The following is a 48,594-nucleotide window of genomic DNA, read 5'->3' as shown; positions in this document are numbered from 1 at the left end:
CTTCGCTTAAATATCAAGCACTCATTATCCAGAGTTCAGGTTAAATAATAATATCTTGATTAATCCTTATTTATACTTGACTTCATTTTGAACAACCGCCAGTATCAATCGTAACTGAATTGTAAAATAACACGCAACAATAACTAGCTTAAATAGCAATAAGATTACTTAAACAATGCAAAGCACCTTACTCGCCATGATCAATACTCGAAACCTACAAGCGGTAGCTAATAGCTATCAACTTGTGGTCAATCGACTGTGGCAAGTTAAGCGCCAGATAAATTGGCCACCCTATGCGGAACATTGAAAAGTAATAGTTAATCTAATCATTAATTAGTTAAATTTTAAAGCCGCTAAAATTACCTCTTGCGGCTTTTTTGTTCCCATCATTACCTGACAAAAAACCGCAACTGTCTGCCTTACTTTAAAACTGAAAATAATAGCTAAATTTTAAACGTAAACAAGGAGAGTAAAATGTCAGTGTCAATTGCCTATTTGGCGGTACTATTAATATGGTCTACCACCCCATTGGGTATAGTGTGGAGTAGCGAATCAATTAACCCGAGTTTAGCGGTATTACTTAGAATGCTTATTGCCTTAGTATTAGGCGCACTCGTAATTAAAGTTCGAAAAATCAATATTCCTTGGCACAAACAAGCATTAACGTTATATGCCTATTCGGCATTAGGAATTTTTGGTGGCATGCTCTGCTCATACCTAGCCGCCACTTATTTGTCCTCCGGCATTATTTCACTGGTGTTTGGTTTGTCGCCGGTTATTTCTGCCATATTAGCCAAGAGAATATTAGCGGAGCCTAAGATCAGCGGTATTCGAAAAATTTCGATGGCTATTTCACTGTTTGGTTTAGCGGTGGTTTGTTCTGACAACTTTAACTTGGCAGATGATGGTATTTACGGCGTAGTATTTATCTTATTGGCGGTATTCTTCTTTAGCTTAAGTGGTGTATTAGTCAAAAGTGTTTCATTGGCAATTCACCCATTAGCGACAACCGTGGGTTCGTTAACGGTTGCTACGCCGCTATTTTTATTGAGCTGGTTAATACTTGATGGCAGTTTACCGATTGATACATGGCAAGCAAAGTCACTGTGGGCAACACTGTATTTAGGCGTATTTGGTTCATTGATTGGTTTTTACGCATACTTTACTGTGTTACAAAAATTATCAGCAAGCAATGTTACCTTAATTACGTTAATTACTCCGATTGTCGCCCTAACCTTAGGCGCAGTCTTAAATGGTGAGGTGATTAATGACAAACTGCTAGTTGGTGCGTTTATGGTGCTATTAGGCTTAAGTATTTATCACTTTGGCCATTTACTTCCTCGCTTTAAAAAGAAACAAGTCAGTCGTTAAGTTCATAGCATAATATGAATGATTTTTATTAAAAAAGCCGAACTACGCTCAGAGTCGTTCGGCTTTAAATTTCATATGAAACATTTTCTAACTAAATCTTCTCTCGACGATTAAAAAGCGCTTAGCGATGTAATGGTCAACACTGGTATAGCGCCCAGCGCCTATAAAAAACAACGCGAGTAACATAATAAAATAGGTTGTAGAAAATTCAATACCGTTATTTAACACCACAATATTGCCCTTTTCATACAGCCACTCGGTATTGCCATGCTCTGCTAATATTTCACGCATGCGCTCAAGCCGCTCTGCTGTTTCGTTACTGTTATCTAGACTCGTTTGTGCACTATCAACACCAAGCCAAGTAGCAACATTTGCTGCACTAATTTCACTATTCGTTGGGGTGATCGCAAACCAACCATTCTCCGCATGAACTGAAGTTGCGGCGATTATCATGGTAAACATAAGCGGAATACTAATTAGGCGTGTGAACGCACCAATTAATAATAACCAACCGCCAAAGAATTCAACAATAATGACCAAATTAGCCAGTAATGCGGGAAAAGGTAGCCCTAAACCCCAGTCACTATTACCAAACCAAGCAATAATATTAGGATCAGCCATCAAGGCACTAAAGCCGGTAACCTCTTCGCTAAGTAATTGTGTTTTGCTAAAACCAGCCATGATAAATACGGGCGCAAGGTATAGTCTTAATAATAAGGCAGGAATACCATCATAGCTTTTAAGCTGTACTAAAAAACACTGGTAGTAATGTTGTAACGTTTGCATAGTCATAGTCTTATGAAATAAATAACACGATTAATAATAAGAACGATTGTACCGATAAAGTCTTTCAATTTTTTTGCACGTTACCGTGTAATTGTAATAAATAGTCGGTAAAAATATATTTACCATAAATAGTTACAATCTAGCTAAGGCCTGATGTTAAGTTTTGGTAAACATTAAGGTAGTATAGTCATGAAACTCATTTTTCATTTAAACCTATTTAAGATAAAACTATGAACAATAATCCAGGCATTATAAAACGGTTCGTTTCTTCGCTTTGGAGCGTATTAAGCTTTACACGCTCATTAATAGTAAACCTAGTGTTTTTTATACTATTATTCGCCTTTATTGGCGTATTCTCCAGTGGTGAAGAACAATTTCAAGTCCCCGAAAAAACGGCTTTAGTATTAAATATTGTAGGTGATGTAGTAGAACAAAAACGTGAAGTTGACCCTATGGATGCTTTTTTATCTGAAGCGATGGAACAAAAGGATGATAAACCGGAAGTTTTGCTCAGCGATATTATTGATGTTATTGGTAAAGCCAAAAAAGATGATCGGGTGGCAATATTAGTTTTACAACTACAAGGTATGAATAAAGCGGGTTTAACTAAGTTACAAGACATTGCCGCAGCGATAGAAGACTTTAAAGAGTCAGGCAAACAAGTTATTGCTCTTGGTGATCAATTCTCCCAAGACCAATATTACTTAGCCAGTACAGCCAACAACATTTGGTTAAACCCACAAGGTTTTATGTTACTTGATGGTTATGGCCGCTATCAAATGTACTTCAAATCAGCATTAGAAAAACTATCAATCAATCAGCACATTTTCCGTGTTGGCACATTTAAGTCTGCTGTTGAACCTTTTATCCGTGATGACATGTCTGATGCCGCTAAAGAAGCCAACAAACTTTGGTTAGCTGACTTATGGATGCAATACAAAGAAGATGTAGCAAAACGTCGTGGTTTTGCCATAGAAAACTTTGATGAGAACATTGATGTTTTAGTCACTAAATTTAGCGCGGCAGAGAGTAGCTTTGCTAAATATGCACTTAACAATAACTGGGTTGATCATTTAAAATCGCGCCAAGAAATGCGTGCTCAATTGATCGATTTAGTCGGAAAGAATAAAAAAGGTAATAGCTATAGTCACATTGGTTACCAAGATTACATCGCTGCAACCAGCTCAGTTTTAAATGAAACAACTGAAATATCTAACCACGCTAGTGATAAAGTTGCCATTATTGTTGCCAAAGGTACTATTTTAGATGGTACACAGAAGCCTGGTACTATAGGTGGTGACAGTACAGCTAATTTACTGCGTAAAGCACGAAATAATGATGATGTTAAAGCAGTAGTCTTACGTGTTGATAGCCCAGGCGGTAGCGCCTACGCTTCAGAAATTATTCGTCAAGAAGTTGAATTACTGAAAAAAGCAGGTAAACCGGTTGTTGCTTCAATGGGCACTTATGCTGCGTCAGGTGGTTATTGGATTTCAGCCCCAGCGAATAAAATATTCGCCGCTCCTTCTACTATCACAGGATCCATTGGTATTTTTGGTATGATGATGACTTTTGAAGACTCATTAAGCAAAATGGGAGTATACACAGATGGTGTCGGTACTACCGATATTGCTGGTTTTGGTCCAACTCAAGCGCTTACCCCTGGTATGGCAAACTTATTCCAATTATCGATAAACAGAGGTTACCAAGAGTTTATTCAATTAGTTGCTAGTAATCGTAATATGACCCTAGAACAAGTTGATGCAATAGCTCAAGGTCGTGTCTGGTCAGGGAAAAAAGCAAAAGAGCTAGGTTTAGTTGATGAGCTAGGTAATTTAACGGATGCAGTAGTCGCCGCAGCAGAGCTAGCAAAACTGGATCATTACGACACTTTATTGATTGAAAAAGAGCAATCTTCACGCAATAAAATAATGCAGCAATTACTTGGTAAATCATCATCATTGGTTAGCTTATTCACCACTAGCCCTGAACATGTGGCTATTGATTTAGCCTCGAATGCGGTGAATAACAAGCCATTGTCACAGTTCCTTAGCATGATGAAAACTGAGGTAGAGCAAATGAACCAGTTTAATGATCCTCAAGGCCGTTATACATTATGTGTTGCCTGCGGTAACTAGAAAAACACTAGGCTCAGCCAAAAAATAAAACACTAAATATCCTACGAAGTGGTATTTAAAAAGGTAGTTAAGAAATTAACTACCTTTTTATCTTTAACCCACAAGCGTAAACTCCCAAGGCTAAAATAAAACTATTCACTGTTAAGCACCCTATCGAAGATATACTCGCTACCATTTAAGATACATATTTCAGCGTGGACTTTGATTGGTACGGTATATCATTGTTTATTCTACTTAGTTCTATAGCAACATTCCTGCTTGCTAGGATATAATATTTCCTATAAATAAAAGCTAATCGCTATCAAATTAGCTTTTCGAATTAACGATCGAATAAATAAGTAGTTAAAGTTATGTTGAAAAAAAGAATTTACGTTGCTTACACTGGCGGCACCATTGGTATGATGCAAAGCACTCAAGGCTTTGTTCCTGCTAAAGGTCATCTGACTGAATCTATAAATGCCCTACCTGAATTTCATCGTAGTGAAATGCCTGACTTCACCATCAGTGAGTATCAGCCATTAATCGATTCATCAAACATGACACCCAGTGATTGGCAACGCATCGCTGATGATATTAAAGCTAATTACGATGACTACGACGGTTTTGTTGTTTTACATGGCACAGATACTATGGCGTATACCAGTTCAGCCTTATCTTTTATGTTCGAAAACTTAAGTAAACCCGTTATTGTAACGGGCTCACAAATTCCATTGAGTCAACTGCGCTCTGATGGACAAGTCAATGTTCTAAACGCTTTATACATTGCTGCGAATTATCCCATAAGTGAAGTAAGTTTATTTTTCAATAACAAACTCTATCGTGGTAACCGTTGTATTAAAGCTTATGCGGATGGTTTCAATGCTTTTGACTCACCTAATATGCCGGTATTACTTGAAGCGGGTATCAATATTCAGTTAGTTGCCGGTACGCTCGCACAAGCGGTAGATAAAGTTGAACCGTTACAACTTTCAACGATTACCCCGCAGCCCGTTGGCGTAGTTCACCTATATCCTGGTATAAGCAGTGACGTCATTGAAAATGTCATCAAACAACCGGTAAAAGCACTCATTTTAAGAAGCTATGGCGTTGGTAATGCGCCACAAGACGAGGCATTACTCTCTTGTTTACGAAAAGCAAAAGAACAAGGTATTGTGGTGGTAAACTGCAGTCAATGTATTAAAGGCACCGTTAACATGTCTGGTTATGCTACAGGTAATGCGCTAAGTGAAACGGGTGTGATCAGCGGTCATGATATGACCTTAGAAGCGACATTAACCAAGCTACATTATTTGTTAAGTAAAAACTTAAGCTATGATGAAATGTGCCAACAGATGGATATAAGCTTACGTGGCGAACTTACCTAAGTATTACCTTTGATAGTTGATAAGTAAACAATAGATAAAGAATGAAAACACCAAAAACAGCTTGCTGGAAACAGATATTTTCATTCTTTATTCTATTTAACCTCTAAAACTTGATAGCCAATACTAACGAGAAAAATTAGTCAGTAATGTGCTCATCATGTAATTCAATATTTAGCTCTAATACGTTTAAGTCACCCTCTTTTTTATCTAGATTTATCGAAAAACTTTCATCAGAGACTTTAATGTACTTTCGCAATACCTGAAGAATATCGGCAGTGAGTTGCGGTAAATAATCTGGCTGCTTATTTCTACTATTACGCTCATGCGCAACAATAATTTGCAGGCGCTCCTTGGCTTTAGAAGCCGTTGTTACCTGCTTTTCTTTTTTACGGGTAAAATAATCCAATAGTGCCATGTTATCCTCCAAACATACGACTGAAAATGCCTTTTTTCTCGGCAAGTATAAATCTAAAATCAACCGTTTCACCTAAAAGACGATCTACCACATCTTGATAAGCTTTGCCTGCATCACTTTCTGTATCTAAAATTACCGGTTCGCCAGCATTGGATGCTTTAAGCACTGCTTGTGATTCTGGGATAACACCTAACAGAGGAATTGAAAGAATATCTTCTACATCTTCAACACTAAGCATTTCCCCCTCTTCAACACGCTTAGGAGAATAACGAGTTAATAACAAATGCTCTTTTATTGGCTCTAAACCAAGTTCAGCTCTGCGTGAGCGACTTGCTAGCATACCTAAAATGCGATCAGAATCACGTACTGATGATACTTCAGGATTGGTGGTTACTATCGCTTCGTCGGCATAATAAAGTGCCATCATTGCGCCCGCTTCTATGCCAGCAGGAGAATCACAAATAATATAATCATAGAGTTTACCTAGGTCTTCAAGCACCTTACCGACATTCTCTTTATTTAACGCATCTTTATCACGTGTTTGCGAGGCGGGTAAGATAGACAAGCTACTAACGCGTTTATCTTTAATCAGTGCTTGATTTAAGGTAGCTTCACCATTGATTACATTAACAAAATCATAAACAACACGTCGTTCACAACCCATAATTAAATCCAGGTTGCGAAGGCCTATATCGAAATCAATTAAGACAACTTTATTACCTTTCAACGCTAAACCAAGACCAATCGCAGCACTTGATGTCGTTTTACCCACACCACCCTTGCCTGATGTAACCACTATTATTCGTGCCATAGACCGAATATCCTTTATAAATTAATAATTAAATGAGTTTTGATGACGTTAGTTCGCTGTCAGTCAAATGAATATATACAGGTGAGCCCCAGTGTTGCTCCATGGACTCACTCAGCCAATAATTACCATTAATAGAGACCAACTCAGCCTCGAGTTTTTGGCAATATATTTGTGCTTTATGATGGCCTTGTGCACCAGCAATAGCCCTTCCGCGTAACGAGCCATAAACATGAATGTTGCCATCAGCAATAACTTCAGCGCCAGCGGATACTGAGCCAATTACCACCAAATTTTGATCTTTAGCATACACTTGCTGACCAGAGCGAATTTGCCCACGGTGAACTTTGTCTGTGTATAAGTTTGATTTAGGTGGTGTGACAATTTGTTCGCTTTTTACTACGTCTATTTTTTCAGATGTAGTAGATTTTTCCGAAGTATTTGTCGAGGCATTAGCTTTCGCTGTATTCACAAAAGAAAAGCCAAGCGCTCGAATAAGCTGACGTTGGTCTTTAGTTACCGATCCAGTAAAGCCAACGAAGGTGAAGTTGAATTCTTCAATGAGTGTTATTACCGATTGATAATCAATGGCACACTCTAGTTTTTCAATATTAACCACGATAGGAACGAGATAAAAAAAATCAGGTGCTTGTGCTACTTTTTTTTCTAGATCAGCACGGATATCAGCTAACTTTGAGGTTTTCAAATGTAAAACAGATAGGGTAAAACTTGTACCTTTAAATTCAATGCTGGCATCTGCCATAATGAAGATTTTCCTAAATAAGACAACTCAACGTATCTAGTGATAATTTACCTAAAGGTGATCGAATTAAAGCTAATCTACCTAAAGATAATCGACTAAAGCATAATATACCTAAAAATAAGGTACTTAGACATAACATTTCCAGTATTACTCTTATCTTATTCACTGATAACAATAATACTGAAAAAATAAATGCGCTTATATATACCCGCTCCTCTTGAAGATGCTCGTTTCAGGAAGCTTGAGCGAATCATATTCAAGGCACATTTTTTTATTAATGGTTATTCCCTTAAAAACAAATGTAACGATGAATATGATTTGCTCAGGCTTCCCCAAAGGGCTGGTTTATAAACGCTTTATGTAGCGTTATTGATTTCGACAATAGAATAACTATTATCTTTAATCAATGCCTTACCTAAAGGCGTTTATAATTCCAGCTGAATCCTGCATCTTCAAGTGGAGCGGGTATACACACTCCAGCTTAATTACGCACCATCAAGTGGAACGGCTATAAAGCCAAACGAACTAATTTATTGTTCCGTTTGGTATAAGGCGCTTTTTAGTGTCGAAATCAAAGCATTTTGCTGGTGTTGAGAGTGTTTAAGCTTATTGTTTGCTATTAATAGTGAATAACTTAAATTAATTGATGCAACCAATAAAGCACGTTCACTGTTAACCGCACCTTTTTGTTTCTTAATGTCAGCACACATAACAGCGAGGCTATTAGCGGCTTGATTTAAATCCTCTGCTTGTTCAGCTGAGCAAGAAAACTGATGTTGCTTGCCCATAATTTCAATGCTGATACCTTTAGAGTCTTCAGCAATCATTAATTAACCTCTTCTACACTTTGCAATTTACCTAGTAGGCTGGTTAATACATTGTTTGTCTGTTTTTGTTTTTCTTCACCGTCAAGTGCTTCAAGTTGCAGCGTTTCATTTTCATCAATAAGTAATGATTTTTGCTGCTCTAGCTCTACAACTTGACTTTTAAGTTGGTTATTTTTTGCGATGATATCTTCAATCAGTTGTTCGAGTTGAGGGAGAGTATTTTCTAGCATAAGGCGCTCTTTTTAACTGTAGTAAATTTAAGGCGCAAATTTAATCTAAAGTGAGACAGAATGCTACTATTTAGTACGATTATCGTCGTAATTTATGTAACAATTAGCAACGTCAAAAAAGATTGGATAATAACGTTCAAAAAACAGACTTTTATGATAAAAATTAACCAATTACAATTAACCTTTTTAACAAGGTTAGTTTATGTCAAGCATCCTTAAACCGCTTAAATCTTGATGAAATACGGTATTGCTACCAAAATAACACCAACAATAAGCAACATAGTTACGCTAGACATAAAATAGGGAAATACAAAAAGTGCGAGACCTGTACAAAAAGGCACAATCGCTTTTTGCTTTCTTCCATAGACAAAATAGCCTATGCCTATACCACCAAATAAAACACTCCACAGCATTATTGATGCACTATCCATTAAAAAATCCCCTGCTTTAAGTTATTTCTTCTTAGGTACAGCAAAGTTCGCATAAATTGTTGTCACTGTGCCTGCAATAAGCGACAGCATAGCAATACCAAACATGGCATTATTTTGAGATTCGAACGCCAAAAGATATATACCTAATGCAACAAAGAGCAATCCACCTAAAGCAAAAGCTTTGGGATGTGTTGTCATCAGTCCAGATGATTGGACAGGTTTAGACGATTTAGAATGAGATGAAGCTTTTCGTTTGTGCTTATTTGTCGGCATCACCAACTCCTTAGTAATTTATATACCCGCTCCTCTTGAAGATGCTCGTTTCAGGAAGCTTGAGCGAATCATAATCAAGGCACATTTTTTTGTTAAGGGTCACTCCCTTAAAAACAAATGTAACGACGAGTATGTTTTGCTCAGGCTTCCCCAAAGGGCTGGTTTATAAACGCTTTATGCTGCGTTATTGATTTCGACAATAGAATAACTATTCTCTTCAATCAATGCCTTGCCTAAAGGCGTTTATAATTCCAGCTGAAACCTGCATCTTCAAGTGGAACGGGTATACTTATCGGTTTTAAAGTGTTCTGAATAAAGCGTACTAAAAATTATCTTTGAAGATGATTTTTTAGACCATAGAGGCTACTAAAATTGGTAGCCTCTATTTTAGATTTATTGATGCTGGGGATAAGCGAGTACCCAATCAGAGCTCTTATCACCTTGTCTATCAAATTTATATTTAACAGAATGAAAGCCACAGTCTTTTACAAGGCCATTAAAATCAAAAGGTTGTTTTACTCCTGCTTTTGATTCCATAAATGCAGCATCGCTTGGTATAATAACATTCGCATGGTCGGCTGAAATTACGAATGCAGCTTCAGCCAATATTAGATCATTGTTATGAAGCTTAATAACCTCGGAATTTCCCAAACTGTTACCGTCCAAGTCTCTAAACTCTAACTCTTCTGGATGATTAATCTCAATAACATCACCGCCATTAAGTTGATACTCAATTAACATGTTTACCATTTTACTCACCCTTTTATATTTATTATTCGATGTATTATAAGGCTTTGCTTATTCATAAATTAGTAAGCCAATCCTATGTTATATTACGTTAAAATAACAAACTTTTATTGATATGAACCATCTAAAGCTACAAACCTCGCATAACAAAAGCCATATACCGCTGGCTTAGCGGAAAATATAGTTGGTTAACAATATGCAACGAAGTAGGAATAAACCAACTGTTATTTGGCTTTTTAATAAACTTGTTAGCCTATAATTCCGGTTCTATTAAGTCGATCTCATATTTGTGAACATAATAATCGCCTTTGATACAATCAATGACATATCTCAATGAACCTGGTTTTTGTGTTTTACTACAAGTTACTCTCTGAGCTTTCATTCCAAATTTAGATTTATAATTTTTGATCATTTTATCAAGTTTTAGCTGTTCTTGTTCCGTGGTGGCAGAATAAAAACTATCAAATTGATTTACCCAGTCTTTCCTTTCTGATTCAGCAGCTAATGCCAACCAACTCATTCCAATTAGAGTTGACTGTTTAACGTGTTGACCTTTTAAAAACATAAATGCTACAGCATATTGAGAATCCTTAAACCCCCATGCAGCAAGTTCACTTAAATTAGAGAAAGCCCCTTTATAATCACCTTTTTTAAATTGTTTTAACCCCAAACGCTCTTTCTGAAAAGCAAAGTTTGGATCTAATGGTCTTTGAGCAAATGAATTAAATGATGTTACAAATAAAATCGACAATATTATTCTTTTTAACATAGTCACCCTTGGGAATAGAAATAGCCTAACAGCTTATTTATCGATAGGTCTTAGTAAGACCGTACCAAAAAATTAAATAATTTATCTTAATATCCCATAGTATCAATCTATTAGAAACCAAAAAAATTGCTTTTATAACTAGTTGGACATTATGAGAGGTATTAGTAACATCTGGGGATAATGGAATTGAAAAAACAGGGCATACAATTTATCTCTAATCACTTCAATACGCACAACGTGATAGTGAATACTGCTGATTTAATCTCAAACATTATCGTTGGAAAGACATAGTTTCATAACAGTGTACGTCTCGGTATCCCTTTAAAAGTAGACAAAAGTGCATGGGACTAATCCAATAATTATGCGTAATCACATCCTTAGGTTTGATGGGGTTTGTCCTGTCCACTTTTTAAAAGCAGCTCTGAAATTTGACACATCATTAAAGCCAATAGAGCAACCAATGTCTTCAATGGTCAACTGTGTTTCTGTTATCAACTTTTTTGCGGCACTACAGCGTAACTCTTTAACTATGTCTCTAAAACTTGTGCCCTGTTCAGATAATTTTCTGCGCAGCGTTCTCGGTGTTAGATATAGGTCACTCGCTAAATTTTCAGCACAAAGTTCTTTATGCATATTCGCAGAAATCCATTTATTTATGGTGATTAAAAACTCGTTTTTTGACAGGACTGAACTTAATACCGAATCACATTGACTAAGCAATAACGGCATGGCGAAAGGATTACTTTTAGGAGTGTTCAATGACCATTTATCGTCACTAAAGACAAATTCACTATATTGATTACCATAACTAATTGGGCAACCAAAAAAGTCTTCATAGCCTTTATGATGTGTTGGTTTATCAAAACTAAACCTTAAGGCATCAAACGAGAAGTCTTCGCAGTCTAAAAAATCTCTTACTAGAGATAAAACTATCACGCACTGCAGTTCTATATTAAATTCGGCTAAGTCACTGGCAAACAGAAGATCTTCAAAACGAATACATGATTGTCCTAACTCGCCTTCAACATGTAATGACATATTGACCGTTTTAGTAACTAAGTTATGGTAGCGAAGCGAAAACTCAAGCAATGAACGTAGGTCTTTGCAGCATAATAACGTACAACCATATAAGCCGTAATCTTTAGGTTTTATAGATGCGCCCAACAATAAACTCACGCCAGGGATTTCTAACGCTAAGATATTTCGATAAAAAGAGACTATTTGTTCTTTATTAATTTTATATTCACGGTCATTTAATCCCTCCAACTCAATATCTGTGCCCTTTAACAAACACGATAATTCAATGCCGTTGTTAGATAAGGTGGTCGAAATAAAGTTAAGTTTATGCGCAAATACTTGGCCAGTAAAATTAGCGGGCAAACTATTTTGTGGAACCATCATAAATTTCTCTTTTTGTTATTTAGCTCTAGTTAACCACAAATTGACCGCTTTTCACTTAAAGTTGACCGCTTATCACCTTATCTTCACTATCACTCATCTTTATATTATTAAGGTTACCAAAAATTATAATTATAATAAGAGAGTCAGATAACATGAAGAACAAAGCAATAAAAAGCATATTCACCTTGAGTGCATGCGCTTTAGCAATTAACGCTGCAACAGCGCAAGAGCAAGTAACCCTAGAAGTGATTCAAGTAACGGCACAAAAGAGATCGGAAAACGCACAAGAAACGCCGATATCAATGAACGTGCTTAGTTCTGCTGATCTAAAAGAAAAAAGCATTGAAAAAATTGATGACTTACAATATTCGGTGCCAAATTTACATATGACCGAAACAGGCATTAGTACTCAAATGTTTATCCGAGGTATTGGTACGGGGAATAACCAAGGCTTTGAGCAATCTGTAGGTCAATATATCGATGGCGTACATTATGGTCGCCAACAATTACTCCGTATGCCGTTTCTCGATTTAGAAAGGATTGAAGTCTTAAAAGGACCACAATCGATTATGTTTGGTAAGAACTCTGTTGCCGGTGCGTTGAACTTATCTTCTGCTAAACCGACACAAGATACTGAAATACACTTGGGTGTACAGTACCAACCGACCAATGGCGCCACTGAATTCACCGGTATGGTATCTGGCTCATTAACTGATACTTTGTCAGCAAGGTTAGCGGTTAGAGACTATTCAGAAGATGGCTATATTGAAAATACGTTTAAAGATCGTGATGAAACGATCCGTGAAGAAAGTGCCGTTCGTTTGAGTTTATTATGGGAGCCAAGTGATACCATGAACTTCTTATTCAAAATTGAACAAGATGAATTTGATGGTACTGGCCGACAAATAGAAGTAATTAAAGATGAACCAGCCCTTGCAGGCTCTCCTATGCCTGGCGCAACATTTAGTCAAATATTAGGGGCTTTGGGTCATCCTGGTGCAATCACTGAAAGTGAATTAAATTATGAGCGCCAAGCTGACGCTGAAGAAAGCAATAACAACAGCTTAAATAATGCCACGTTAACGGCTAACTTCAAATTTGGTGATTATACCCTTACCACGGTATCAGGTTTAGTTTCATACGACTTTGTTGAAACCTGTGATTGTGACTATACTGCAGCGCCTATTTTTTCAGTGTTTATTGATGAAGAGTATGAGCAGTTCAGTCAAGAAATTAGAATAGTCTCTCCGGTAGGCGAAAAATTTGATTGGTTAGGTGGGCTATTTTACCAAAGCAGTGAGCTTGCCTTTGATGACAACATCATAATACCAACCAATAGTGTCTTAGGTTTAGTCTCTGGCGGAGCGTTAGCCTCACTTAATGGCCAAGCAGCAGGTCGAAATTACCAATTAGACACTGAGATGTATTCCGCGTTTTTCCAAGGTCGTTATCACTTTACTGATGCGTTAACACTAACCTTAGGTGCACGTTATACCAGTGAAGACAAAACGTCATCGCGTGTAATGAATATTACTGATGTAAGTACCGGTGACATTACCACAAACCCAATGTCACCTGCTTTATTTGATGTTGTATTTGGTATTCAAAGTGAACAGAGCCCTTATTCACCCGAAGGTCATAACCTACAAGGTGAACGTAATGAAACCTCTTTTACACCACTGATTAATGTAAGTTATAAAATTGATCAAAATATTATGGCTTATGCTTCTGCGACGACAGGCTTTAAAGCTGGTGGTTTCGATGCGCGAGCAAATAATGTTAATTCATGGGAATTTGAAGAAGAAGAAGCAACTGCCTATGAAATGGGGATAAAGTCTTTATTACTCGATGATACTTTAGAAGTAAACTTATCTTTTTATCGCACTGAATACGATAACTTGCAAGTTAGTCAATTTGATGGCGTACTAGGTTTCAATGTGGGTAATGCCAAAGAAACGGTTGTACAAGGCGTTGAAGTTGACGGTCGCTGGATAATACTCGATGGTTTGTCAATGCAATATGGTATGGCTTATTTAGACCATGAATACAAAGATTTCACTAATGGTAACTGTCATAGCAGACAAGTTCCTGATGGTGACATGGGTGCTGATGGTAACCAACTTTGTGATTATACTGGCAAGTCTGGGCAATATACCCCTAAGTTTACTGCCAGCATTGGTTTTGACTACTTTACGGATATATCATTTTTAGGTTTCGAGTATTTCAGAACCACGCTAGGTCTTTACCATTCAGCAAAACAAAATGTTGATGTGAACTTGAACCCGCTATATGAAGTTGACGCTTATGACAAAGTGGATATGCGTATTGCGCTTGAAAGTGAAAACTGGAATATCGCCCTGTTTGGTAAAAACATGACTAATGAAGAAGTATTAACTTATGTGGGTAACAATCCATTGTCGGGTAGTACTTTTGGTACCGATACTTTTTATGGCTTTGTCGACCGACCAGCGACCTATGGCATACAGGTTGATTATAACTTCTAGTTGATGCTAACGTAATCTAACGTTATAAATTAACACATGAAAAAATAGTAAGTGAGTTGTTGAGTTGCATTAGCATCATAACAACTCACTTCTCTTATTTTATCTTCATTTACTTCAGCATTTAATGGTTTGAATCTTCACAACAAGTGATTACTGGCATTAAAAAATTTAGCATTATGGACTTATTAAAACGCGTCATCTTCACTGTAAACACTCACAGTGAGCTCACCATCATCACTTTCAAATACTAAAAAATTTATCGGTCTACAACATACATGGCAATCTTCAATATACTGCTGTGCCACGTCAGTTGAATCAATGAGTACTTTAATCGTTTCACCACAGTAGGGACAACCTATGGACTGCTTAGTTAATTGATTCAATGGTTACGATTCTCCATATTTATCGACAAGGCATAACAAATCAAAGACCAGATTTTATTATGCTTCAAGTGCCATAGCGGCCATTTTCATGGTGCTTTCAAAGGATTCTGCGCCCGCAATAAATAAACCATTATGGCAAAACATTGCGTCATCAATACCCGTTACGTCTTTAAGCGCTTGATCAGATAAACCCGCCCAACCGTTAGGTAATGGTTTTCTGTCTTCAAATGAACCAGGCTCTACTGGCACTGTTTGAATTCGCCATTGCCCAGAGTTTGATGGGTAAACCATGTATAAAGCCACTTCAGACAGTGCGTGTACCGTTCTTTTCCACGGAGTATATTGTTCTAAAACGATCACTCGAGGATCTTTGGCATTCTCGATAGCTTTAGCAACAATATCTTTTGCACTAATGCCACCGTTAGCAGAGGCAATGAATCGTGTTAAAACACGCGATGCAAATTCAACCGCTTCATCAAAACAAGCATCAAAGTGACTATCTTCTTGCCAAGTTGGGTTGAACATGGAAATTGTTTGGCTAAGGCTAATGCCTTGAGCAACACCGTCGACATGACCACAATCAATGGCATCAATCGTTGATACTAAACCAGCATCAACGGAATTAGCTACCTCTTGATTACCCTGACAAATTTCTAAACCATACTTCTGCCAAATTAAACCAAACGAAGAATAAGGAATACCATTTTCACGCTCACCAGCGCCGCCACGTTGATGATGATCAAAACGACCCGCATCGGCATCATATTCACCACCTACATCGATGACAATATCTGCTTTAGCGATAAGTTCTAAATTACGTGTACGTATGAGTTCAATAGACGGGAAAATGTTTTTTAGTGCGGCGATACTGAAAACATCATCTGCATGAAAATTACCGTTGTGCGTTGCTATCGTTATATTATTCATTTATTTTGGGTCATTTTAGAAAGGGATAAGAAGGTGTTGCTAGTGTAAATTCACTGTTTAGACTTTTCTGTTTTGAAAAGTTCCTCAGTAAAAGTTATAGGCAGGATTCTATACGAATATAGCCAACTTTACTTTAAAAGATGCAGTGCTTAGTAAAATCTTTAGCTTCTGTTGCTGTCCAATCTCCTGTAGGTTTTTCTTTCATATCAGTACACCATTCTTCGCTTCCTATGTTAGGAGAACAAGCGGTAAGCATGACAATAGCAAAGCAAAGACTTATAATTTTTTTCATGAAATTTCCTAATTTATATAATGTAGACAACCAATAATTCCAGTTCACTAGAATTATTTACTGCTCAGATATTACTAGCGCTTTAATTTTTAAGGCTTTTTCAAAGTGATCCAGTTTATGCGTGATGATCCACCACGTAGCTGCTGCCATCAATAATTCAGGATCATCATTTTTATTTGCAAAAAATGCATAAAATGATAAACCGACATTAGTGCCTTTTTGAGCAACCTTTTTATCACAAACGTCGATAATTTTTTCTTGTAAACTCACTTTCACGCGTTAATTTCCTTTTAAATTTATCATGGTTCTTGCCATCATTTAGTTTGTTGTAGCTGAGCGAAACTAAAACAAACTGAAAAGCCAGCAAGTATAAATTGCTGGCTTTTATTTTACGCGATGTTAACTGCCAATTAAACAGAGGTTAGGTTAACTAAAGTAGCTATTTCTCTTCGAAATAGAATTTTTCACGCTTGTTATCGTAGTTACCAATCTCATTCATGGTATCCGCGTTATATAAACGTCCGTTAACCATGGTATGAGTTACTTTATCACTTAGGCGAATGTCCTTAGTGATGTCGCCATCAATAACAATCATATCCGCTAATTTACCTACGGTTAATGAACCTAAGTCTTTATCCAAGCCAAGCGATCTTGCTGGAGAAATAGTAGCAGTACGAATAGCTTGTAGTGGCGTCATGCCACCTTGTGCCATCATCCACATTTCCCAGTGCATTGCTAAACCTTCACGTTGGCCATGACCACCAGCATTTACTTCAACACCTAAGTCTTGCATTTCTTTCGCCACTTTTGCTACGTTAAAGTGATTGTAATGATGAAGCGGGGCTTTTGGTCGACGCATAGAGCGCGGATCTAAAAACTCACTTGGCACATATTTACTTAAACGTGGGTGTTCCCATACATTGGTTGTATCATACCAATAGTTTTCGCCGGAAATACCGCCATACGCAACACCCATAGTTGGGGTGTAAGCCATGTCAGATTGTGACCATAACTGTTTGATATCATCGTAAATATTAGCGGTGGAAATAGAATGCTCTAACGTAGTATGTCCATCAACAACCATGGTTAGGTTATGTTGCAATAACGAGCCACCTTCAGGTACAACCATCATTTCTAATTCACGCGCTGCTTGAATAAACTGCTGGCGTTGATTACGACGTGGTTGGTTATAGCTTTTAACACTAAAGGCCCCTGCCGCTTTTAAACGTTCAACATGAAATTTAGCATCATCTAAACTATCAACATGTGAAGTATATCCTGGGATAGTGGCACCATATAAAATAGTACCTGTTGAGAATAAACGGGCGGCGACTATTTTACCGGCTTTTTGCATTTCACTGGCAGCAAAAAATTCCGTGGTATCATTTGAAGGATCATGAATAGTGGTAACACCTAGTGCTAAACCAGCATAATTTTTCCAGTTTTGTTGTGGAATAATCTCATTACTGCCTTGTGAGCCATGTGCATGGGCATCAATTAACCCTGGCATTACTGTTTTGCCGGTAATATCAATGATCATGGCATCACTTGGGATTTTTACCTGGTCTTTAGTGCCTACCGCTTTGATTTTGTTGCCTTCAACAAGCACAACGCCGTTTTCAATAACTTGCTCACCTTCCATCGTGATAACTTTACCGCCAACAAAAGCGACATAACCCGATGGAATATCAACTTTTTGCTGGTAACTTAAGTTAATGACCTTAGCTTCAACTACCGGTTTGTCTGCTTTTTTATCGGCCGTTGTCTCACTTGTTTTTGTACTGATATCAAATAAGCCTTTTACCGAAGCTTGATATAAATCAGCACCAAGACTCCAATAAAGCTCGTTTGATTTACCGTTCCAATTAATACCTTCACCTGCACGTACAGATAACTGCTCCACCGGTAAATTTTTAGCTTTGGGACCAATATCAATGACATCACCACGTTCTACAAATGGCGTAACAAAAACTTTAAAGCGCTCGGCAAAAGCTAGGTAGTTACCATTTGGCGAGACACGATACTCAGAGGCAAACTTGCCCTGATATAATTTAGTATCATGTTGACCATCTAAATCTATCCGTGAAATATGAGGTGTCTCTCCGTCTCGGGTCACATAAATTAGATCATTTCGAGCGCCAAAATGTGGTTGTACGCCACTTTCAGTAACCAGTTTAGTGTCACCACCTTTCGCTGATACAACATATACACCAGGGTTTAATCCCCAGGTAGGGTCGGTAATATTCCCACCACGAAATTTACGATACACAACGATTTTACCATTGGGTGAAAAGCTTGGTTCAACATATTTACCCGGTTCACTGGTGATTGATTTACCTTTGCCACCGCGGCTAGAAACAACACGTACTTGACCTAAACTTTTATCGTCCCAGCTCACGTAAACAATCTTTTTACCATCACGTGAGAAACTTGGATTCAGTTCAAACTGACCTTGTTGTTTTGTTAAGCGTTTTGGTTTTCCATCAGGTAAGCTTTTGATATAAAGAAGACCCATCGATTCAAAAACAGCGACTTTACCATCAGGTGATACTTTTACATCACGCAACATTTTAGTATTAAACGTTGTTTGATCTAAATCTTGAGTAAAGCGGACTGCTGTTTGAATTTTCTTTTGTGTTTTAACATGAAAATCAATGACTTTAGCTTTTTTAGATTCAAGTGATAATTGATTAATTTTACCCCCAGACCAGAATACTAAACCATCGCTATCAGGGGTCCAAGCCATGGTAGGATAAACACCATGGATAGCCCATGTTTCTTGCATATCACGGTCTAAACCATCGTAAATTTTAGTTTGCTCGCCACTTTTAAGATTGTACAAATATAAGTTTGATTGAAAGTCATCACGGCTAATAAACGCTAAATACTTACCATCAGGAGAAAGCGTTGGTCTTATTGCACCGCCCTTGCCTGAGACTACGACTTTAATTTCGCCTGTTTCAAGCTCAAGGCGCTTAATTTTATAAATGCCCTTTTCAGAGTCTTTAGAATAATGAAAGCTTTTACCTGGGGTTGCATCTTGTGAAAAGTAGACATATTTACCGTCATGTGAGAATGCTGGCTCACCTAAATCCTTTTGCTCATTAGGGCGTTTGGTTAACATAACGCCATTACCACCCGACTTATGATACATCCACACTTCACCTGCACCTAGGGAGCGAGAGCCGGTATAATGTTTACGACCAACAATATAATTACCATCAGGTGACCATGCAGGGCTATTTAATAAACGGAAAGTCTCGGTGGTTACTGCTTTTGCATCACTACCGTCGGCTTTCATTACCCATAAATTATCACCGCCATCTTCGTCAGACGTAAAGGCAATGTACTTACCGTCTGGGCTAAAACGTGGTTGCATTTGCCAAGCAATATCTGTCATCAATGCTTTGGCTTCTCCGCCAGAGGCCGGCATGGTGTATATGTCACCCAATAAATCAAAGACAATGGTTTTACCATCTGGACTTAAATCGACATTCATCCAAGTTCCTGAACGAACATCTATATTTGCTGTAGTAAATTGTCCTTGAGGAGCGTTTACAGACCATTTTTCAGCAGTTTCTTTTACGCTTGCTTCGCTAGTCTTAGCCGGTGAATTGCTAGCTGTCTGCGCAAATGCAGTTGGCAAAGCCAACAAAACACTAATCGCAACACCTGACAGGAGAAGTTTTTTAGACAATATTTTTTTTGATGGCATACATGGCTACCTTATACGTTTGTATTGATTGAATTAATTAACGTTTTAATTATCTTTTTAATTAACCGTACTTAATCACATACGCTAAAAAAATGTAAGTCAATTACGGTGGTTGGTCACAATTGTAAGATACATTAACACAGCAAAAAAGCGCAATTTTGTACGCTTTTACTGCCACAAGTCATGATGGGATGAATAACACATTGAAATAGCTATGGCTAAATGTTGGAAGCTAAATTTTAATGACTAAAGCGTGGCTTGCCAATAACCGACATCTAACCAGCGGTCAAACTTTAAGCCGACTTCTTTAAAGTGAGCAACCTTATCCATGCCCAATTTCTCATGTAAAGCGACACTGGCAGCATTGGGTAAGGTAATACCACCAATAACACTATGTATACCCAACGCTTTTAACTTGTCAAATAAGGCTCGGTATAGCTGACTGCCAAAACCTTTCTTCCCATGTTCAGGTGATAAATACACAGTAACTTCTACTGAAAATCGATAAGAGAAACGCTCACGCCACTTGGCTGCATAAGCATAACCAACAACATTTCCTGTCTCATCTTCAACAACTAACCAAGGTAGTTCAGCGTTAAGTACATTTGTGATCCTACTTAACATATCTGCAGAGGTTATTGTTTGCTCTTCAAAGGTAATAACAGTATTGGTAATGTAATGATTATAAATATCACAAATAGCCTCAGCATCATTGTCTTGTACTACTCGTATCATATAAGCCCCTTAGATAGGTTTGGTTGAATATTAATTACTGTAATGACGGATAACAGAAATTTTACCCTTTTCAATCTCGAACACTTCTAATACGGTATTGTTAATTACAATTTCTTGGCCATTATCAGGATGTATGCCTTTCGCTTTGGTGTGAAATTCAATCATAATGACATTGTGACCAAACGATTTATTGGTCAATTTGGCTTGGTATTGGGTATGAATACCGAGGTAATAATTCATGCCTTTGCGCATCATAGCTTTACCATCGGGCGCACGACTATCATCATTTGAATAGGGTAAATGCTGATAACCAATATCATCAGTTAAAAATGTCAAATAATGTTCTAAGTCTTGCTTTGTTGCTTTAGGCTTTTGAACATTGGTCCAAGCGGCAAAGTATTCGTTAGTAAATTTTTCATAGTCAAAGCTCTGCTCTTGCGCGTTGAGCATTAGAGGAAATACAAAGAAAAAACCGAGTAAACTTGATAACCAAAACTTCATAAAAACGTCCTTTTTGTTGGTATAATAGTGTTTTATAAACAAGATACTCTTTAAAACACTATTTCTTTAAATACTAACCTAATTATTGTGCTTGTTTATTAATTTCATTATTTACCGCTTTGATATCGGCTTTACATTTTGCATTGTCTTTAGAAGAACCCTGCGAACAAGCTATAGATGAACTACCCCCTAAGTCGCGTTGAACGCCATAGTACACACAAGACGAAAGTAATAAAGTACAAATTAATGTGTAAATTATCTTCATTTTAATTCCTTTAATAACGTTGCATTATTAATGCTCAATAAACAGAGTAAAAGCAATTAGCACAGCTATGCTGGTTCATTATAGTTTTTGAGCTACATTCGTTTTAGCATGACCGTTAGTCTTGAAAAGCTTTTTATCGACTTGATATAGCGATACATAATTGTTTATCTTACTATTATTTTCTATAAAAAATAATAGTAAGATTACGTGTAAGTAACGAAGAAGGGAAGGAAAAATATGCGTACAAATAATGGTATAACTTTTTAGACCTAGTTTAATATTAACTCGTCGAGGGTTAACGTAATTAACGCTAACAATCACTGATTACTATTGTGAGGGCAGGATTTTTAGGCATTACTAGGGGTTAATTACAGGGTTTTCCTAACGAATATGACATTTAAAATCGCCACTGTTCGGATCGAAATCACAGGCAAAAAAATCAGCTTGTCTCATAAATAGAAACAAACTGATTTTTAGTATGATATTGAGTTAAGCTTTTTTAGAAAGCCAACATCTAGGCTAGTGTACCCTATTGGCAATAAATGCCTTTCAAACGTTCAATTAATGGCAAGTCATCTTCAGCAAGTGCCCCCAACATTAACCAATCAACAAGTAATTTACTTAGATCAATCTCAGTACCAGAAAGCATTTGTTCCTGCATTAACTGTACTTGAACTTTCATACGCTGTGCAGCTAACTCCACTGGCGAATCACTTTTCCCCAGTATTTCAATCTCTAAGGTTTTATCCGAGCGATGACTACCTTGTACTTGTTTCGTTAACTTAACATGTTCTTGGAAACGTTTTTGCCAAAAAACCGTCAACTTATTGAAAACAGTTGATGTTTGTAATGCTGTCAATTCTTGATTGTTTTGAGCGTGTAAGGTCATTAACTCAAACAGATTTAACCAACTCTGAGATTCCTTAACTTGGCTATTACTTTTTATGATTTGCTCAATGTTCTTAATTATTTTTTCTAGACGATTTGCTACAGACTTGATAACAGGTCTATTAGCAATAACGTCTTTAAGTAACGTTTGTGCTTGTTGATCAATTGATTGTAAAACTTGGTTATCATCTTTATTTGTTAAGCCGTTAAGAGACTCTTCAATGATGATCACTTGATCCACAAAAACTTGTTGTTGAGTCGATAACGCCGCTTGTTGATCAGACTTAAACTGTTGTCTTTTTGAAAATAATGCATCATTAACTTGTCGGAATTTTTGCCACAATTGATTTTCTTGATGATTACCGGCGAAGCCTACTTCACGCCATGTTTGCTGTAACTGTTTCGCGGATTCAATGGCCACTAAAACGTCTTCACTAGCAAGTAACTCTTCTGCTTTAGCGATCAAGGCTTGTTTTTCTTGAGTATTACTTAAATGAAAAACGCTAATGGCATTTTTAATTGGCGTAATAGCGCTGTTAAATTTCAGCTGTAATTTTTTATATTGGTTACGATCTACTTCACCCGCATTATTCCATTGCTGTTGTAAATTATTAAGTTGACCATCAAGTTTTTTGAAATCTACCGTTTGTGCTTCTTGTGACTCATTTAGGTGTACAACAAGCTGTTCTGCTTTTTCTAATAATTTTTCACGTTGCTCTAAATGCTGCAGACGAATTTTATCTTGCTCGGCATAAAATAAACGACATGGAGCAAACGCTTGTTCACAAAGTTGATTAAACTGATCATTTAATTGCTTATCAACATCTTCATCAGCATGACCTAACGAATTCCATGTATTACGGTATGCTTTAACTTTAGTCGCTTGCTCATTCGGGTTATCAAGTGGTGTTGCAACCAGTGCTTGTATAGCTAACAATAACTCTTGTTTACGTGGTGTAGCGATATAATGTTCCCAATCGCTAAGCTCCACCATTTTTTCGCTAACTTCGTCAAAATCACGTTGTAATTGTTGCTGTTGCTGGATAGATAACTGGTGAATAGTTTCTTTCACGCCTTTAAACAAACCAAAACAAACCTTGAATTTACCATTACTAAGTAAACGTTTTATATCGTGAAGTTTTTTCTTATGTTGAAAGAACAATTCTTTTTGCTGACTTTGTAATGACTTTAAACCGCCCTGCCAAGTTCCTACGATTTCTTTTTGAGCTTGCACAATGGATTCAGGTAAAATACTCGCGGTTTTTTGTTCAATAACGCGCCAAGCTTTTAGCCAATCATGATAAGTTTGTTGACGGTCGTTTAACTCGTCCAATGACTTAGGTAACGTTAATTGTGATATTTTCGAAATTAGGTTGGTCGCTTCGCTAACTGACTCAGCAATTTGTGGTATTTCACCTAAGCGTTTAGCTAATTTCGTTACTTGCGTAATAAAGCCGTCTTGCTCAGTTTTATTAAGTACTGATGCTTTAATATCGCTGGTTAACTGACGTAACAAGTCTTTGAATTGTTCTTCATCAAAGTTGTCGCTTGAAAATACTGCGGTGGTAATACCTTGGCTGATTTGATTAAGCTGTTGAGTAAACTCTTTTTTGTCTTGCTGTTTATCATGCGCTAATTTGTCAGCTATTATTTGCTGCTGGTAATTTTCAGCTTTGGCGATGAACAGCTTTTCAAGATGAGTCATTATGCTTTGATATTTATCACTAAAAACAGTGAGTTCTTCCGCAGTAAATACTTCAAATTCGGCTTCAAGTGTTTGCCATTCCGTGATTAATAGTGCCTTACGCTTTTTATAAACACCGTAATCAGCTACATCTTTTAATGCCTGCAGTTTGGCTAATGTCAGTTGTATTTGTTTTGCTAGTTTTTGTGGTTTCTCAGCCGCTGCTTGTATTGAAACGAGTTTATCTCGAATTTGTTGTGCTAATGCTTCATTACATGCTTTTTTACTCAGTTTTTCTAATACTTTACTGTCATCAACTTGATTTAATAAATAAGTTTGAAAATCAGGGTTTTGTTTTTGGCTAAAGCTATGCGTTAATAAATGCATTGTCGTTTTACGTGCACTTATATGCTGGTAAAGTGCGATCATAATAGTGCTGTTTTGTTCATGCGCTAGCCAAGCTTCTAATAAAGCCGTAGACAACACAGGTGTTGCTGCTTGTTGAGCTAATAGCGTTTGCTTTTGCTCAGTACTGATCACTACATTGTGATCAGTGGCTAAAATATCATGTACTTGTTTGGCGGCAAATTGTTTTATTTTTGCTTGGTTATTGTCCTTACTTGCTTCAAGGTAGCAATCAAAAGACCCTACTTTGATAAGCGCAGCACGGCGTACTAAGTCACTGACATCTTGCTTGATAAGGTCCATTAATATAGCGAATTGCTCAGGGTTATCAGCCGATAATTCGTCATAAATAGCGGTAATACGCACAGTTGCGTCTTTATGCTGCCAGTTAACTTTTGTTTTAAATAATTTGGAGAAGATCATAGTTATTTTAATTCATTCAGTTGGAGAATAACGAGAGTGATTTAAGTTCAGACTTAAAGCTCATTGTTACTGAAATAAGCGATGTCCGCTTGTGTCGGTTTACTGCAGCTTTTAAGGGTTTCTTCTGGCTTATTGCTAGAAAACTCGGCTTTTAACTGACGTTTGTTTTTTTCAACAATATGACCATCTGGACCTATGGTCAGCATTTCATCATGGTCTAAGTGCCTAGCTTGATATGCCATACTCAATTGTAAAGCAGTAGCACGTTGGGGTTTATCAACAACCGTGCCCTCAGGCCATTTCCCTGTTTCTGCAGCACACTTTAAGCGTAAATACATGTCATTTGACATGGCGTCTATGGTTTTTATTACATCCATTAGAATTCCGAGGTATAAGTAGTATTAAGTGTAAGTGGTACGTTTTATCATCTAAGGGTTAATCTTTTAACAGTCAAAACTAACTCGCTTTACGCTTAGTAAAGAGCAACATGGCGCGAATGATAATGTACATGACAAAACCGATAATGGCACTGACCATAGCTAGGTTATGCTGCCAAGTACCTGGTGCGATATTATCTCTAAACATAAATAAAAAACCACCACAAAATAGCAACATGGCGATAAAAGAGTAATTCATCAAACGTTGGGTTTTATTAATTGTATTAGCACGGTTTAGGCTGGCAACTTTATCGGAGCCAAGTTCAGATAAATTAAGGTCACAGTGATTACAGGTCTTTGCTTTATCAGAAATTTTTTTCTTACAACTCGGACAATTAATAACGGCCATTTAGTTACTCATGTAATGATAGTTAAAACGTAGAAGCAAGTACTCCACTTTCTTTATAAAAGAAAAAGTAAAGGTACCTACTTTAATTGCGCTTAGTATACCTGACCTTTTTTGCTATTTCACTAGTGATGATCTTTGAAAATAGCTAAGTTTTGCATAAGCTATACACGCGTCGAATTTGTCGGCGTTTTAACACAAAACAATACCGCATAAACGACAGGGATTACACCTAAGGTGAATACAGTAGAAAAGAGCAATCCACCCATTATCGCTATAGCCATGGGTTCCCAAAAGACCCCTCCCCCTATATATATAACGGTATTAAGCCCAAAATAGTGGTTAGCGTCGTTAGTACAATCGGTCTAAGACGTTGCTGAGCAGCATTAATAATCGCTTGGCAAGGATCATCGGGCAGTGCTTGCTCTTCAATTTTAATTCGCTCTAACAAGACAATCGCATTATTAATAACAATACCAGCCAAAGATATTGTGCCTAAATTACCGTTAGGGTGTCCAACTGAAATAACAATCGCGTATAAACTCTATGAGTAAACGGACTTTACAGCGTAAATTGAGTGGCGAAAAACAATCGTTTTTAACGTTATTGACCTCAGTGCGTCTAATGTTAGCAAAACAACAATTAGCCAATAAAAAAGCCGTTCATAATGAACGGCTTTTTAGTTTACGCTTTCGTAAAGTTTACCTATGTGGATGAGATCGCTAATTAACCTTCATTTTCTTTAGTACTTTCTTTACTTTCTTGAGGGTTATCTTGAGCAAAACGCTCTTCCCAGAAATCAGCATTTTCTATCCCTAATTTCTTAGGGTTGAAGCTGAATTTTTTCACCCCTGCTTTTTGTTGTGCTTCATAATCTTTAAGCGCTTTAATAGCAGGTTTCGACATAAAGAAGATAATGATAATACCGATGATATTAAGCCATGCCATCATACCAACACCAATATCGCCCATGCCCCATGCTAAATCAGCCGCCTTAACCGTACCGTAAAAAGTAGCACTGATTAACATTATTTTTAATCCTAAATTTAACGCGGGTATCTTTAAGGTACGACGGATGTAATAGACATTGTTTTCAGCAATAAAGTAGTAAGCCAAAATAGTAGTAAAGGCGAAGAAGAATAAGGCAATCGCGACAAAGGGCTTACCTACGCCACTAAAAACACTTTCAACAGCAAGTTGAGTGTACGCAGGGCTATTAGCCGCAACGTCAGCAGCAACGTTTTGAATTAAGAATGCTTCGCCAGCGCCATGTACGTTATATGCACCTGTGATTAAAATCATAAACGCGGTAGCAGAACATACAAACAATGTGTCGATGTACACTGAGAATGCTTGTACTAAACCTTGTTGTGCAGGATGCTCAACTTCGGCAGCGGCAGCAGCATGTGGACCAGTACCTTGACCTGCTTCGTTTGAGTAAACACCACGTTTAACACCCCAACCTATAGCAGCACCAACACCCGCCATAGGGCTAAAAGCATCGTTGATAATCATCATAAATACACCCGGTAATTTATCGATACTTAAACCAATAATAACCAGTGAGACTAAAATATAAGCTAGCGCCATGAAAGGCACAACAACTTGGGTAAAGTTCGCAATACGCTTCACACCACCAAAGATGATAAAACCGAGTAATAATACAATACCTGTAGCGGTATATACTTTCACCATACTCAATGTACCTAGCGCAGTTTCAATGGTATCACCTTGACCAAAGACCATAGTAATAGCTTCACCAATACCATTTGATTGCACCATAGGTAGCATTAAACCACAGGCAAGAATAGTTGCGATGGCAAATATCCAGGCATACCACTTTTGTCCCATCGCTTTTTCTATATAGTAAGCTGGGCCACCACGGTAGAATCCATCATCTTCTTCTTTATAAATTTGCGCGTTGGTTGATTCAATGTAAGCCGTAGCTGCACCAAAGAAAGCAACAACCCACATCCAAAATACTGCACCTGGCCCACCAAAACCAATTGCGGTTGCAACCCCAGCGATATTACCGGTACCTACACGACCAGATAGTGACACTGAGAGTGATTGAAATGATGACAACCCTTTTTCTGAGCTTTTACCGGAAAGTAATAAACGCCACATTTCAGTAAAATGACGTACTTGCACACCACGTGTTAATACTGTGAAAAATAAACCTGCGCCTAAACACAAATAAATAAGCGCGGGGCTCCAAATGATACCGTTGATAGTATTGACTAATTCTTGCACGGTTAACTCCTCTGATTGTTATTATTTTATTGAATATTGTTATCTTTTACTGACTAAATATAATGACTAGACTCCCAAGTTATACTACCTAGTATTAGATAAAGAAAAGGCGAATTTTAATAAATTCGCCTATTACTTTAACCGTTTGTCACTTATTTACGTAAGTCATCTACCATATGGTAAACACCCGTTAAAAAGTCACGACCTAATAAACTACTACGCTCATCAGACCAACCTACACTGTAATCAGGTAATAAGTCATTATCTTTAAATGGCATTTCAATGGTATAAGCTAAACACTTAAATTGGTTACCAACCCAGTTAGTACCAACCGTAGGGTTAGCTTTACCTGGTTCATCTTTATCATAACCGCGTTCATCTTGAAATTCAGGTGTGATAGCAATCATCATTTCTTTAAATTTGTCTTCAAGTGCTTTATGACGAGCATCGTAATTCACCACACCTTCACAACCCGCTACGAAGTTAACCGGTAAAGCTTCATCGCCATGAACGTCAAGGAACATATCGACACCGACTTCAAGCATTTTTTCACGCACAAGAAATACTTCAGGACTACGTTCCATAGAAGGCTCTAACCATTCACGGTTTAAGTTAGCACCACAAGCATTAGTACGAAGATGGCCACGAGCACTGCCATCTGGATTCATATTAGGCACAACATAAAATACCGTTTTGTTTAATAAAGCACGGGCAACACCGTCATCTTCATCAAGTAAACGGTCTAACATACCTTCAACGAACCATTCAGCCATTGTTTCGCCAGGATGTTGGCGAGCAGTGATCCAAACATTACGTTTGCCTTCACCATCTTCACCAATTTTCAGTAACGTCATGTCACGACCGTCAAGTGTTTGGCCTAAAACCTGAACCTGACAATCAAGATGCATTTGTGCGTTATGAATCAAGTCTTGATGACGTTCATAGCTGTAAGGTGCAAAATAAGCGAAATATACAGAGTCGTATTCAGGCGTTAACGTAATAGTAAGCTTTTCACCATCATATTGCGTAGGTACACGGAACCAATGTTCACGATCGTAAGAAGCAACCGCTTGGTAATCTTCCCAACCTTCAACATAGGCTGCTTTACCTGCATTGTTTAGATGCATTACATGTTCTTGACGATCACCATTGGCGTTTAAATCAGTTTGCAATTTAAAGTGAAACCATTGGTAAAAATCAGATTGGTTATCTTTCTTTATTTCTAGTTGAATATTGCTTGCATCAGTTGCATCAATAACGCGGATGTTACCGCTATCAAAATTGTCAGTAATTTGCATAATAATTATTTCTTAGCTTGTTTGGCCTATCTACTTAGCATAGCGCCAATGAATAATTGAGTATTACAGTGTACACAAACAACTGGAAGATCACTATACAGAACAAATTAATTTTTTTTACAATGAACGCAAATAAAGACCTAACTCTGAAGAATATCCCATAGATTTACCAATAATCACATTTTCTTCATTTAAAACGTAATAACTGGGATATCCACTGATTTCAAAAGTTTGTTTAATCGCTTCATTACCTAACGCAATAGGAAAAGTTAATTGATGTTGGCTAGTGAATCCCATCACTTCTTCACTACTGGTAAAGTCCATGGCAATAGCAATCACATCAAGCTGTTCATTTTTTTGAAACACGGCTTGTAAATTACCGATACTGGCATGACAAACCTGACACCAAGGCGCAAAGAAATATAAAATGGTAGTCTTGCCTTGCGCGTTTAGTGAGATGGTTTCGCCCATCAAGGTGGGGACTTTATCTATATCTAATGCAGGCATTGTTATGTCAATTTCAGTCAACGACGTATTAGTCGATAACATACTTGTTTCTCGTAAAAAAGAAAGTAGCTGAAATGCGACCAGAAAGATAATAGCTTGAATAGCAAAACTGCGTAACAAGGGTAATTCCTAAAGTAAGTAATGATGTCTAGCTTAATAGACCTGACAACCCTTGATTATATTTTGTAAAAGTTCATCCTTGACCTAATTCTAATATCAAGGTGCAATTACCCGCATACAGTCTAAGTTAATCATTAAGATAACTGTCTACCTTTAATTGTTATTGTTTAATTTTAAAAAATTTTCTAATAACGCTGGAAACAATAAACGAAACACCAAAACCGACAACAAAGTAGAGTACAAGCGCCATGGTTGCTAGGTTAGATTCATACACCTGACCATTTTCAAGTAAACACTTGGCAGTTGCATAGTCAAAAGAGCCTCCTTGATCTAAGCAATCATCAACCATTAAAAAGGTATGCAGCGACCAAATAGCAAATAAACTGGTAAAAACACCGATGAGTGTTGGAAATAATGTACGATTCATATACTTTTCAAGTCCTAATATAGGGAGGTAAAACGTGTAGAATAACAGATAACACAAGGCGGAGGCGCACTTGCTTGACAAGTTACGCCAGTAAAGTTTGATTACGCTGAATAATGTTTATAAAGGCAGAAATACTGCTGTTATCACTTCTTTTCGTAGCTAGCTAGTATTGTTGCACTACCTACTGATTTAACAAAAAATTCCTCCTTAACAAGTAAATATTGAGGATCCGAGAAAAAGTTATCCATTTTTTCCTTGCTGATAAAGTTTAGGGTGAAAACTCGGTTTATATCGCAATGACTATCCGGCGTTAACGCTTGTGAAATTAACACGTCAGACACTTTAAAATCATAACAAAAATAGCCTTGGTAATCAGAAAGAATAGGTTTCATTGCTATCCTATATTTTTCATAAGTGTAATCATCGAGAACATGTAAACCAACTAATATTTCATATGACATATAAACTCCAAAATAGTCTGTAATAACGACACTTATAAGTACTCGTTATGGGTATAAGGTTGCAGGAAAAACCGATTTAACATCGAAGCTTATATAGTTGTGCACATTTTGGCACAGCTTTAAAGATTACTGCTTAGTGCTCTAGATTCACTTGATGTAATGTTTGCCATTCTTTGGCGATACAAAACCCAGCCATATCCTTTATTTTTTCTTCGGTAAATTGCTTCAATTCTTCATCCGTTTGCTCAAGATTAACAGGGAATTTACAAGGTTGGTTAACATACCAGGGCGTATCGGTGAATATTTCAAAACGATTACCCTCAGGGTCTCTAAAATAAATTGACCATGCAGATCCATGAGAAACCGTCTGAATACTAGTGTCTGCCGCTAATTTTAAAGCTGAATTAAAACCTCTTAAGTCTGAGATAGATTCCACTCTGAAAGAGATATGATCTACTGGGCTCTCAATTGAGCGATGTGATTGCTGAGGGTTTAATACAATTTGGTGATGCTCCTTAGGGTTTCGGCTTAAAAAAATCATACCATTTGGCCCTTGCCCTCGGTCAGTTACAACAAAGCCCAAATATTCAGTGTAGAATTTTTCCATCGAAATAACATCTTGTATATACAATTCAACATGGCTTAACAACATGTTTGAAAATTTATATTTATCTGCTGACATAATTACCCTAATATCCATATTCCCAATAAATCGTGTAATACCAATTTGATTAAATTTCTTCCCAACTCAGAGCTCTGCTCGATTTTCAATAACAAGGCAAATTTGTTTCGGTTTAGTCATTCTAAATCAAATAAACTTAACGATGTTAGTGAACATCGAGAAAGCTCCCAGAGGGCGAGTTTAAAAGGTTTACATGCTGCGTTATTGATTTTGATAAGGACGCTACATGGATGTAGCTTCTTAGAGAATGCAGGAGCATATTCTCCTGAGTAACCATTCTCTTCAATCAATGCCTTGCCTCTAAGCCTTTTAATTCTCGCTGAGTGGGAAAGAACTTAATCAACTTGGTATAACCTAATCGGTCTAATATCTCACCTTTACCGCCATTGAAAATTCACTTCAAATTACTTTGTTATAGTTCAAGACGAGTAACCCCCCAATAAGCATTGCTTTTGCACGTTATTTTCCAGCCCTTGCTAATTAAAGACTTTCTAATATATCTATTCATGTATCCGTGGCCAAACAATACTAGCTGTTGTTGATTTTGTGCTATTTCAATTAACTTAACCGCGGCTAAGTCTGCTCGGTGCTTAGCTTGGTTAAAAGACTCAAATGAACCTTTAAGACCAAACATCCAGAGAATTCTTGATAAATAGACCCAATGCCAAGCTTTTAATTGCAATGGCAGCTTATACCTAGGTATTTCCATTTCTCGATAAATTCTATCTATCTCATCAGGACACTTTTCTGAGTAAATATTGGCTGAGTGTATAGCCCGATTTAAGTCACTTGAGAGCGAATAAAAAGAGGTATAGCGCTTGCTGATAAACTTAGGACGACTGTTGCTGGCGACGTGAGATGCGTTGTATCGTCTAATCCAATTTGCATATTGTGCAGCATTAACCTTAGGATTATTTGCTGATGTTGGTTTCCCATGTCGAATTAATATTATTTCCATTTAATACCTAGCTCACCAGTAACGGCCTTGTTAAAAGAGAAGCTATCATCTGACTGCCCGCGTAAATTTATCTGCTCGATGTTAGCTGTTATACCCTACCAATAAACAAAAAAAAAGCACTAAGTAATAACTGAGTGCTTCCTTTAAATGTATCTGTTCGTACTTTAAAACGTATACTTAGCTTAATTACTTACCAATTATACGCGTATTAGCGTTAGCTGCCATAAAAGCAAATACCGCATAGGTTGCCACGTTTTGACGTAATTTTTCAGGATCTATTTTATCTAACGTATCATCAGCAGTGTGATGATAGTCAAAATAGTCAGTACCGTCTTGCGATAAACCAAACGCAGGGATGTTAAACGGACGAAATGGTATTAAATCGGGACCACCACGGGCTGAATTTTTATTTGTGTACTCAACATCTAACGATTTTAGCATCGCGGCAATTTCACTAACCAAAGGTAAGGCACTGGCATGAACGTTAGAGTCAAATGCCCATATTTTATCAGCGCCAAAGTCTGATTCTGCTGCGGCAACAATATTTACTATGCTTTTTTCGTTCGCTTTAACATAGGCTTTAGCACCCCATAAACCAAATTCCTCGGCAGCAAATAATACTACGCGAATACTGCGTTTTGGATTACCGTAATTAGTAGCAAGTTTAGCTGCGGCCATGGTAATGGCAACACCTGCGCCATCATCTAAGGCACCCGTACCTAAATCCCACGAATCTAAATGGCCACCAATAAGTACGTGCTCTTTAGGGAATTCGCTGCCAGTAAATTCAGCAATGACATTGTAAGAAGTCCCCTCACCCATTGATTTTGCTTGCACGTTAATATTAATAGTTACCGGCTTTCCTAAGGCAACTAAACGATGTAATTGATCCGCATCAGCATTTGAAATTGCTGTAGACACAATTTTAGTAACACCTTCTTTATAGTGGCTACCACCCGTGTGTGCAAAGCGATGATAAGCAGTACTGACTGAACGCATCACATAACCTACCGCACCTTTTTGCGAAGCGACAACAGCACCACGACTTCGAGCCTGAACAGCTGGTCCATAACCATTACCATCACGGTCTCGGTCCATACGATAATTTATAAAAACTATTTTTCCTTTAGCCGAATTTTCAGGTGAATTTTCTAATTCAGCCAAGTCCTTAAATTCAATTATTTGCGCTTGTATACCGTCTTTAGGGGTACTGATACTATTACCTAAAGCGGTTATATGCATCGCTTGAGGTGCGGGGCTAACAATTGCAGCCGATTCAGAATAACGAATCCATTTTGGAAAAGTAGCTGGCTCTGTCCATACCTTATCAAAACCCATCGCTTTAAACTTAGCTACTGCCCATGAAACCGCTGCTTTGTCTCCTGGCGTACCAGGCATTCTAGGTCCAACTTCCGTTGTTAATGATTCAACCAGTTCCCAAGCTAAATCGCTTTCAAGTGCTTGCTGTTTTATACTCGCAGCATGCGTTAATTGTTGCGCTGAAAAGTTATCTGATTTCGCATGAGCGTAGGTGATATTAACGCTTAGTGAAGCAAAAACAAATCCTGATATTAAAGAAGTAAAACGTTTATTCATAGAGCAAAGCCTACCGATATTTAAGTAAATGGTGTTCAACTATTTTATGTGAAATATTAACTGTGTTTAGTGTTTAGTGCTTTTTCTTTTTCATGCCAACGACATCACGTGCTATAGCAAGTAATTCTGGTGAAATATCATCAGCACCACTTTTGATTAACTTACTAACATCACCCGAAGAAAATAGTGAACCACGTTCAGATTTTATGCCCAATGATCTAACATAATCTTTTGTTTTACCCGTGCTAGCAGTATCTATATATTTAAAAATTATTTGTTCATTAAAACCTTGTGGCTCTTGCTTCAAGGTATGAATTGTCTCGCTAAGTTTTTTAATTTCTGCTTCTAGGGTTGTAATTAAATCGGCAATATCTGTATATGGGTTCATGGCGTTATTTGGCTCTTATAGGATTAACTGATGATGCAAAAGTGCACCCTGATTAACGGCTATTGTACAGTGAATAAAACAGAGTAAGTAGTTTAGCTTTACTCTGTTGTGGTTTTATTGAAAACAAAAAAGTTGTCATTAAGGAAAGCAATGTGGACAGCATTGGTGTTACTGTTGAAATATGCACATTAAGCGGACATTGAAGAAAAATTACATCTTCTCTGCTCGCTCTTCTATACATTCATCAGAACCCATTTCAAATATTCGACAAACCCAAGGTCTATTCTCATAAATAGAACACATTAAGGTATCTCGGTCTAATGCTGAACACCAACCATCGTCAAACCGCAACATAGTTTCTTTACCATGTTTATCAACATAAACATGCCGATCAGGCACTCCTGTATCGGTAAGAAGCATAACTTCTAAACTACAGCAGCAGGCTTCACAGTTTGAACAGGTGACTTCGTTAACAGGTAAGTTTTTTACTTTAATGGACATAAATAACAACAAAAAATTTAATGGCGGCTAGCATACGCTAAATAGGGATTTTTCTCGAGTTCATCGTGCACTAATGTCGTATTAAATCATTAAAAAGTTTACAGCACAGTAAAAGAAAAGGTTAACTTACAGTCAATGTACTTGAGCATACGGTTAACTATTGCAGGAATATCAACGAGCCCTTTGTGTGCATCAGAACTTATTGACACAAATATATCACATGCTTCAACCTCAACCCTTTGACGTACGTAGTAGTCATTGATGCCTTCAAGCGTTTGTTTTGTTAACGGTACATAAGCAATATAACGATTACTTTCTGGGTCTGCGTTATGGGTAGCCCCTAGAATCTCTCGGACTAAGGAATAGGCCTGGAATTTATCTAAACTAAGAAATCGGAAGCTTATTTCAGCTTCAATTGTTGAATTGTTCACTTTATGCCTCTAGCTTTGTTCAAGTTCATTAAACTGTTCTAGCCACTCGCTAAAAGAATCTGAAACTTTATTCATAGTGCATAAACCATGATTATAAAACCAAACAGGTACATCTACTTGCTTATTTTCACAATCAGCAAGTTTGAAACAGAACATGTTGCCTTTACAGTCAGAGGCAAATAAAACATGCCCTTTAGGCATACCACTCATTTCATAAAGCTTTGATAGTGTAAAGACATCATCTAGGCTTAAAAAATCTTGAACTTCTGAAATTTCGACATTTAAATCGCATATTTTAGTTAATACGTTGGGTGTATGAACCAAACCATAGGTAGCGATTAAGTATTTATATGAGTCGGGTAAATAAGCATTAAATTTTGTTTCAAGCTCCGTTATATCTTCATTATCTATCGGGACCATGGCTTGTTTAGTCGCCCAATTTTCTACAAATAAATCAATACTCTTCACTTAAAAATACTCCAAAACGACGAATACCCTTGTTAAGGGCAGATCATGTTTACTAAAATTGATGAAAGATAACATACAGTTGATTGTATGTTATTTATTTTAATTTTTTCTTGCGGTATATTACGCCAAACAAGCTTGCGCTACCAATAGTGAATAACCATGACGAATGCTTGCCTTGAAAGATAACAGTTAAGTAAAAATCCCTACCTCCATTATGCTGTCGAGGGTATAAGACTGACAGCCATTTTAAAATACCAAATCCCTGATTTATTAAATTCAGTGCCCTGGCTTTGCATACCAAACTTTTGATAAAATCCGACTGCCGTTGTTCGAGCATCACACCAACAATCTTCGGTACCGCTATTTATCAGTTCACTCAAAATATGGGTAATAAGTTTTGAACCTATACCTCGCCCTTGAAACGCTACTAACGTGGCAAATTTTCTTAACCGAGCAACACTATCTTCAATATATATCGAGGCAACGCTGACTAATTTATCATCTAGGTAAACACCATAGTGTTTTGCTATGTCATCTCCTTTAACCTGACAAAAAAGCAAAGACTTATTTGGCCACAATACTTCATGTCGTATGGGTAATGCTTCATCCCAACTTATTTTTCTGATATCCATTAATTCCTCAGTAAACCTGACGTTTCACTTAGATTATACTTGTGCCTACTATCGCAATACAAGATACAGCTTGTCGTCTCTTTTAAACGCCATACAAAACTACTGCTTACTTGTTTGGTACTACAGCAACTATCTCAATTTCAAGAAAGTGCCCTTTCTCATATAGCCTACTTACTTGAACAATCGATGAACTTGGATATTTATCTTTATTAAAGAATGTTTTTCTTAACTTAGTATGGGCTTTCATTCCCTCAATATCGGTTGTATATATCACTTGTTTGACAATAGCATCGCTGTCTACGCCGTAATCTTTTAGTATTTTATTGATATTTGCGTTTATTTCTTTAATTTGTTCCGCAAAGGTAGCCTTATCACTGGCTATTCCTGAGATATAAATTGTATTACCTGCGCTGACTACTTGAGAGTAACCATAATCATTCTCCCAAGCATAATAGTTCTTACGCTCTATTGTTGGAGCAGACGTGCAAGCCGACACTAAAAGTGTTCCAGCGACAATCAAGGCGGTTTTCAAATTTGAAATCATTGGTAAACTCTATAATTGAAGAAAGTATTACGACCGGTAATTGGCTAAGTAAAAATTTGTATCATTGGAACTAAGGTGAAATCAAGCAACTTTACTTTAAGATTTAAAGTGTTGTATGTGCCGTTCATCAATTAAAGCAATTTGAGCATAAAATATTTACACCCAGTTTTAGGATAATTCTCTTGGATCCATTGTATTTTATAGCCCTGTTTTTCATAGAAAGGCATCGCTTGGAAATTAAGCGTATCTAACAGGCACTTTATGCAACCTCGTTGTTTAGCGGCAAATTCAATTTCTTTTAAAATTTTGCTGCCAATATTTTGCCCACGTAGTTCATCTGAAACCCACAATGTATTTATTAATAACCAGTCACCGAAAGTACGACCTGCAGCCCCAGCTATAATCTCACCATTGTCATTTTTAATTTGAACGGCCAATGGAGTTCGTTCACTCACCTCCCAATTAGCCCAGTTAAATTCTGCAATTTTTTCATCCAGATACTCGATCAGTTGTTGTTCTGGATTTTGTATAACCTCAATATTCATTAATACTCCAATTTATCGGTTACTGCTGAGTTTTCATTAAGCAGGTCAATATAGTTGGCTGAAATGTTAAAGAATGGAACCTAGCCAACTAAATTGGATCCTGTTTAATGAGTTTGTTATGTTTTTGAATGACTACCGTCACAAAGGGGTTGCTTAGACGTTTCTTTACAGCCACAAAAGAATACTTTTTTGGACTCCGGCGCTTTATATATTACCGGGGTGAAATCCGTTCCACTATGTGAACCGTCACAAAGCGGCTGTTTTTTACTTTTACCACAAGCACACCAAAAATAATTTTTTCCTTCTACTACATCCATACTATAGGGTGTATCTGACGCTCTTATCGCTTTGTTCATAATACGCATCCTTACTTTGATAAAAATATAGCCCTGATAAGGGCAGTAATAGCATTGGCTAACATATTGACTAGCATGGAAATAGCCAACGATATTTCATGCCATTTTAACAAGGTCTTATAATATTTTCTTTGTCATTCAACCGGTAGAAATTGTCCAATAGAATAAACAATTAAACAAAGACTAGACCACTTTATTACCTATTGATGCACCCTAATGAAATAGTAAATAAAATAACAGCTTTCATAATGAAGATATCGATATTTTTATAACCGTATTTTGGTTGATTTACTTTGAAAATTGATAACGTTTGTAGAGTAAATATGAGCCCGTGGTTAGTAAGCAAAGAACTGAAGTTTTTACTACTGAATCAACTTAAAATCCCCTACTAACTCATTTTTCAGTTATGCACTGAATATAAAAAGTGATATATAGCAGATACTTATGAGCTTTTTTTGTTTCTTGTGTGCCACACATTACATATCAACAATGCAACTAGCCCGCTTAAATAAGTTGCGGTTAAAGGAATTAATGTGGGTTGATATGCCTGTGCATAATCTTCTGGGTAAGTTGAGTTCCCGGCTAAGAACCAAGCAGAAACAGCACCAACAATAAACCAAACTAGTGACATTGTTTTTTTATGGCTAGGTGCAGTGATATAACCCGATAGCACCACAAAAAAAGCAGCGCTAGCACCAATAAATGGTTTTTTCCAAACGCCAAAAAAATCAGCGAGTAATCCCGCACCTATGGCTGAGACTAAAAATGCAATGATGACAATCACACATGACAAAGTAAAACCTTTAACTTGATGCATACTCGACCTATTAATAAATAACGCCCTGTTAAAAGACTAAATATATGCCCTTAGAATAAGCGAGGAATGGCTAAAAGCCAATGTTATTTTGACCGTTTTTAAGCATCTAGGTACGACTACCTTCTGAAACGATAACAGGTAAATCCATACAGCCATAATCAACACCATACTGACTTAATACACAGGTTAATTGCCCTCGATGATGGGCTTGGTGATTAAATAGATGTTGTGTTACGTCGGCTACAGCCTTAGTTACCGAATCACCTTCTGTCGTTGTATAGGCAATAAATTTATCACAATCGGCTTCAGATAAATTTAAACAGTATTGTATTATTAGTTCGTCAACCTGCCCTCTTAAAACGGCAAGTTCTGACAATTTACTGCAATAAATATCTTTGGGTGATTGAGGTGTTGGGAATGTTGATAAATCTTGTGGTGTCAGGTTAGCTATTTCATTTAACGCTAATCGTCCGACTAAAATCAAATCCCCGAAAAGAATATGATTCCAATAATTAATAATATTAGGAAAAAAAGAATGCGTCTCTTTTTCAAGAAGATCAATCGAAAGCGCCAGACAACTATCCATTAACTGAACATTTATCCGTTGATTATAGAGAGCCATCATCCTGAAGTTTTTTGTCAAACTCAACTTATTCTCCTTACTACAAACGCCACGTTCGCAAAAAAACATTGTGAGTTACATGTTAAATGAACAAATTAACTTAAAGTTCCAGTGGCGAAATTTAAGTGTATATCAAGAAGTTTTTACAAACCAATAACGGGTTATTCCGAGTAAAAAGAACGCTGACAGGCACTTAAATTAGGTTATTGGGTAAATTCTCTTATCCGAAGTTCAGGTTATTAAGCAAGATTCGTCAGCTATTACCCCTGATTAATAACTTCTTCTCTTTCTTTTTTGTATTCTTCATATGACTTTGTCTCATGCTTCATACATTCGTCGTATTCATGAGCAGGTAGTTTCCTACACTCATTATCATTATACTTTGGCTGAGTCGATTCATATAACTCTTGATTGCTACAACCAGAAAAGGTGATTAACACTAAGGAAAAAAACACTATTTTTAAAACAACTATTAATTGAGTATTCATGTCTATCCATTTAAAGAGTTGGCGTTAAAAGAGAGTTATTGCATGATTTGTTCATTAAACAGCAATGATGTGATGAACAAAATAGGCGTAACAATACTGATCGCTTATGAGTTTGACTATATCGATTTTATCTTTAGGTTTGGTTTAGGAATATAATCTAAAGATAAAAATTTAGTTGGCTAAAATTGTGAAGGAGCCGAATACAACCAACTGCGTTTTGTCTGTACCATTAACTTGTATCGATACTTATTGTTTCTTATTCAGCATCGTTATCGTTGATAGGTTGATCGTCCTGCGGCTGACTTTCATCTACACCCGATTTTTTCAAGCGTTTCTCTTCTTTCTTTTTCTTTTTTGCTATTTCTTTCTGGCGTTTTTCGAAAGAGTAATTTTGCTTAGCCACTTGTATTCTCCTCTAGACAACTTAAATATAGAAGCCTTTATAATACGCTATTTTACAAAGGATTGCGCCCTTCATCGCAACAACAATGTAGATCTTTAGGGGAGAAAGGGTAACAAAATAATATGGAGTCTTTCATCAAAGACATAAAGCCAAGTTATGCTGTCTATAATATCGACTTGATTGAGAAATAAAACAACGAATGTTGCTTCAAATTTTAATATTCGCTGTTTTATACACGGTACTCATACAAATTACTTTGTGAGCCATATATCTCTATTTTTCCTTGCAAACTAAAACCTACTTTTTTCAATAAGCTATTAGAGCCTACATTGTCTGGTAAGGTAACAGCTAAAATCGTATTTAGGGAATTAACAGCCAGCCCTTCTTTTAGTACAGAACAAGCGGCTTCATTTGCATAACCTTTACCCCAAAATTCAGGTAAAAAAGCAAAACCTAAATCTGGAACATCTAATTCTTCTCTTTTCAGTAAACCGCACATACCGATAGGTGTTTCTGTCCCTTTTAACAAGACTAAACTCAGACCACACTCATAATGTTGATAACTCGATATTGGACCGTTAGTCAGGTAATTGATAGCGTCAGTCCTAGTTCGAACGTTTTTATCGGCTATGTAACGGATAAATGATTCTTCATTTAACAATCGAACGATAAACTCAGCATCATTAAGGTTAAAGTGCCTGATTGTTAATCTCTTTGTTTCACCAACTACTTTCACTTAAATTTCCTTCTGCTTAGTAACGGCTATGTGCACTATAGCCAGATAAGCTAGCTAGCACACGGGGATATCCCCACATTTTCATCATGCATAACAGCAACTCTAGCAAGATGTATAAGCAGACATTGTGAACCAATATAAAGTGACCAATTTACATATTTAGCAGTAGGAAAAAAACCTTCCCCATTATTCCCGTATATCCAAAATTGACCGATAACACCATCAGCAACTGTGGCTAACACAAGTCCACTCGCTACTAAACATACACCAAATATTGCGGTAGATTTACGCAATGCGACCAACAACACTAGCCCACTGACACCGACAAGTGTGATGAGAATGGCATAGATACCGGTCACAATTGTTACATGAGTGCCTGTACCTGTTAGGTGCATAGAAATAAATGACCCGGCCCCTATCAAGGCTCCTATAACGAATGTAATAAAGAGCATTTTCGGTTTGAAGCCATTAGTCAAAGCAATACAACAAGCTACCACTAAAAATAAAAAATAGCCTGGACCAAAAAACATGACCGAATCCGCAAGATAATCATGTTTTATAACACCGCCATATCGATAATAAGTAAGCGGCAAATTAAAATTAACTACATCACCACAGACACACATAGCCAAAGAAACAACCGTTATCCAGGCTAAAAATCGGTGTGATGCTGATGTGGAGTGACGATAAACCCAGTTTTTTATCGCATAACTATTAACCAAAAGAGCCACAAGGACAGTCACTTCAACAGACAAGATAACTAATCGTTCTTTTCCTGTCACAGACCAAAAGCCCCAGAGTCCACCTACAGATTCTATCGTGGCAACAAGCCAAATAATGAGTGAAGTAACAAGGTACCTGTCTTTGAATATCATCTAAAAGTCACAAAGTAGCATCGATATCTACATTGTTTACCTCATTGTTTTTTAGCATTAAAACAATGAGGTAAACAATATTTAGTGGCGGTGTAAGGCATAATAAAACACCTATAAATGTCGCAATTTTAGGGCTAGACGTTTTACGCTTACCTAAGTAATAACTCAAGCCTCCAACAATGAACATAGAGTAGAAAACTAGTTCACCAATAAAGGTCATATTGATATCCATTTACATTAATCCTTTTGCATAATTTTCATTTAAGTGGCTGTTTATAGTTTACTGATACTGAAAAGCGAACGACGTTAACGGCGACTTGCCACCCGAAAAATCATCAAACGGTTCAGATAAAGTTTTTTAATTTGGGCTTTTTAATCTTTTAGTTAGCACTTCAATGTAACCTAGCTAGCCATCAATGTTAACTATTTATCGCCCATTTTTGTAACGTATTCAGGCATATTTATAAGTATAAATTAACTTGTACGTTTACCAACTTCGCAAAAAGGCAGAAAACCATTACAATGCTATGATTTAAAATCTTAATACAGGCTATTTCATTGAAACTCAGTAAAAGATTACAACATATTGAGCAAATGGTAACATCAGATTATACCCACATATGGGATTGTTGCTGTGACCACGGTTTTTTGGGAGCCAGTTTATTGTCTCGACAAGCAGCACAAACTATACATTTTGTTGATATTGTTCCTGAGCTCATTACAACGATAGAAAACAAACTTCAGCAGTTTTACTTAAACTCTTTATCAGATTGGAAAACGCACTGTATTGATGTAGCAAAGTTACCTTTAAAAGAATATGAGGGAACACACTTAATCATCATTGCTGGCATTGGTGGTGATTTAATGAACCAATTTATAAATGATATTCACCGAAAACATCCTAACTTAACTATAGATTTTCTGCTATGCCCTGTTAACAATCAATTTACAGTACGTCAAAAACTGATAGCGCTTAATGTTAGTTTGAAAAATGAAGTGTTAATTGAGGATAATCGACGTTTCTATGAAATAATTTTAGTGTCATCTACAAGCGATACAGATAGAAAGGTGAGTGATGTAGGAGATGATATCTGGCAATCAAATACCACTACAAAAGCAAACATAGTTAAACGATATTTAGAAAAAACCCTCAATCACTATAGTCGTGTTCAACAAGGAAGTACTGACTGTGTTGATCACATCATTAGTGCTTATCGAAATAAAGTCTAACGTGAAAATACCGACTACATAATGGTTGGCTATAATAACTCAATGTTAGCCAACCATTATTTTTCCGTTTAATATACGTTTAGTGAACGCTTAATATTCGGATTAAAACCTGATCTTTCTGGTTTATTTAACCAGTGTCGGATCAGGAAATTTCCAGCTGCCATCAATAACAGAGTCTTTCGGCTGATACATACGCACGATGTAGTTCCAGCCATCTGTAATTGGCATACAATTAATACGACCGTCATCACAACCACCAAAATGTACGGTAGCTCCACCCTCTTTGTTCGGCTTTGCCGTTAAGTTGTTAAGTGAGTTAACGCCTAAATTGTTCTTTTCCATAAAGCCCTTAGCGTTGTATACCGTGATGGACGCAAACCCGTCAACCGGTACATCTTTAACCGTCAGGCTATAGTTGCTTTTACCATCATTTTTTTCAGGCACTACATTGACATAAATAGCATCTTGCTTAGGGTTTCCGCCCCAGCCCATTGCAGTTCCCATTAAGTGATGAATAGGGTTAAGTTTTGATTTGTCACCCAACATTCCTGAAGTATCACTTAAGGTCGCGGCTAACACATTAATCGCATCTCTCACTTTTGTTAGAGATACTTCATCCCATTCTGGAATATCAAGTGAACCAGCTTTTGCTTGCTTTACCTGTATCTGATCTTGGATCGCGTTTGCCAATTTTATATCATTAGCATCGTTGGCATTAACTAGCGTGCGAAATACCACGGTTAGATAACGTGTGCCAATTTCTTCTTGAGTAAACGTATACGATCCCTCTTTATAAATAGCCGCAGGAATAGAATGGTCTTGGCTAATTAACATCAATGATTGCCAACGGTCAGTTTTTGGTTTGGTGATAGTGACTGGCGTTGTTAAATCAAAAATTCCAATAGAATAAAGAGTGTCTTGATTCATGCGAATAACATCTTGTTTATCTAATGGGGTTGGTTGACGTATATGAAACATCTTACCAAATCCCCCTGCTGCTTGGTAACGCTTCATTGTCATGTCAGTCTCAGCACGGACAAAGTTATCGACTGTTACTTTCTCGTTGGCCCATACATTTGTAGCTGAACTTAAAGCACCCGCTACTAGAGCGCATATCACTACATTTTTAACTGTCATTATTGTTACCTTATTTAGTTTTTGTATTTATCTTTAGTTATTTTATTTAAGTTGAAAACGCAATATAAATTGAATGGAATGCGCCAATGGTAAACATATACCAGCAGAAACAACAGTGCAATCAATTACCTTGTTTAATTTTAGCCATTAAATTGGTCAAATTTTAATGCTAACTCTGATGCGATTTTATTTTGTCCTTTAATTCTTAATACTTCGATTATGCATTCAATGGTGCAAAGTCCACCTTTAGGTTGATTGCCCCTAAGTTTGTATGTCGAAGCATTTTGAGTTTTCAACGTGAATTGAGGAGCCTTTTTTAAATAAGGACTCAGGTTAAAAATCTTTTGTGATTCCTGCCATGTACCATCAATAATAATAATATTTTCATATTCTTCAATTATTGTCGTTGATGATTCGCCCTTGGAATATAATAATAACGCCTCATTATTTTCTATTAAGCTAGTTAGCGCTTTATTAGGCTTAACTCGCTCCCAAAGTATACGTTCTACAATGTTATTAGAATCGTCTAACGCAAGAGAGCCAGTATTGGTTGCTCTATGTAATTCACGCTCATGTGTCAGTAAAAATATTTTCATTTCGTTATCTATTGTTCCGCTTTAAATTCGGCAGTGCGACACCTATTATTATTTATTATACCTACTAACCGTCCACTCTAGGCATACTTAAAACCTGTAAGCCTCTCACTTTGGTTCAAAGCCAATTCACCCAAAACTAAAGTGCCTGTTGTAATAACAATATGTTCCATAACTCCTCAAAAACTTCGATGTATTTACCAGCCTTATTAAAAGCCTAAGAAACAACAACAACAACAACAACAACAGCCAAATGCTATTTATCCGTTTGAACGCCTTATTAACAGGCCGAATTCATATATTAAGGCTTGTCGTCACCATCAAGTTTTTCTAATAGTTCACGCAAAGCAGGTCTGACAACGCTTAGTATCAGAACTATGATTACTAATGCTCCCATAATTATTTTTACTCATTTGATAAAATATGGCTTATCCGTCAGTGGAGTATTAGGTGCGTTGGCATACTCATAAATCTTGGCTTCTAAGACGTCACAAGCCTCACTGGCATTTGCCATTTGTCTGACATCAGGATAATCGATGACTATACCAATTCTTGCTAGAGCTAATCTTGCTTGGTCCATTTCTTCATCATTTACTAGAATCATTTGGCTATCTAAACGAGTGACATAAGAAATATTTGAGGCTTCAAGCGCATCAATTATTTTGATTTCATCCACTAATTTAATGTCTTGTATCAAAGGACGCTTTTCGTGCTCATTTGCCCAAGAAATTACAACAATTGCTAAAGCCAAACAGAATGTCAGAACAATAACGAGTAGGATCTGTTTAATTTGTTCTTTTGATATTGAAATGCTTATCTGCGTTATGATGAACTTAAACATGAGAATCTGATTAATTTCCCTGAGTGTTTAAGCACAGACCTTAATAACAGACATGACGAGCTTATTAGTTATGAAGAAAGCGCTTAATTGAGGGCCATTTTTATTACGCTTTTATTTTCAAATGTGTCAATAGTGACCGATCCCCCACCATATACCTTATAGAGTTACTTCCTATCTAGCATTAAAATAGTTTAACTTACCTTTTACGCGTGTTAGCTCCCATGCCTTAAATTGAACATCCTTCATCTAAAATTTTATCCATAATTGATTAACACATAACGCCTACTTAAACGGAAAAGATAGTTGGCTAAAATAAGCGACGCAGGAGTAAAAACCAACTATTAAAAGTCCTGCTTGAATGGCTTATTAGCACTATTATTGTTCAATTAACCCTACTAATTGGCTCTTTGTTAATGAACCACTTTTTCTAATTGCCTCATCGCCATTTTTAAAGATTATGACTGTGGGCAAACCTCTTACTGCGTATAACTTACTGAGTGTTGAGTTTAATGAAACATCGACTTTAACTACAGCCACCTTCCCCTCATATTCTTGCGCTAACTTGCTTATAGTCTTATCCATTAGCAAGCAAGGCCCACACCACTCAGCCCAAAAATCTACTAAAACCGTATCTTGTTCAGAAACTATTTTTTTAAGTTCATCTTCAGTAGTGATATTGATTGGGTCTCCTAAAGCTAATTCTTTTTTATTAAGCTTTTTGGATATGGCAGATATAGGCCACTTACCTATTGCTATAAAATTAGTAATGATCAAGGCTAAAAGCAGTACTATCCATCCTAATACCTTAACCGGAAATAAGAAGGTTGAAGAGTTTTCAATGAAATCTTCTATGTTGTTTAATTTTCCTGTTATTTGATTGCCTAGACTCAACTGAAATTCCTTATACTGCTAACGCCCAAATATCAGGCTAAGTAATGGTTGGCTAAAATTGTGTAGCGAAGCGAAACGTAGCCAACTGTTACGTGTCCTTGTTGATTTTCTTGTTAGCCTGTTTCTCAAAATACTCTTTAAAAGATAGTATTTCTTTATCACAATATTTCATAGTGAGTGCAAATAGTTTTTTTGATGCGTTACTTGAATCATTTCCCATTGTATTTTCGATAACACTAGGAAGTAGAACTAATGACTTTGCATCCCAATCTTCTGGATCTTCGATGCTGTTATTTGGAATTTTGTCATCGAGACAATTTAATAAATTAAAGTTTACGTCGATCCCTTCTTTGATTTCATCACATACACCAGAGAATGAAATCAAAGCAACAAGCAAAAAGGTAAATAATTTCATAGAATCCTCAATTCAGGCTAACGCCCACTTAAGGGGCAAAATAGAGTTGGCTAAAATTGTGTAGCGAAGCGAAACGTAGCCAACTGTTACGTGTTCTGTTGATTTACTTGCTATATTTTAGCAACTTAATTGATATTCTGACCAGTGTAAAGTATTGCCTATTAGAACTACACTACCCGATACAATAAAGCTTAGAGGACCTATAAGTGCCAATGCAACAACACATCCTCCAAAGTCGCCATCATCACACATTTCCATGTCTTCCATTTCGGTCACTTTCAAAGTTAACTTGTTAGTGAAAGGTTCCCGTTTACAATAAGGCTGTTTAGTTGCTATTGATGGTTGATATGCACAACCTGTAATACATAAAGAAATTAAAGAACCAATTAATACTTGTTTGAAACTCATACAATCAACATCCATGTAAAATATAACGCCCTGTTAACCGGCAATAATATAGTTGGCTAAAATTAGTGAACGGAGTGAACAAAAAGCCAACTGCATTTTGTCCTTGTTTAACAACTTGTTAGGTGTGTTTTTCGATCGCCACATAAGCAATGATAGACCCATAACCCATCAGCATCGCAGTTACTGCAATTAAGGTTAAAAGTTTTTGTCTAAGGTTTTTTCTTTGAATTATCTCAACATATAGATTAATAGCATCCACAAAGGCGATAACACCAAATATTGGCACAAATAAGAAAGCTGCAATCAACGGCGCAAACCCTGGTCCAAAATGGCTTGCATTCTCCACGCATGAAGGCAATGTAATAACATACATAGCCATAACTACTCTAAGCCATAAACCCCAATAAATACCTTTTTTATTCTTTAAGTGCGGCAAGTTGTTGCTATCGTCTTCCATATACACCTAACGCCCCAATAAGGGGCTGCTAATAGTTTGCTAAAATAAGCGACGCAGGAGCAAAGGCCAACTGTTATTTGTCCTGCTTTAACGTGTTGTTAGCATTACTTTACTCTACAGTACCGTCAATCTCTTGAGCTAATATGTAGCCATAAATGTAACTTGAAAAGAGCCAAGGTATCATCAACCAACCAGAATGTACTTCAAAAAATTGACTTGATATTGCTAGTAATACGCCAGAACTAAAAGAAATAATAAAATAATCATTATATCTAGGCAGCCCTTCTTTAAATATTTTGAAAGTGGGATCAAACTTGTAAAGTAAAATTGCTATAACAATCACGATTGTGCCATATAACACTTGGCCTTTGCTGAATATGATTGGAGGAAGATATAGGCATGCTCCAGTGTACATCCATAACTTTACAGCACTTCTTTTCCCACCTACCTGATTTACTTTATTAGCTAATTCTATAGCTCTTTTGTCCATGGTTTCTTGAGTTGCAGTGATTTCTTTTTCTCTGTTTGCAAGCTCAATCAGTAATAACGGATAATTGGGTGAAGTAAGAGAAATATTTTCTTTTACATCGAATAATTCATCAGTAGTGTATTTTGAATAATCAACTAAACTCATATGCCTCCCTGTAATGCTAACGCCGCAATAAGCGGAAAATTACTGTTAGCTG

59 protein-coding genes are annotated in these 48,594 nt (G+C 36.9%); 5 read left to right on the top strand and 54 right to left on the bottom strand.

Features of this window, described 5'->3' with window-relative positions:
* The first annotated feature begins 474 nt into the window (after positions 1 to 474).
* Complete coding sequence (locus tag CXF71_RS11905; RefSeq protein ID WP_101233172.1) at positions 475 to 1,371, top strand: DMT family transporter; 897 nt, start codon at positions 475 to 477, stop codon at positions 1,369 to 1,371.
* 87 nt (positions 1,372 to 1,458) lie between these two features.
* On the opposite strand, the gene CXF71_RS11900 is transcribed toward CXF71_RS11905, so the two are convergent.
* Positions 1,459 to 2,157: an HvfX family Cu-binding RiPP maturation protein gene (locus CXF71_RS11900; protein WP_101233171.1), complete on the bottom strand. Its 699-nt coding sequence runs from the start codon at positions 2,155 to 2,157 to the stop codon at positions 1,459 to 1,461.
* Between the two features lie 230 nt (positions 2,158 to 2,387).
* Between CXF71_RS11900 and sppA the strand changes: the two genes are divergently transcribed.
* Complete coding sequence (gene sppA / locus CXF71_RS11895) at positions 2,388 to 4,295, top strand: signal peptide peptidase SppA (protein ID WP_101233170.1); 1,908 nt, start codon at positions 2,388 to 2,390, stop codon at positions 4,293 to 4,295.
* 350 nt (positions 4,296 to 4,645) lie between these two features.
* Positions 4,646 to 5,659: an asparaginase gene (gene ansA / locus CXF71_RS11890; RefSeq protein WP_101233169.1), complete on the top strand. Its 1,014-nt coding sequence runs from the start codon at positions 4,646 to 4,648 to the stop codon at positions 5,657 to 5,659.
* Positions 5,660 to 5,795: 136 nt separating this feature from the next.
* Here the strand turns inward: ansA and minE are convergent, their stop codons facing one another.
* The 10 genes from minE to CXF71_RS11835 all read right to left on the bottom strand — a co-directional run bounded on the left by minE (position 5,796) and on the right by CXF71_RS11835 (position 12,323).
* Positions 5,796 to 6,074, bottom strand: a complete 279-nt coding sequence (minE, locus tag CXF71_RS11885) for a cell division topological specificity factor MinE (RefSeq protein ID WP_101233168.1) — start codon at positions 6,072 to 6,074, stop codon at positions 5,796 to 5,798.
* Position 6,075: 1 nt separating this feature from the next.
* Positions 6,076 to 6,885, bottom strand: a complete 810-nt coding sequence (gene minD, locus CXF71_RS11880) for a septum site-determining protein MinD (RefSeq protein WP_101233167.1) — start codon at positions 6,883 to 6,885, stop codon at positions 6,076 to 6,078.
* Positions 6,886 to 6,913: 28 nt separating this feature from the next.
* Positions 6,914 to 7,645, bottom strand: coding sequence for a septum site-determining protein MinC (gene minC / locus CXF71_RS11875; protein WP_101233166.1), 732 nt, complete (start codon positions 7,643 to 7,645; stop codon positions 6,914 to 6,916).
* A gap of 530 nt (positions 7,646 to 8,175) precedes the next feature.
* Entirely contained in the window at positions 8,176 to 8,472 is a 297-nt protein-coding gene (locus tag CXF71_RS11865) for a cell division protein ZapA (protein WP_101233165.1), read from the bottom strand.
* On the bottom strand, positions 8,472 to 8,702 hold the full coding sequence (locus tag CXF71_RS11860; protein ID WP_101230703.1) for a DUF904 domain-containing protein: 231 nt from the start codon (positions 8,700 to 8,702) through the stop codon (positions 8,472 to 8,474). Before CXF71_RS11860 ends, CXF71_RS11865 begins: the two co-directional genes overlap by 1 nt.
* A 224-nt stretch (positions 8,703 to 8,926) precedes the next feature.
* Positions 8,927 to 9,133 (bottom strand): hypothetical protein, encoded by a 207-nt coding sequence (locus tag CXF71_RS11855; RefSeq protein WP_101233164.1) that lies wholly within the window; start codon positions 9,131 to 9,133, stop codon positions 8,927 to 8,929.
* Positions 9,134 to 9,154: 21 nt separating this feature from the next.
* Positions 9,155 to 9,406, bottom strand: coding sequence for a hypothetical protein (locus CXF71_RS11850; RefSeq protein WP_101233163.1), 252 nt, complete (start codon positions 9,404 to 9,406; stop codon positions 9,155 to 9,157).
* Between the two features lie 393 nt (positions 9,407 to 9,799).
* Positions 9,800 to 10,156 carry a hypothetical protein gene (locus tag CXF71_RS11845; protein ID WP_198559877.1) on the bottom strand — a complete coding sequence of 119 codons (357 nt, stop codon included), beginning with the start codon at positions 10,154 to 10,156 and terminating at the stop codon, positions 9,800 to 9,802.
* A 250-nt stretch (positions 10,157 to 10,406) separates the two neighbouring features.
* Positions 10,407 to 10,922, bottom strand: a complete 516-nt coding sequence (locus CXF71_RS11840) for a sel1 repeat family protein (RefSeq protein ID WP_157826750.1) — start codon at positions 10,920 to 10,922, stop codon at positions 10,407 to 10,409.
* Between the two features lie 369 nt (positions 10,923 to 11,291).
* Entirely contained in the window at positions 11,292 to 12,323 is a 1,032-nt protein-coding gene (locus tag CXF71_RS11835; protein WP_101233161.1) for an AraC family transcriptional regulator, read from the bottom strand.
* A gap of 152 nt (positions 12,324 to 12,475) precedes the next feature.
* On the opposite strand from CXF71_RS11835, the gene CXF71_RS11830 reads away from it, so the two are divergent.
* Positions 12,476 to 14,827: a TonB-dependent receptor gene (locus CXF71_RS11830; protein ID WP_101233160.1), complete on the top strand. Its 2,352-nt coding sequence runs from the start codon at positions 12,476 to 12,478 to the stop codon at positions 14,825 to 14,827.
* Positions 14,828 to 15,012: 185 nt separating this feature from the next.
* Here CXF71_RS11830 and CXF71_RS11825 read toward each other — a convergent pair whose 3' ends face one another.
* The 35 genes from CXF71_RS11825 to CXF71_RS11655 all read right to left on the bottom strand — a co-directional run bounded on the left by CXF71_RS11825 (position 15,013) and on the right by CXF71_RS11655 (position 42,168).
* Positions 15,013 to 15,210 carry a CPXCG motif-containing cysteine-rich protein gene (locus CXF71_RS11825; RefSeq protein ID WP_101233159.1) on the bottom strand — a complete coding sequence of 66 codons (198 nt, stop codon included), beginning with the start codon at positions 15,208 to 15,210 and terminating at the stop codon, positions 15,013 to 15,015.
* 57 nt (positions 15,211 to 15,267) lie between these two features.
* Complete coding sequence (locus CXF71_RS11820; protein ID WP_101233158.1) at positions 15,268 to 16,137, bottom strand: MYG1 family protein; 870 nt, start codon at positions 16,135 to 16,137, stop codon at positions 15,268 to 15,270.
* Between the two features lie 133 nt (positions 16,138 to 16,270).
* Positions 16,271 to 16,429 carry a DUF3012 domain-containing protein gene (locus CXF71_RS11815; RefSeq protein ID WP_101233157.1) on the bottom strand — a complete coding sequence of 53 codons (159 nt, stop codon included), beginning with the start codon at positions 16,427 to 16,429 and terminating at the stop codon, positions 16,271 to 16,273.
* Positions 16,430 to 16,486: 57 nt separating this feature from the next.
* Entirely contained in the window at positions 16,487 to 16,705 is a 219-nt protein-coding gene (locus tag CXF71_RS11810; protein ID WP_101233156.1) for a DUF6500 family protein, read from the bottom strand.
* Positions 16,706 to 16,868: 163 nt separating this feature from the next.
* Positions 16,869 to 20,144: an amidohydrolase family protein gene (locus tag CXF71_RS11805; RefSeq protein WP_101233155.1), complete on the bottom strand. Its 3,276-nt coding sequence runs from the start codon at positions 20,142 to 20,144 to the stop codon at positions 16,869 to 16,871.
* Positions 20,145 to 20,390: 246 nt separating this feature from the next.
* Positions 20,391 to 20,879: an arsinothricin resistance N-acetyltransferase ArsN1 family B gene (locus tag CXF71_RS11800; RefSeq protein ID WP_101233154.1), complete on the bottom strand. Its 489-nt coding sequence runs from the start codon at positions 20,877 to 20,879 to the stop codon at positions 20,391 to 20,393.
* 30 nt (positions 20,880 to 20,909) lie between these two features.
* Complete coding sequence (locus tag CXF71_RS11795) at positions 20,910 to 21,380, bottom strand: nuclear transport factor 2 family protein (RefSeq protein WP_101233153.1); 471 nt, start codon at positions 21,378 to 21,380, stop codon at positions 20,910 to 20,912.
* Positions 21,381 to 21,462: 82 nt separating this feature from the next.
* The gene (locus tag CXF71_RS11790; RefSeq protein ID WP_101233152.1) at positions 21,463 to 21,645 is read right to left on the bottom strand and encodes a hypothetical protein; all 183 of its coding nucleotides are present in this window, start codon (positions 21,643 to 21,645) and stop codon (positions 21,463 to 21,465) included.
* A 529-nt stretch (positions 21,646 to 22,174) separates the two neighbouring features.
* Entirely contained in the window at positions 22,175 to 25,045 is a 2,871-nt protein-coding gene (locus CXF71_RS11785) for a DUF349 domain-containing protein (RefSeq protein WP_101233151.1), read from the bottom strand.
* 53 nt (positions 25,046 to 25,098) lie between these two features.
* Complete coding sequence (locus tag CXF71_RS11780; RefSeq protein ID WP_101233150.1) at positions 25,099 to 25,422, bottom strand: YeaC family protein; 324 nt, start codon at positions 25,420 to 25,422, stop codon at positions 25,099 to 25,101.
* A gap of 79 nt (positions 25,423 to 25,501) precedes the next feature.
* Positions 25,502 to 25,831, bottom strand: a complete 330-nt coding sequence (locus CXF71_RS11775) for a hypothetical protein (RefSeq protein ID WP_101233149.1) — start codon at positions 25,829 to 25,831, stop codon at positions 25,502 to 25,504.
* A gap of 304 nt (positions 25,832 to 26,135) precedes the next feature.
* The gene (locus CXF71_RS21660) at positions 26,136 to 26,312 is read right to left on the bottom strand and encodes an efflux RND transporter permease subunit (protein WP_232771458.1); all 177 of its coding nucleotides are present in this window, start codon (positions 26,310 to 26,312) and stop codon (positions 26,136 to 26,138) included.
* A 242-nt stretch (positions 26,313 to 26,554) separates the two neighbouring features.
* Positions 26,555 to 28,081 carry an alanine/glycine:cation symporter family protein gene (locus CXF71_RS11760; RefSeq protein WP_101233148.1) on the bottom strand — a complete coding sequence of 509 codons (1,527 nt, stop codon included), beginning with the start codon at positions 28,079 to 28,081 and terminating at the stop codon, positions 26,555 to 26,557.
* Between the two features lie 152 nt (positions 28,082 to 28,233).
* Positions 28,234 to 29,379 (bottom strand): M14 family metallopeptidase, encoded by a 1,146-nt coding sequence (locus CXF71_RS11755; RefSeq protein ID WP_101233147.1) that lies wholly within the window; start codon positions 29,377 to 29,379, stop codon positions 28,234 to 28,236.
* 117 nt (positions 29,380 to 29,496) lie between these two features.
* Positions 29,497 to 30,006: a TlpA family protein disulfide reductase gene (locus CXF71_RS11750; RefSeq protein ID WP_232771457.1), complete on the bottom strand. Its 510-nt coding sequence runs from the start codon at positions 30,004 to 30,006 to the stop codon at positions 29,497 to 29,499.
* 160 nt (positions 30,007 to 30,166) lie between these two features.
* A complete protein-coding gene (locus CXF71_RS11745; protein ID WP_101233146.1) occupies positions 30,167 to 30,433 on the bottom strand; it encodes a hypothetical protein in 267 nt (88 codons plus the stop codon).
* 143 nt (positions 30,434 to 30,576) lie between these two features.
* A complete protein-coding gene (locus CXF71_RS11740; RefSeq protein ID WP_101233145.1) occupies positions 30,577 to 30,894 on the bottom strand; it encodes a DUF1330 domain-containing protein in 318 nt (105 codons plus the stop codon).
* Positions 30,895 to 31,027: 133 nt separating this feature from the next.
* Positions 31,028 to 31,576 carry a VOC family protein gene (locus CXF71_RS11735; RefSeq protein WP_101233144.1) on the bottom strand — a complete coding sequence of 183 codons (549 nt, stop codon included), beginning with the start codon at positions 31,574 to 31,576 and terminating at the stop codon, positions 31,028 to 31,030.
* 412 nt (positions 31,577 to 31,988) lie between these two features.
* Positions 31,989 to 32,534, bottom strand: coding sequence for a histidine phosphatase family protein (locus CXF71_RS11730; RefSeq protein ID WP_101233143.1), 546 nt, complete (start codon positions 32,532 to 32,534; stop codon positions 31,989 to 31,991).
* Positions 32,535 to 32,720: 186 nt separating this feature from the next.
* Complete coding sequence (locus CXF71_RS11725) at positions 32,721 to 34,130, bottom strand: M28 family peptidase (protein WP_101233142.1); 1,410 nt, start codon at positions 34,128 to 34,130, stop codon at positions 32,721 to 32,723.
* A 73-nt stretch (positions 34,131 to 34,203) separates the two neighbouring features.
* Positions 34,204 to 34,518 carry a hypothetical protein gene (locus CXF71_RS11720; protein ID WP_101233141.1) on the bottom strand — a complete coding sequence of 105 codons (315 nt, stop codon included), beginning with the start codon at positions 34,516 to 34,518 and terminating at the stop codon, positions 34,204 to 34,206.
* 210 nt (positions 34,519 to 34,728) lie between these two features.
* Positions 34,729 to 35,019, bottom strand: coding sequence for a YkgJ family cysteine cluster protein (locus tag CXF71_RS11715; protein WP_101233140.1), 291 nt, complete (start codon positions 35,017 to 35,019; stop codon positions 34,729 to 34,731).
* 98 nt (positions 35,020 to 35,117) lie between these two features.
* Positions 35,118 to 35,450, bottom strand: a complete 333-nt coding sequence (locus tag CXF71_RS11710) for a hypothetical protein (RefSeq protein ID WP_101233139.1) — start codon at positions 35,448 to 35,450, stop codon at positions 35,118 to 35,120.
* A 9-nt stretch (positions 35,451 to 35,459) separates the two neighbouring features.
* On the bottom strand, positions 35,460 to 35,918 hold the full coding sequence (locus CXF71_RS11705; RefSeq protein ID WP_101233138.1) for an SMI1/KNR4 family protein: 459 nt from the start codon (positions 35,916 to 35,918) through the stop codon (positions 35,460 to 35,462).
* 212 nt (positions 35,919 to 36,130) lie between these two features.
* Positions 36,131 to 36,550 carry a GNAT family N-acetyltransferase gene (locus CXF71_RS11700; RefSeq protein WP_101233137.1) on the bottom strand — a complete coding sequence of 140 codons (420 nt, stop codon included), beginning with the start codon at positions 36,548 to 36,550 and terminating at the stop codon, positions 36,131 to 36,133.
* 106 nt (positions 36,551 to 36,656) lie between these two features.
* On the bottom strand, positions 36,657 to 37,094 hold the full coding sequence (locus tag CXF71_RS11695; protein ID WP_101233136.1) for a RidA family protein: 438 nt from the start codon (positions 37,092 to 37,094) through the stop codon (positions 36,657 to 36,659).
* A 131-nt stretch (positions 37,095 to 37,225) separates the two neighbouring features.
* Complete coding sequence (locus CXF71_RS11690; protein ID WP_101233135.1) at positions 37,226 to 37,639, bottom strand: GNAT family N-acetyltransferase; 414 nt, start codon at positions 37,637 to 37,639, stop codon at positions 37,226 to 37,228.
* Positions 37,640 to 37,755: 116 nt separating this feature from the next.
* Positions 37,756 to 37,995, bottom strand: coding sequence for a CDGSH iron-sulfur domain-containing protein (locus CXF71_RS11685; RefSeq protein WP_101233134.1), 240 nt, complete (start codon positions 37,993 to 37,995; stop codon positions 37,756 to 37,758).
* Between the two features lie 442 nt (positions 37,996 to 38,437).
* Positions 38,438 to 38,812 carry a hypothetical protein gene (locus CXF71_RS11680; protein WP_101233133.1) on the bottom strand — a complete coding sequence of 125 codons (375 nt, stop codon included), beginning with the start codon at positions 38,810 to 38,812 and terminating at the stop codon, positions 38,438 to 38,440.
* Positions 38,813 to 38,918: 106 nt separating this feature from the next.
* Positions 38,919 to 39,461, bottom strand: coding sequence for a DinB family protein (locus CXF71_RS11675; RefSeq protein WP_101233132.1), 543 nt, complete (start codon positions 39,459 to 39,461; stop codon positions 38,919 to 38,921).
* Positions 39,462 to 39,694: 233 nt separating this feature from the next.
* Entirely contained in the window at positions 39,695 to 39,922 is a 228-nt protein-coding gene (locus CXF71_RS11670) for a hypothetical protein (protein WP_101233131.1), read from the bottom strand.
* Between the two features lie 256 nt (positions 39,923 to 40,178).
* Positions 40,179 to 40,325, bottom strand: coding sequence for a hypothetical protein (locus CXF71_RS21530; RefSeq protein ID WP_198559876.1), 147 nt, complete (start codon positions 40,323 to 40,325; stop codon positions 40,179 to 40,181).
* A 229-nt stretch (positions 40,326 to 40,554) separates the two neighbouring features.
* Positions 40,555 to 41,061, bottom strand: coding sequence for a GNAT family N-acetyltransferase (locus CXF71_RS11665; protein WP_101233130.1), 507 nt, complete (start codon positions 41,059 to 41,061; stop codon positions 40,555 to 40,557).
* 50 nt (positions 41,062 to 41,111) lie between these two features.
* Positions 41,112 to 41,792 carry a hypothetical protein gene (locus CXF71_RS11660; protein WP_157826749.1) on the bottom strand — a complete coding sequence of 227 codons (681 nt, stop codon included), beginning with the start codon at positions 41,790 to 41,792 and terminating at the stop codon, positions 41,112 to 41,114.
* Between the two features lie 151 nt (positions 41,793 to 41,943).
* Entirely contained in the window at positions 41,944 to 42,168 is a 225-nt protein-coding gene (locus CXF71_RS11655) for a hypothetical protein (RefSeq protein ID WP_101233128.1), read from the bottom strand.
* A gap of 326 nt (positions 42,169 to 42,494) precedes the next feature.
* On the opposite strand from CXF71_RS11655, the gene CXF71_RS11650 reads away from it, so the two are divergent.
* Entirely contained in the window at positions 42,495 to 43,166 is a 672-nt protein-coding gene (locus CXF71_RS11650) for a tRNA (adenine(22)-N(1))-methyltransferase (RefSeq protein WP_232771456.1), read from the top strand.
* A 123-nt stretch (positions 43,167 to 43,289) separates the two neighbouring features.
* On the opposite strand, the gene CXF71_RS11645 is transcribed toward CXF71_RS11650, so the two are convergent.
* The 8 genes from CXF71_RS11645 to CXF71_RS11610 all read right to left on the bottom strand — a co-directional run bounded on the left by CXF71_RS11645 (position 43,290) and on the right by CXF71_RS11610 (position 48,542).
* Positions 43,290 to 44,303: a DUF1214 domain-containing protein gene (locus CXF71_RS11645; RefSeq protein ID WP_101233127.1), complete on the bottom strand. Its 1,014-nt coding sequence runs from the start codon at positions 44,301 to 44,303 to the stop codon at positions 43,290 to 43,292.
* Between the two features lie 140 nt (positions 44,304 to 44,443).
* Positions 44,444 to 44,899: a tRNA-uridine aminocarboxypropyltransferase gene (locus CXF71_RS11640; protein ID WP_101233126.1), complete on the bottom strand. Its 456-nt coding sequence runs from the start codon at positions 44,897 to 44,899 to the stop codon at positions 44,444 to 44,446.
* A 406-nt stretch (positions 44,900 to 45,305) separates the two neighbouring features.
* On the bottom strand, positions 45,306 to 45,737 hold the full coding sequence (locus CXF71_RS11635; RefSeq protein ID WP_101233125.1) for a hypothetical protein: 432 nt from the start codon (positions 45,735 to 45,737) through the stop codon (positions 45,306 to 45,308).
* Between the two features lie 375 nt (positions 45,738 to 46,112).
* Entirely contained in the window at positions 46,113 to 46,628 is a 516-nt protein-coding gene (locus CXF71_RS11630) for a thioredoxin family protein (protein WP_101233124.1), read from the bottom strand.
* Positions 46,629 to 46,716: 88 nt separating this feature from the next.
* Complete coding sequence (locus CXF71_RS11625; RefSeq protein WP_101233123.1) at positions 46,717 to 47,043, bottom strand: hypothetical protein; 327 nt, start codon at positions 47,041 to 47,043, stop codon at positions 46,717 to 46,719.
* A gap of 117 nt (positions 47,044 to 47,160) precedes the next feature.
* Positions 47,161 to 47,451: a hypothetical protein gene (locus tag CXF71_RS11620; protein ID WP_157826748.1), complete on the bottom strand. Its 291-nt coding sequence runs from the start codon at positions 47,449 to 47,451 to the stop codon at positions 47,161 to 47,163.
* 118 nt (positions 47,452 to 47,569) lie between these two features.
* Positions 47,570 to 47,908 carry a hypothetical protein gene (locus CXF71_RS11615; protein ID WP_101233121.1) on the bottom strand — a complete coding sequence of 113 codons (339 nt, stop codon included), beginning with the start codon at positions 47,906 to 47,908 and terminating at the stop codon, positions 47,570 to 47,572.
* A gap of 109 nt (positions 47,909 to 48,017) precedes the next feature.
* Positions 48,018 to 48,542: a hypothetical protein gene (locus tag CXF71_RS11610; RefSeq protein ID WP_101233120.1), complete on the bottom strand. Its 525-nt coding sequence runs from the start codon at positions 48,540 to 48,542 to the stop codon at positions 48,018 to 48,020.
* Positions 48,543 to 48,594 lie beyond the last annotated feature (52 nt).

The organism is Colwellia sp. 12G3 (genome assembly GCF_002836775.1).
Lineage (GTDB): Bacteria > Pseudomonadota > Gammaproteobacteria > Enterobacterales > Alteromonadaceae > Colwellia.
The sequence above is the reverse complement of the archived record's forward strand: the minus strand, read 5'-3'. Positions and strand labels throughout refer to the sequence as shown.

Bases quoted from the DNA above. Each gene is read 5' to 3' on its own strand.
- CXF71_RS11905 (WP_101233172.1), top strand. From the start codon at position 475: ATGTCAGTGTCAATTGCCTATTTGGCGGTACTATTAATATGGTCTACC.
- CXF71_RS11900 (WP_101233171.1), bottom strand. From the start codon at position 2,157: ATGCAAACGTTACAACATTACTACCAGTGTTTTTTAGTACAGCTTAAA.
- sppA (WP_101233170.1), top strand. From the start codon at position 2,388: ATGAACAATAATCCAGGCATTATAAAACGGTTCGTTTCTTCGCTTTGG.
- ansA (WP_101233169.1), top strand. From the start codon at position 4,646: ATGTTGAAAAAAAGAATTTACGTTGCTTACACTGGCGGCACCATTGGT.
- minE (WP_101233168.1), bottom strand. From the start codon at position 6,074: ATGGCACTATTGGATTATTTTACCCGTAAAAAAGAAAAGCAGGTAACA.
- minD (WP_101233167.1), bottom strand. From the start codon at position 6,885: ATGGCACGAATAATAGTGGTTACATCAGGCAAGGGTGGTGTGGGTAAA.
- minC (WP_101233166.1), bottom strand. From the start codon at position 7,645: ATGGCAGATGCCAGCATTGAATTTAAAGGTACAAGTTTTACCCTATCT.
- CXF71_RS11865 (WP_101233165.1), bottom strand. From the start codon at position 8,472: ATGATTGCTGAAGACTCTAAAGGTATCAGCATTGAAATTATGGGCAAG.
- CXF71_RS11860 (WP_101230703.1), bottom strand. From the start codon at position 8,702: ATGCTAGAAAATACTCTCCCTCAACTCGAACAACTGATTGAAGATATC.
- CXF71_RS11855 (WP_101233164.1), bottom strand. From the start codon at position 9,133: ATGGATAGTGCATCAATAATGCTGTGGAGTGTTTTATTTGGTGGTATA.
- CXF71_RS11850 (WP_101233163.1), bottom strand. From the start codon at position 9,406: ATGCCGACAAATAAGCACAAACGAAAAGCTTCATCTCATTCTAAATCG.
- CXF71_RS11845 (WP_198559877.1), bottom strand. From the start codon at position 10,156: ATGGTAAACATGTTAATTGAGTATCAACTTAATGGCGGTGATGTTATT.
- CXF71_RS11840 (WP_157826750.1), bottom strand. From the start codon at position 10,922: ATGTTAAAAAGAATAATATTGTCGATTTTATTTGTAACATCATTTAAT.
- CXF71_RS11835 (WP_101233161.1), bottom strand. From the start codon at position 12,323: ATGATGGTTCCACAAAATAGTTTGCCCGCTAATTTTACTGGCCAAGTA.
- CXF71_RS11830 (WP_101233160.1), top strand. From the start codon at position 12,476: ATGAAGAACAAAGCAATAAAAAGCATATTCACCTTGAGTGCATGCGCT.
- CXF71_RS11820 (WP_101233158.1), bottom strand. From the start codon at position 16,137: ATGAATAATATAACGATAGCAACGCACAACGGTAATTTTCATGCAGAT.
- CXF71_RS11815 (WP_101233157.1), bottom strand. From the start codon at position 16,429: ATGAAAAAAATTATAAGTCTTTGCTTTGCTATTGTCATGCTTACCGCT.
- CXF71_RS11805 (WP_101233155.1), bottom strand. From the start codon at position 20,144: ATGCCATCAAAAAAAATATTGTCTAAAAAACTTCTCCTGTCAGGTGTT.
- CXF71_RS11800 (WP_101233154.1), bottom strand. From the start codon at position 20,879: ATGATACGAGTAGTACAAGACAATGATGCTGAGGCTATTTGTGATATT.
- CXF71_RS11795 (WP_101233153.1), bottom strand. From the start codon at position 21,380: ATGAAGTTTTGGTTATCAAGTTTACTCGGTTTTTTCTTTGTATTTCCT.
- CXF71_RS11790 (WP_101233152.1), bottom strand. From the start codon at position 21,645: ATGAAGATAATTTACACATTAATTTGTACTTTATTACTTTCGTCTTGT.
- CXF71_RS11785 (WP_101233151.1), bottom strand. From the start codon at position 25,045: ATGATCTTCTCCAAATTATTTAAAACAAAAGTTAACTGGCAGCATAAA.
- CXF71_RS11780 (WP_101233150.1), bottom strand. From the start codon at position 25,422: ATGGATGTAATAAAAACCATAGACGCCATGTCAAATGACATGTATTTA.
- CXF71_RS11775 (WP_101233149.1), bottom strand. From the start codon at position 25,831: ATGGCCGTTATTAATTGTCCGAGTTGTAAGAAAAAAATTTCTGATAAA.
- CXF71_RS11755 (WP_101233147.1), bottom strand. From the start codon at position 29,379: ATGCAAATTACTGACAATTTTGATAGCGGTAACATCCGCGTTATTGAT.
- CXF71_RS11745 (WP_101233146.1), bottom strand. From the start codon at position 30,433: ATGAATCGTACATTATTTCCAACACTCATCGGTGTTTTTACCAGTTTA.
- CXF71_RS11740 (WP_101233145.1), bottom strand. From the start codon at position 30,894: ATGTCATATGAAATATTAGTTGGTTTACATGTTCTCGATGATTACACT.
- CXF71_RS11735 (WP_101233144.1), bottom strand. From the start codon at position 31,576: ATGTCAGCAGATAAATATAAATTTTCAAACATGTTGTTAAGCCATGTT.
- CXF71_RS11730 (WP_101233143.1), bottom strand. From the start codon at position 32,534: ATGGAAATAATATTAATTCGACATGGGAAACCAACATCAGCAAATAAT.
- CXF71_RS11725 (WP_101233142.1), bottom strand. From the start codon at position 34,130: ATGAATAAACGTTTTACTTCTTTAATATCAGGATTTGTTTTTGCTTCA.
- CXF71_RS11720 (WP_101233141.1), bottom strand. From the start codon at position 34,518: ATGAACCCATATACAGATATTGCCGATTTAATTACAACCCTAGAAGCA.
- CXF71_RS11715 (WP_101233140.1), bottom strand. From the start codon at position 35,019: ATGTCCATTAAAGTAAAAAACTTACCTGTTAACGAAGTCACCTGTTCA.
- CXF71_RS11700 (WP_101233137.1), bottom strand. From the start codon at position 36,550: ATGGATATCAGAAAAATAAGTTGGGATGAAGCATTACCCATACGACAT.
- CXF71_RS11695 (WP_101233136.1), bottom strand. From the start codon at position 37,094: ATGATTTCAAATTTGAAAACCGCCTTGATTGTCGCTGGAACACTTTTA.
- CXF71_RS11690 (WP_101233135.1), bottom strand. From the start codon at position 37,639: ATGAATATTGAGGTTATACAAAATCCAGAACAACAACTGATCGAGTAT.
- CXF71_RS11685 (WP_101233134.1), bottom strand. From the start codon at position 37,995: ATGAACAAAGCGATAAGAGCGTCAGATACACCCTATAGTATGGATGTA.
- CXF71_RS11680 (WP_101233133.1), bottom strand. From the start codon at position 38,812: ATGCATCAAGTTAAAGGTTTTACTTTGTCATGTGTGATTGTCATCATT.
- CXF71_RS11670 (WP_101233131.1), bottom strand. From the start codon at position 39,922: ATGAATACTCAATTAATAGTTGTTTTAAAAATAGTGTTTTTTTCCTTA.
- CXF71_RS11655 (WP_101233128.1), bottom strand. From the start codon at position 42,168: ATGGATATCAATATGACCTTTATTGGTGAACTAGTTTTCTACTCTATG.
- CXF71_RS11645 (WP_101233127.1), bottom strand. From the start codon at position 44,303: ATGACAGTTAAAAATGTAGTGATATGCGCTCTAGTAGCGGGTGCTTTA.
- CXF71_RS11640 (WP_101233126.1), bottom strand. From the start codon at position 44,899: ATGAAAATATTTTTACTGACACATGAGCGTGAATTACATAGAGCAACC.
- CXF71_RS11635 (WP_101233125.1), bottom strand. From the start codon at position 45,737: ATGTTTAAGTTCATCATAACGCAGATAAGCATTTCAATATCAAAAGAA.
- CXF71_RS11625 (WP_101233123.1), bottom strand. From the start codon at position 47,043: ATGAAATTATTTACCTTTTTGCTTGTTGCTTTGATTTCATTCTCTGGT.
- CXF71_RS11620 (WP_157826748.1), bottom strand. From the start codon at position 47,451: ATGAGTTTCAAACAAGTATTAATTGGTTCTTTAATTTCTTTATGTATT.
- CXF71_RS11615 (WP_101233121.1), bottom strand. From the start codon at position 47,908: ATGGAAGACGATAGCAACAACTTGCCGCACTTAAAGAATAAAAAAGGT.
- CXF71_RS11610 (WP_101233120.1), bottom strand. From the start codon at position 48,542: ATGAGTTTAGTTGATTATTCAAAATACACTACTGATGAATTATTCGAT.